Source organism: Streptomyces sp. SAS_272, from assembly GCF_052543235.1.
Genome location: NZ_JBMNDR010000016.1, coordinates 1 through 57,671 on the forward strand (window position 1 = coordinate 1; position 57,671 = coordinate 57,671).

General features: G+C 71.8%; 43 protein-coding genes (1 of these 43 running past the window's edge). 25 read left to right on the plus strand and 18 right to left on the minus strand.

Going from position 1 to position 57,671, the window contains the following annotated elements; genetic code table 11:
- Positions 1–43 precede the first annotated feature (43 nt).
- Complete coding sequence (locus tag ACN6LD_RS12610; protein WP_319186883.1) at positions 44–1,636, minus strand: MFS transporter; 1,593 nt, start codon at positions 1,634–1,636, stop codon at positions 44–46.
- 179 nt (positions 1,637–1,815) lie between these two features.
- On the opposite strand from ACN6LD_RS12610, the gene panB reads away from it, so the two are divergent.
- From panB to ACN6LD_RS12625, 3 genes are all read left to right on the plus strand, one after another.
- On the plus strand, positions 1,816–2,691 hold the full coding sequence (gene panB, locus ACN6LD_RS12615) for a 3-methyl-2-oxobutanoate hydroxymethyltransferase (RefSeq protein WP_319186882.1): 876 nt from the start codon (positions 1,816–1,818) through the stop codon (positions 2,689–2,691).
- Positions 2,692–2,931: 240 nt separating this feature from the next.
- Positions 2,932–3,960 carry an ATP-binding cassette domain-containing protein gene (locus ACN6LD_RS12620; protein ID WP_319186881.1) on the plus strand — a complete coding sequence of 343 codons (1,029 nt, stop codon included), beginning with the start codon at positions 2,932–2,934 and terminating at the stop codon, positions 3,958–3,960.
- On the plus strand, positions 3,957–4,775 hold the full coding sequence (locus ACN6LD_RS12625; protein WP_445043178.1) for an ABC transporter permease: 819 nt from the start codon (positions 3,957–3,959) through the stop codon (positions 4,773–4,775). The genes ACN6LD_RS12620 and ACN6LD_RS12625 overlap by 4 nt, the downstream gene beginning before the upstream one ends.
- An 80-nt stretch (positions 4,776–4,855) precedes the next feature.
- Here the strand turns inward: ACN6LD_RS12625 and ACN6LD_RS12630 are convergent, their stop codons facing one another.
- Positions 4,856–8,761: an AfsR/SARP family transcriptional regulator gene (locus ACN6LD_RS12630; RefSeq protein WP_445043179.1), complete on the minus strand. Its 3,906-nt coding sequence runs from the start codon at positions 8,759–8,761 to the stop codon at positions 4,856–4,858.
- Positions 8,762–8,949: 188 nt separating this feature from the next.
- On the opposite strand from ACN6LD_RS12630, the gene ACN6LD_RS12635 reads away from it, so the two are divergent.
- Complete coding sequence (locus ACN6LD_RS12635; protein WP_445043180.1) at positions 8,950–9,750, plus strand: site-2 protease family protein; 801 nt, start codon at positions 8,950–8,952, stop codon at positions 9,748–9,750.
- On the opposite strand, the gene ACN6LD_RS12640 is transcribed toward ACN6LD_RS12635, so the two are convergent.
- Positions 9,740–9,958 carry a hypothetical protein gene (locus ACN6LD_RS12640; protein WP_445043181.1) on the minus strand — a complete coding sequence of 73 codons (219 nt, stop codon included), beginning with the start codon at positions 9,956–9,958 and terminating at the stop codon, positions 9,740–9,742. The genes ACN6LD_RS12635 and ACN6LD_RS12640 overlap by 11 nt on opposite strands.
- A 63-nt stretch (positions 9,959–10,021) precedes the next feature.
- Positions 10,022–10,750: an NADPH-dependent F420 reductase gene (npdG, locus tag ACN6LD_RS12645; protein WP_319191260.1), complete on the minus strand. Its 729-nt coding sequence runs from the start codon at positions 10,748–10,750 to the stop codon at positions 10,022–10,024.
- A 102-nt stretch (positions 10,751–10,852) separates the two neighbouring features.
- On the opposite strand from npdG, the gene ACN6LD_RS12650 reads away from it, so the two are divergent.
- Positions 10,853–11,449: a hypothetical protein gene (locus ACN6LD_RS12650; protein WP_319191262.1), complete on the plus strand. Its 597-nt coding sequence runs from the start codon at positions 10,853–10,855 to the stop codon at positions 11,447–11,449.
- Between the two features lie 112 nt (positions 11,450–11,561).
- A complete protein-coding gene (locus tag ACN6LD_RS12655; protein ID WP_319191264.1) occupies positions 11,562–12,890 on the plus strand; it encodes an MFS transporter in 1,329 nt (442 codons plus the stop codon).
- Here the strand turns inward: ACN6LD_RS12655 and ACN6LD_RS12660 are convergent, their stop codons facing one another.
- Positions 12,891–13,124: a hypothetical protein gene (locus tag ACN6LD_RS12660; protein ID WP_057583260.1), complete on the minus strand. Its 234-nt coding sequence runs from the start codon at positions 13,122–13,124 to the stop codon at positions 12,891–12,893.
- Between the two features lie 57 nt (positions 13,125–13,181).
- On the opposite strand from ACN6LD_RS12660, the gene map reads away from it, so the two are divergent.
- Complete coding sequence (gene map / locus ACN6LD_RS12665) at positions 13,182–14,039, plus strand: type I methionyl aminopeptidase (protein WP_319191267.1); 858 nt, start codon at positions 13,182–13,184, stop codon at positions 14,037–14,039.
- A 124-nt stretch (positions 14,040–14,163) separates the two neighbouring features.
- On the opposite strand, the gene ACN6LD_RS12670 is transcribed toward map, so the two are convergent.
- Together ACN6LD_RS12670 and ACN6LD_RS12675 are read right to left on the minus strand one after the other, a co-directional pair.
- Positions 14,164–14,367 carry a hypothetical protein gene (locus tag ACN6LD_RS12670; RefSeq protein ID WP_319191269.1) on the minus strand — a complete coding sequence of 68 codons (204 nt, stop codon included), beginning with the start codon at positions 14,365–14,367 and terminating at the stop codon, positions 14,164–14,166.
- A 105-nt stretch (positions 14,368–14,472) separates the two neighbouring features.
- Positions 14,473–15,117 carry a PhzF family phenazine biosynthesis protein gene (locus ACN6LD_RS12675; RefSeq protein WP_319191271.1) on the minus strand — a complete coding sequence of 215 codons (645 nt, stop codon included), beginning with the start codon at positions 15,115–15,117 and terminating at the stop codon, positions 14,473–14,475.
- Between the two features lie 257 nt (positions 15,118–15,374).
- Between ACN6LD_RS12675 and efeO the strand changes: the two genes are divergently transcribed.
- Genes efeO through ACN6LD_RS12695 form a run of 4 tightly spaced genes read left to right on the plus strand, consistent with a single transcriptional unit; the run spans position 15,375 to position 19,652 of the window.
- Positions 15,375–16,514 (plus strand): iron uptake system protein EfeO, encoded by a 1,140-nt coding sequence (gene efeO, locus ACN6LD_RS12680; protein ID WP_319191272.1) that lies wholly within the window; start codon positions 15,375–15,377, stop codon positions 16,512–16,514.
- Positions 16,515–16,540: 26 nt separating this feature from the next.
- Entirely contained in the window at positions 16,541–17,794 is a 1,254-nt protein-coding gene (efeB, locus tag ACN6LD_RS12685; protein ID WP_445043182.1) for an iron uptake transporter deferrochelatase/peroxidase subunit, read from the plus strand.
- Between the two features lie 3 nt (positions 17,795–17,797).
- A complete protein-coding gene (efeU, locus tag ACN6LD_RS12690) occupies positions 17,798–18,691 on the plus strand; it encodes an iron uptake transporter permease EfeU (protein WP_445043183.1) in 894 nt (297 codons plus the stop codon).
- Positions 18,630–19,652, plus strand: a complete 1,023-nt coding sequence (locus ACN6LD_RS12695; protein WP_319191278.1) for a hypothetical protein — start codon at positions 18,630–18,632, stop codon at positions 19,650–19,652. The genes efeU and ACN6LD_RS12695 overlap by 62 nt, the downstream gene beginning before the upstream one ends.
- A gap of 63 nt (positions 19,653–19,715) precedes the next feature.
- Here the strand turns inward: ACN6LD_RS12695 and ACN6LD_RS12700 are convergent, their stop codons facing one another.
- The 3 genes from ACN6LD_RS12700 to ACN6LD_RS12710 all read right to left on the minus strand — a co-directional run bounded on the left by ACN6LD_RS12700 (position 19,716) and on the right by ACN6LD_RS12710 (position 22,350).
- Positions 19,716–20,453, minus strand: a complete 738-nt coding sequence (locus tag ACN6LD_RS12700; RefSeq protein ID WP_319191280.1) for a bifunctional DNA primase/polymerase — start codon at positions 20,451–20,453, stop codon at positions 19,716–19,718.
- 130 nt (positions 20,454–20,583) lie between these two features.
- On the minus strand, positions 20,584–21,216 hold the full coding sequence (locus ACN6LD_RS12705; protein WP_319191281.1) for a TetR/AcrR family transcriptional regulator: 633 nt from the start codon (positions 21,214–21,216) through the stop codon (positions 20,584–20,586).
- Between the two features lie 132 nt (positions 21,217–21,348).
- On the minus strand, positions 21,349–22,350 hold the full coding sequence (locus ACN6LD_RS12710) for a Gfo/Idh/MocA family protein (RefSeq protein WP_319191283.1): 1,002 nt from the start codon (positions 22,348–22,350) through the stop codon (positions 21,349–21,351).
- Between the two features lie 87 nt (positions 22,351–22,437).
- Here ACN6LD_RS12710 and ACN6LD_RS12715 point away from each other — a divergent pair, with 87 nt between their 5' ends.
- The 3 genes from ACN6LD_RS12715 (at position 22,438) to ACN6LD_RS12725 (ending at position 25,974) form a co-directional block, all read left to right on the plus strand.
- The gene (locus ACN6LD_RS12715; RefSeq protein WP_445043184.1) at positions 22,438–23,712 is read left to right on the plus strand and encodes a multidrug effflux MFS transporter; all 1,275 of its coding nucleotides are present in this window, start codon (positions 22,438–22,440) and stop codon (positions 23,710–23,712) included.
- Complete coding sequence (locus ACN6LD_RS12720) at positions 23,673–24,833, plus strand: serine hydrolase domain-containing protein (protein WP_445043185.1); 1,161 nt, start codon at positions 23,673–23,675, stop codon at positions 24,831–24,833. Before ACN6LD_RS12715 ends, ACN6LD_RS12720 begins: the two co-directional genes overlap by 40 nt.
- Before the next feature lie 151 nt (positions 24,834–24,984).
- Positions 24,985–25,974: a small ribosomal subunit Rsm22 family protein gene (locus ACN6LD_RS12725; RefSeq protein WP_445043186.1), complete on the plus strand. Its 990-nt coding sequence runs from the start codon at positions 24,985–24,987 to the stop codon at positions 25,972–25,974.
- Positions 25,975–26,122: 148 nt separating this feature from the next.
- Here ACN6LD_RS12725 and ACN6LD_RS12730 read toward each other — a convergent pair whose 3' ends face one another.
- The 4 genes from ACN6LD_RS12730 to ACN6LD_RS12745 form a co-directional block, all read right to left on the minus strand.
- Positions 26,123–26,902: a hypothetical protein gene (locus ACN6LD_RS12730; RefSeq protein WP_445043187.1), complete on the minus strand. Its 780-nt coding sequence runs from the start codon at positions 26,900–26,902 to the stop codon at positions 26,123–26,125.
- A 212-nt stretch (positions 26,903–27,114) separates the two neighbouring features.
- On the minus strand, positions 27,115–27,348 hold the full coding sequence (locus ACN6LD_RS12735; protein ID WP_319191290.1) for a DUF2283 domain-containing protein: 234 nt from the start codon (positions 27,346–27,348) through the stop codon (positions 27,115–27,117).
- 501 nt (positions 27,349–27,849) lie between these two features.
- Positions 27,850–28,218 carry a hypothetical protein gene (locus ACN6LD_RS12740; protein ID WP_319191291.1) on the minus strand — a complete coding sequence of 123 codons (369 nt, stop codon included), beginning with the start codon at positions 28,216–28,218 and terminating at the stop codon, positions 27,850–27,852.
- 2 nt (positions 28,219–28,220) lie between these two features.
- The gene (locus ACN6LD_RS12745) at positions 28,221–35,525 is read right to left on the minus strand and encodes a ricin-type beta-trefoil lectin domain protein (RefSeq protein ID WP_445043221.1); all 7,305 of its coding nucleotides are present in this window, start codon (positions 35,523–35,525) and stop codon (positions 28,221–28,223) included.
- Between the two features lie 575 nt (positions 35,526–36,100).
- Here ACN6LD_RS12745 and ACN6LD_RS12750 point away from each other — a divergent pair.
- Entirely contained in the window at positions 36,101–39,280 is a 3,180-nt protein-coding gene (locus tag ACN6LD_RS12750) for a DNRLRE domain-containing protein (RefSeq protein WP_445043188.1), read from the plus strand.
- Between the two features lie 191 nt (positions 39,281–39,471).
- Positions 39,472–40,230, plus strand: coding sequence for an SDR family oxidoreductase (locus tag ACN6LD_RS12755; protein ID WP_319191295.1), 759 nt, complete (start codon positions 39,472–39,474; stop codon positions 40,228–40,230).
- Positions 40,231–40,502: 272 nt separating this feature from the next.
- Here ACN6LD_RS12755 and ACN6LD_RS12760 read toward each other — a convergent pair whose 3' ends face one another.
- Entirely contained in the window at positions 40,503–41,633 is a 1,131-nt protein-coding gene (locus ACN6LD_RS12760) for a D-alanyl-D-alanine carboxypeptidase family protein (RefSeq protein ID WP_445043222.1), read from the minus strand.
- A gap of 410 nt (positions 41,634–42,043) precedes the next feature.
- On the opposite strand from ACN6LD_RS12760, the gene ACN6LD_RS12765 reads away from it, so the two are divergent.
- The 5 genes from ACN6LD_RS12765 to ACN6LD_RS12785 all read left to right on the plus strand — a co-directional run bounded on the left by ACN6LD_RS12765 (position 42,044) and on the right by ACN6LD_RS12785 (position 49,171).
- Positions 42,044–42,589 carry a DoxX family membrane protein gene (locus ACN6LD_RS12765; protein ID WP_319198362.1) on the plus strand — a complete coding sequence of 182 codons (546 nt, stop codon included), beginning with the start codon at positions 42,044–42,046 and terminating at the stop codon, positions 42,587–42,589.
- Positions 42,590–42,847: 258 nt separating this feature from the next.
- The gene (locus ACN6LD_RS12770) at positions 42,848–43,219 is read left to right on the plus strand and encodes a MazG-like family protein (RefSeq protein ID WP_319193462.1); all 372 of its coding nucleotides are present in this window, start codon (positions 42,848–42,850) and stop codon (positions 43,217–43,219) included.
- Positions 43,220–43,623: 404 nt separating this feature from the next.
- Positions 43,624–44,481: a hypothetical protein gene (locus ACN6LD_RS12775; protein ID WP_445043189.1), complete on the plus strand. Its 858-nt coding sequence runs from the start codon at positions 43,624–43,626 to the stop codon at positions 44,479–44,481.
- Entirely contained in the window at positions 44,481–46,958 is a 2,478-nt protein-coding gene (locus ACN6LD_RS12780; protein WP_445043190.1) for a protein kinase domain-containing protein, read from the plus strand. The genes ACN6LD_RS12775 and ACN6LD_RS12780 overlap by 1 nt, the downstream gene beginning before the upstream one ends.
- On the plus strand, positions 46,958–49,171 hold the full coding sequence (locus ACN6LD_RS12785; protein WP_445043191.1) for an ABC transporter substrate-binding protein: 2,214 nt from the start codon (positions 46,958–46,960) through the stop codon (positions 49,169–49,171). The genes ACN6LD_RS12780 and ACN6LD_RS12785 overlap by 1 nt, the downstream gene beginning before the upstream one ends.
- A gap of 109 nt (positions 49,172–49,280) precedes the next feature.
- Here ACN6LD_RS12785 and ACN6LD_RS12790 read toward each other — a convergent pair whose 3' ends face one another.
- Positions 49,281–50,753: an APC family permease gene (locus ACN6LD_RS12790; protein ID WP_319193454.1), complete on the minus strand. Its 1,473-nt coding sequence runs from the start codon at positions 50,751–50,753 to the stop codon at positions 49,281–49,283.
- A gap of 100 nt (positions 50,754–50,853) precedes the next feature.
- Entirely contained in the window at positions 50,854–51,600 is a 747-nt protein-coding gene (locus tag ACN6LD_RS12795) for a FadR/GntR family transcriptional regulator (protein WP_445043192.1), read from the minus strand.
- A gap of 198 nt (positions 51,601–51,798) precedes the next feature.
- Between ACN6LD_RS12795 and ACN6LD_RS12800 the strand changes: the two genes are divergently transcribed.
- The 4 genes from ACN6LD_RS12800 to ACN6LD_RS12815 all read left to right on the plus strand — a co-directional run bounded on the left by ACN6LD_RS12800 (position 51,799) and on the right by ACN6LD_RS12815 (position 55,741).
- Positions 51,799–53,265: an amino acid permease gene (locus ACN6LD_RS12800; protein WP_445043193.1), complete on the plus strand. Its 1,467-nt coding sequence runs from the start codon at positions 51,799–51,801 to the stop codon at positions 53,263–53,265.
- Positions 53,266–53,577: 312 nt separating this feature from the next.
- Positions 53,578–54,039 (plus strand): hypothetical protein, encoded by a 462-nt coding sequence (locus ACN6LD_RS12805; RefSeq protein ID WP_319193451.1) that lies wholly within the window; start codon positions 53,578–53,580, stop codon positions 54,037–54,039.
- A complete protein-coding gene (locus tag ACN6LD_RS12810) occupies positions 54,036–55,430 on the plus strand; it encodes a hypothetical protein (RefSeq protein WP_445043194.1) in 1,395 nt (464 codons plus the stop codon). Before ACN6LD_RS12805 ends, ACN6LD_RS12810 begins: the two co-directional genes overlap by 4 nt.
- Positions 55,430–55,741 carry a hypothetical protein gene (locus tag ACN6LD_RS12815; protein WP_445043195.1) on the plus strand — a complete coding sequence of 104 codons (312 nt, stop codon included), beginning with the start codon at positions 55,430–55,432 and terminating at the stop codon, positions 55,739–55,741. Before ACN6LD_RS12810 ends, ACN6LD_RS12815 begins: the two co-directional genes overlap by 1 nt.
- A 122-nt stretch (positions 55,742–55,863) precedes the next feature.
- On the opposite strand, the gene ACN6LD_RS12820 is transcribed toward ACN6LD_RS12815, so the two are convergent.
- Positions 55,864–57,671 carry the 3' portion of a DEAD/DEAH box helicase gene (locus ACN6LD_RS12820; RefSeq protein ID WP_445043196.1) on the minus strand. Its footprint extends 409 nt past the window's final position, so the window shows 1,808 of its 2,217 coding nt (coding positions 410–2,217); its start codon lies off the right edge, out of view; the stop codon is at positions 55,864–55,866.

Sequence of the window (57,671 nt, forward strand, 5' to 3'; positions counted from 1 at the left end):
CCCCCCCCCCCCCCCCCCCCCCCCCCCCCCCGCCCGCCGGCCACTACGACGTGGTCCGGGCGGGCTGTTCCTCCTCCGCGTCGGCGGGCACGGGCTTCGGGCGGCCCGGCAGGAACGCCGCGACCACGGCCGCGCCCACGAGCGCCACCCCGGCCCCGCACAGGGCGGTGACGTGCATGGCGTGCAGGAAGGCGTCGTCGGCGGGGCCGACCAGCGCCTTGCCCCGTTCGCCGAGGCTCGCCGCGACCCCCAGGGTCGCCTCGATCGACTCGCCCGCCGTGTGCCGCAGGCCCTCCGGGAGCGTGCCGAGGCTGCCCTCGATGCCGTCGCGGTACGAGGTCGACAGCACCGAGCCGAGGACGGCGATGCCGAGCGCGCCGCCGACCTGGCGGAAGGTGTTGCTCAGCGCGGAGGCCGAGCCGGCCTTCTCGCGGGGCAGGGCCTGCATGATGACGACGCTGGTCGGGGTCATGATGTGGGCCATCCCGGCGCCCATGCAGAAGAAGACGACCTCCAGCAGCCAGATCGGGGTGTCCGCCTCCAGCAGGGCGAACGCCGCCAGCGTCGCGGTGAGGAGGAGCATCGCCGCCGTGGTCGTGGCCCTGACCCCTATGCGGTCCACGACGAGCCGGGCGCGCGGCGCGAAGATCAGCTGAGCGGCGGCCAGCGGCAGCAGCAGCAGACCGGTCTGCAGCGGCGAGTAGCCGCGCACGCTCTGGGTGTAGAAGACCGAGAAGAACGTCACGCCCATCAGCGCGAAGAAGACGAGCGCGATGACGGAGATCGCGGCCGAGAACACCTTGTTCCGGAAGTACCCGACGTCGACCGACGGGTGGTCGCTGCGCTTCTCGAACACCACGAACGCGGCGAGGACCGCCAGTCCGGCCCCTATGGTCACGAGCACGGTCGGGTCGGTGAAGTCGGCCAGCTCACCGCCCTTGATGATCCCGTAGACGAGCAGGACCAGGCCGACGACCGACAGGGCGACGCCGACGGGGTCGAGACGGCCGGGATTCGGGTCGCGGGACTCGGGCACCAGCCACATCATCAGCCCGAACGCGAGCAGCACGATGGGCACGTTGATGAGGAACACCGAGCCCCACCAGAAGTGCGCGAGGAGCAGACCGCCGGTGATGGGCCCGATCGCGATGGCGAGCCCGACGCCGCCCGCCCAGATGCCGATCGCCTTGGGCTGCTCCTCCCGCTCGAAGACGTTCATCAGGACGGCGAGGGTGGCGGGCATCACGAAGGCGGCGCCGAGGGCCATCAGCGCGCGGAAGGCGATGAGCTGGGCGGGCGAGCCGGACTCGGCCGCGAGCGCGGAGCCGATGCCGAACACGGCGAGTCCGCCGAGCAGGACTTTCTTGCGGCCGATCCGGTCACCCAGGAGGCCGGCGGAGAACAGCAGTCCCGCGAAGACGAGCGTGTAGGCGTTGATCGCCCACTCCAGCTCGCTCTGGGTGGCGCCGAGGCCGGTCGGGGCGGGCGTCGAGATCGTCTTGATCGCGACGTTCAGGATCGAGTTGTCGAGCACCACGATCAGCAGGCTCAGCATCAGGACGCCGAGGATCGCCCAACGACGCCGGTGCACCGCTTCCGGTATCCGCGGAGCGGTGGGGACGGCAGGAGTAGTCATGCGCCGAGCTTAGGCGTTTCCGATACGGACCCGTCTCGTATCGGAAAGGCCGGGCACGTTTCTTACTGAGGTTTTACCCACAGCGGGCGCTCTGGCTCTCGCCCGGGCGAAGTGCCACCATGGGCAGTGGTCCGGGGACGCCGTGAGGGCGCCTCGAGATGACGTTAGGAGCCGTTGCCATGACGCAGCTCTCGGCTGCCCGGAATGCCCCGCAGAAGCCCACCGACGGCAGCAACGCGCTGTACGGGGGCAAGGGCACCCGCCGAATCACCGTCCGCGACATCGCCCTCGCCAAGGAACGCGGCGAGAAGTGGCCCATGCTCACCGCCTACGACGCGATGACCGCCTCCGTCTTCGACGAGGCCGGTATCCCCGTGATGCTCGTGGGCGACTCGGCGGGCAACTGCCACCTCGGCTACGAGACGACCGTGCCCGTCACCCTCGACGAGATGACCATGCTGTCGGCGGCCGTCGTGCGGGGCACCTCCCGTGCGCTGATCGTCGGCGACCTGCCCTTCGGCTCCTACCAGGAGGGCCCGGTGCAGGCGCTGCGCTCGGCGACGCGCCTGGTGAAGGAGGCCGGGGTCGGGGCCGTGAAGCTGGAGGGCGGCGAGCGCTCGCACCGGCAGATCGAGCTGCTGGTGGAGTCCGGCATCCCGGTCATGGCGCACATCGGCCTGACCCCGCAGTCGGTGAACGCGATGGGCTACCGCGTGCAGGGGCGCGGCGAGGAGGCGGCCCAGCAGCTGCTGCGGGACGCCAAGGCCGTGCAGGACGCCGGCGCGTTCGCTGTGGTGCTGGAGCTGGTCCCGGCGGAGCTGGCGGCCGAGGTCACGCGCGTACTGCACATCCCGACCGTCGGCATCGGCGCCGGCGCCGAGACCGACGCCCAGGTGCTGGTGTGGACCGACATGCTCGGGCTGACCGGCGGCCGGGTGCCGAAGTTCGTCAAGCAGTACGCGAACCTGCGTCAGGTGATGGGCGACGCCGCGAAGGCGTTCGCCGAGGACGTCGTCGGCGGAGCGTTCCCGCTGGACGAGCACAGCGTCCACTGAGCCGGCCGCGCCGACCGGGTGGACGCACGGGCGGGACGGAGTCCCCGGTCGCGTCCACTCCGTCGGCGCACCGCGGGCGGTCCGAGGCGGCCTGCAGGCATTTCCGTGGGCGGTTCTGCAGGCGGTCTGTAGGCGGTCTGTAGGCGGTCTGTAGGCGGCATGCCGGTTCCCCGCAGGAGCCTGTGGCCGGTGTCGGCGCTCTGTCGGAAGTCTGTCGGCGGCGGTTGCCACTGTTGCGGCATGACGCGAATCCACAACAACCCCAGCGGCGCGGGCAGCGCCGTCACCGTCCGGGGGCTGGTCAAGCACTACGGCGAGACGAAGGCGCTGGACGGGGTCGACCTCGATGTGCGCGAGGGCACCGTGATGGGCGTCCTCGGTCCGAACGGCGCCGGGAAGACCACCCTCGTCAGGATCCTGTCCACCCTGCTGGCCGCCGACGGCGGCCGGGCGACCGTCGCCGGCTACGACGTCGCGGCCCAGCCCCGGCAGCTGCGCCGGGTGATCGGCCTCACCGGCCAGTACGCCTCCGTCGACGAGAAGCTCCCCGGGTGGGAGAACCTGTACCTCATCGGCCGGCTGCTCGACCTGTCCCGCCGGGACGCCCGGGTGCGCGCCGACGAACTGCTGGAGCGGTTCACGCTCACCGAGGCCGCCAAGCGGCCCGTGGCCACCTACTCCGGCGGCATGCGGCGGCGGCTGGACCTCGCCGCGTCGATGATCGGACGGCCGAGCGTGCTGTTCCTCGACGAACCCACCACGGGGCTGGACCCCCGCACCCGCAACGAGGTGTGGACCGAGGTCAAGTCCATGGTCGGGGACGGCGTCACCGTCCTGCTGACGACCCAGTACATGGAGGAGGCCGAGCAGCTCGCCTCCGAGCTGACCGTCGTGGACCGGGGCAAGGTCATCGCGGGCGGCGGCATCGAGGAGCTGAAGGCCCGGGTCGGCGGCCGCACCCTGCGGATCCGGCCCGCCGACCCGCTGCAGCTGCGACCGCTGGCCGGCTGGCTCGACGAGCTCGGCATCACCGGGCTCGCCGCCACCGCCGTGGACGCCGAACGCGGCTCGGTCCTGGTCCCGGTGCTGAGCGACGAACAGCTGACCGCCGTCATCGGCGCGGTCAGCGCCCGCGGCGTCACCCTGACCTCCCTCACCACCGAACTGCCCAGCCTGGACGAAGTGTTCCTCTCCCTCACCGGCCACCGCGCCGGCTCCTCCCCGAACGACGCCACGCCCACCGAGACCCGCGAGGAGGTCGCCGTATGAGCGCGGCCACGATCGACATCAGCACGGCAGCCGACGGACGCATCCCGGTGCGCAGCCACCTGCGGCACACCGGCGCGCTCATCCGCCGCAACCTGCTGTGGATCAGACAGGACCCGGAGTCGATGTTCGACGCGGTCCTCTTCCCGGTGATCTTCACCCTGCTCTTCGTGTACGTCTTCGGCGGCTCCATCGGGCAGTCGCTGGGCGGCGGTCAGGAGGCGTACGTGCAGTACGTCATTCCCGGCCTGCTGGCCATGATGGGGATGAACATGGCGCAGGGCGTGGGCACCGGCTTCAACACGGACTTCAACTCCGGGGTCATGGACCGCTTCCGGTCGCTGCCCATCGGACGGGGCTCGGTGCTCTTCGCCAAGATCGTCGTGGAGCTGATGCGCATGCTGGTCGCGTGCGTGATCCTCATGGTGGTGGCCGTGCTGGTGGGCTTCGACATCACGCACTGGCCCGGTCTCTTCGCCGCCGTGGGGCTGGCCACCGTGTTCGGCTCGGCTCTGATGTGGGTGTTCCTCACGCTCGGCGTGATCATGAAGAGCGCGCAGTCCGTGCAGGCGATGGGCTTCCTGGTGCTGATGCCGCTGCAGTTCGGCTCGTCGATCTTCGCGCCGACCCGGTCGATGCCGGGCTGGCTGCAGAACTTCACCGCCTACAACCCGCTGTCGGCGCTCGCCGACGCGGCGCGCGGCCTCATGGTGGGCGGTCCGGTCGCGCACGGCCTGTGGGTGACGCTCGCCTGGTCGGCGGGGCTCACCGCGGTGATGGCGCCGGTCGCGATCCACAAGTTCCGCACGAAGACCTGAGCCGCGGGCGGTGCGCCGGGCCGGCACGACCGGGCCGGCCCGCCGGGTCGTTGCGACCCGGGCCGGCCCGGATCGACGCGTCACACCAGGGCGGTGGCCTCCTCGTAGGAGAGGCCGCCGCCCTCGGCGTACGCCCGCTCGAAGCGTTCGTCGCCGAGCGCTGCGCGGGTGCGGCTCAGGGCGAGTTCACGGGCCTCGCGCTCCAGGCGCGGGGGGACGTGGCGCGGCGGCAGCAGGGCGGCGGCGGCCCCGAGACAGCGGGCGCCGGCGTCCGCGCCGCCGTCCACGCCGGTGAGGGCGGCCGCGGCGATGGAGAGATAGAAGGAGCGCAGGTGCGGGGCGACGGCCTGGGACACCGGGTCGGTCGCCCGGCCGAGGGCGGAGCGGATCCCCGGCAGGGCCTGCTCGTACCGGCCGTCGACCACCTCCAGCCAGGCCTCCGCGCCCAGGATGAACGCGTCGAAGACCGCGAAGTTCCCGAACGTGACGCTCTCGCGCAGCAGCCGGAGCTGTTCGCGGCCCTCGGCGATGCGCCCGGTCGAACCGAGCCGGCCGGCCAGGAAGAGACGGGCCGCGGGGGCGGCCTCGTTGCCGCCGTGCGCCGGACCGTCGATCACCTCGCGCAGCAGGCGCTCGCCCTGCTCCCCGTCGCCCGCCTCCAGCAGCACGCTGCCCAGCCGGGCGCCGAGGACCGCCGAGTGGGCGCGGGCGCCGATCTGTTCGGCGTGCTCCCTGGCGTCGACGTAGTCGTCGGCGGCGCGGCGGTAGTCGCCCAGCCGCTCATACGCTTCGGCGCGCGCGGACAGGGCTTCCACGATGCCCCACACGTCGCCGAGACGGCGGAAGATCTCCAGGGCCTCGTCCGCGTCGCGGAAGGCGCTGCCGGCCGAGTCCGCGCGGTTGGCGAAGACGTTGGCGCGCATCTGCAGACAGGAGGCGAGCTCCCACTCGTAACCGGGCGTCCGGCGGCAGGTCTCCACGTTGGCGTCGACGATGACGCGCATGCGGTCGGTGTCGCCGGTCAGCATCACGGCGAAGAACCAGAGCAGGCCGGGTGCACGGCAGGTCTGCGGGAGACCGGGCTCGTAAGCCTGTGCGATCAGGGTCAGTTTGCGCTGCGCCGCCGGGCTCTGCCAGTCGTCCGACTGGTTCTCCATACAGGCGAGATGAGCAAGGTGGACGCCACGGCGGGCCTCCAGGAGGGTCTCGCCGGTGAGCGGCGGCGGGAAGTCGGTGCAGGGCTTCCACACCGGGGCCGCCCGGCGCAACGGCTCGGCGAAGGGATCGGGGCCGAGGGCCATGACCTCGGCGCACCAGGCTCCCGCCTCGAGGCGCAGATCCCGCATCTGCCAGTACCAGACGAGGGACAGCGTCAGGCTGAGCGCCTCCTGCTCGTCGCGGGCGGCGACCGCGCGGCGCAGCGCGGTGCGCAGGTTCTCGTACTCCAGCTGGATGCGTTCGGCGGCCTCGCGCTGACCGGGACCGCGCAGCAACGGCTCGGTGGTGCGGGCGAACTCGCGGTAGTACGTCAGGTGCGCGCGCTCGGCGGCGGCCCGTCCGCCCGACTCGTCCAGCCGCTCGGCCGCGTACTCGGCGACCGTCTCCAACAGCCGGTAGCGCATGTCTCCGCCGGGCGCCGGGGCCGCGACGACGAGGGACTTGTCGACCAACGAGGCGAGGGCGTCGAGGGGTTCGCGGGGCGGCCGGCCCGCGCGGGCGTCCCGCACGCCACGACCGCCGTCCTCGCCGCCGCCGGGGGCGATGCCGCACACGGCCTCCACGGCGGCGAGGTCGCAGCCGCGCGCGAAGACGGAAAGCCGGGCCAGCACGTCGCGTTCGTCCGCGTCGAGCAGGTCCCAGGACCAGTCGACGACGGCCCGCAGGGTCTGCTGGCGCGGCAGCACCGTGCGGCTGCCGGAGGTGAGGAGGCGGAAGCGGTCGTCGAGGCGGTCGGCGATCTGGCGTGGCGTCAGCAGGCGCAGCCGGGCCGCGGCCAGTTCGAGGGCGAGGGGAAGACCGTCCAGACGCCGGCAGATCTCGGCGCAGGCCTCGGGGTCGTCCTCGGTGCGGAACCCCGGCCGGGCGGCCGCGCCCCGGTCAGCGAGCAGCCGCAGGGCGACCGGCTCGGGCAGCGGATCGAGCGGACGCAGCCTCTCACCGGGCACGCCGAGCGGCTCGCGGCTGGTGGCCAGCACCGTCACCCGCGGACAGCGCGCCAGCAGTTCCTCGACGAGCCGGGCGGCCGCCTCCACCACGTGCTCGCAGTTGTCGAGAACGATCAGCATGCGGCGCCGGGCGCAGTGCTCGACCAGCCGCTCCACGGGGTCGCCGTGGCGTTCCGCGGCGGCCCGCAGCTCCTCGGCGCCGGCGCCGTACAGCACGGTCTCGCGGGCTCCCACGGCGGTGAGGACGGCCTGCGGGACCGCGTCCGGGGCGGCGACGGGCGCGAGCTCGGCCAGCCACACTCCGTCGCTCGCGATGTCCCGGACGGTTTCGGCGGCCTCCTGAGACAGCCGTGTCTTGCCGGCCCCGCCGGGCCCGAGCAGGGTGACGAGCCGCGCGCCGGCCAGGTCCTCCCGGATGGCCGCGATGTCGTCCTCGCGCCCGACGAAGGAGGTCAGCCGGGCGCGGAGGTTGCCGGGGGCTCGCGGCTTCGGGGCGTCGGCGCCCGCGCCGGCGTGACTCGGGCCGGCCGGCCCGGAGTGAGCGAAGGCCGGGCCGCCGGAGGCCCTGCCTCCCGGGCTCCCCGTGTCCCCCGGGCTCCCGGTGCTCTTCGCCGTCGGACGGCGCTCAGGGGAACCGGGGAGACCGTCCCGCGCCGGACGGCCGGAGCCACCGGACACCCCGAAGCCGCCGGCGCCGCCCGACCCGCCGATGCCGCCGGAACGGTTCGCCCCGTCGAGACTGTCGAAGCCGCAGAAGTCGCGGAGGACATCGGCGCCGCGGTAGCTCCCGGAGGCGGAAGGGAGACCCGGACCGCCCGGACCGCCCGGGACACCCGGGTCACGGGAGCTCAGCGGACCGCTCGGACCGCCCGGACCGCCCGGCACGCCGGAGTCGCGGGGGCGCTCAGGGTCCCCCGGGACGCGGGAGGACCCGGGGCCGCCCGGGACACCGGAACGCCCGCGGCCGCCCGCGGCACCCGCGCCATGGGAAAGCCCGGCGTCGCGAGAGCTCCCCGGACCGCCCGGGGGACCGGCGTCGTGCGCGAGCCCCGGGCCGCCGTAGGCGCTCGGGACGCCGGCGGCGCCCGTGTCCTCGGGGTTGAGCAGTTCCGCGTGGAGGGCGCGGAGTTCGGGGCCCGGATCGGCGCCGAGGCGGTCGGCCAGCAGTCGGCGCACCTCGTCGTAGGCGACCAGAGCCTGGGCGGTGCGGCCCGCGTCGCGCAGGGCGCGCAGGCGCAGGGCCTGGAGGGGCTCGTCCAGGGGGTGGACGTCGCACAGGGCGGTGAGTTCGGGCAGCGACTGCTCGGCCTGGCCGAGGGCGACGGCGGCGGTGTGGCGGGCGCGCAGCGCGTCGAGCCGGCGGGCCTCCCAGCGGCCGGCCTCGGCCGTCCGGTCGGGCAGGTCGACGAGGGCCGGTCCGTGCCAGAGGCCGAGCGCGTCGTCCAGCAGCACGGCCGCCTTCGCCGGGTCGTCGTCGGCGAGAGCGCGGACGCCGTCGCCGGTCAGCCGCTCGAAACGGTGCAGGTCGACGTCGTCGGGGGCGGCGGCCAGCCGGTAGCCGCCCTCGGCGGAGTCGATCGCGTCGGCCCCGAGAGCCCGGCGCAGCCGCCCGACCAGCGCCTGCAGGGCGCCCGCCGCATCGGCGGGCGGGTCACCGGTCCAGACCTCCTCCACCAGCAGCCCCGCGGGAACGCTCCGGCCGGCCCGCAGCGCCAGCACGGTGAGCAGCGCGCGCAGCCGCGCTCCGCCGACGGCGACGGGGCTTCCGTCCGGACGGAGTGCCTGGGTGGTGCCGAGGATGCGATAGCGCACGGGGTTCATTCTCTCCGGTGGGATCGGGGTCGGTCACGGGGTTCCGTCGGGGTGGCGCGATCGGCCGCCGGGCGGAGGCCGGCGCCCCGCCGGAACCGTGGGCGGGGACGGGACGTTTCTCCTGTACGCCCCGTCCGGGTACGGTCGGGCAGTTCCACCTGCGCGTGCCCGACGCGCGAACCGACCCAGGGGGCTCCATGACCGCCGCCACCTCCCGCCGCAGCGAGCGGCGGATCAGTCCCGTCTTCCTGGGCATCCTGGCCGTCACGGCGGTCACGGGCTGGGCCACCTGGTCCGGGTTCGCCGAGCAGCCGGGTGTGGCGGTGTTCCTGTTCGTGACGGCGGCGTGGATCGTGTCGCTGTGTCTGCACGAGTACGCGCACGCCCGTACCGCGCTGCACAGCGGGGACATCTCGGTCGGCGCGAAGGGGTATCTGACGCTCAACCCCCTCAAGTACACGCACGCCCTGCTCAGCGTCGTGCTGCCGGTGCTGTTCGTGATCATGGGCGGGATCGGTCTGCCGGGCGGCGCCGTCTTCATCGAGCGCGGCCGGATCCGCGGGCGCTGGCGGCACAGCCTGATCTCGGCGGCGGGCCCGCTGACCAACGTGCTGTTCGCGGTGGTGTGCACGGCGCCCTTCTGGCTGGACGCGCTGGACGGGGTGCCGGCCGACTTCCGGTACGCGCTCGGTTTCCTCGCCCTGCTCCAGGTCACTGCGGCGATCCTGAACTTCCTGCCGGTGCCGGGGCTGGACGGCTACGGGGTCGTCGAGCCCTGGCTGTCGTACAACGTGAAGCGGCAGGTGGAGCCGTTCGCGCCGTTCGGGCTGCTGTTCGTGTTCGCGCTGCTGTGGGTGCCGGCGGTGAACGGCGTGTTCTTCGACATGGTCGACGCGGTGCTGCGCGCCCTCGGGATCAGCGACTTCGACACGTACTGCGGCCAGTCGCTGTACCGCTTCTGGGAGGGCGCGGACGAGTACTGCGCGATCAGCCCGTGACGTCGGCGCCGGCGGCCCGGCGGGCCTTGTCGCGCTTCATGTAGTACCAGGTCATGTTGGACGACAGGCCCGCGAGCAGCACCCAGACGACGCCCAGGAAGCTGCCCTGCACGAACGAGACGACCGCCGCGGCCACGGCGAGCACGCAGACGACGAGGGTGTAGAGGGCGAGTCGCCGGGCCGGGCCGGACGGGGGAACGGGGGACATGGGGCGGTTCTCTCCTGTCGGGGGACACTGCCGGGCTGGCTCCGACCAGTGTCCCCCATGCGCTCATACGTCCGTGACGCGCAGCCCCGCGTGGGCCTTGTAGCGGCGGTTGACGGCGATCAGGTTGGCGACCAGGGACTCCACCTGGTGGGCGCCGCGCAGCCGCCCGGCGAAGACTCCGCGCATGCCGGGGATACGGCCGGCCAGGGCCTGCACGATCTCGACGTCCGCCCGCTCCTCGCCGAGCACCATGACGTCGGTGTCGATCTCGTCGATCTCCGGGTCCTGGAGCAGGACGGCCGACAGGTGGTGGAAGGCGGCGGCGACGCGGGAGTCCGGCAGCAGGGCGGCGGCCTGCTCGGCGGCGCTGCCCTCCTCCGGCTTGAGCGCGTAGGCGCCCTTCTTGTCGAAGCCGAGCGGGTTGACGCAGTCGACGACGAGCTTGCCGGTCAGTTCCTCGCGCAGGGACTCCAGCGTCTTGGCGTGGCCGTCCCACGGGACGGCGACGATCACGATGTCGCTGCGGCGCGCGGTCTCGGCGTTGTCGGCGCCCTCCACGCCGTGGCCGAGCTCCTCGGCGGCGGCCCGGGCGCGGTCGGCGGCGCGCGAGCCGATGATCACCTTCTGGCCGGCCTTGGCGAGCCGGTAGGCGAGGCCCTTACCCTGCGGCCCGGTGCCGCCGAGTACGCCGACGACAAGGCCGGAGACGTCGGGGAGGTCCCACGGGTCCTTCGCGGGCGCCTTCGCCGGCGCGCCCGCGGAGGCATTTCGTGCACTGTCGGTAGAGGTCATGGGCCGACTTTACGTGGGGGTGCGCGACGGTCTTCCCCAGGTCGGGTGAATGCGGGGCGATCGCCGGCCGACGGCGGCCGGACCACGACAGCATGCGGCTGCATGGACGCCGTACGGGTCGCACTGCTGCGTGAGGTGCTCGCCGGGACCGAGTGGCTGGGGGCCACCCGGCGGTTCGCCGCGGTGCTGCGGGGGTCGGTGGTGTCGCACGGGGGCGGGCTGCTGCTGGTCGGCTCGGCGCGGTACGAGCCCTGGCATCTGGCGGCGCACCTGGTGGACGAGGCCGCGTGGTCGGGCACTCCCGAGCTTGCGCCGACGCTGGTGCGTCATCACCCCCGTCCGTCGGACCCGGCGCATCTGGCGGTCGGGCTGGGCCGGATCGAGGCGGCGCGGCGCGGCGAGACGCTGCTGGTGGCGACGCCGGAGGGGGACGTGCCGCTGCTGGAGCGGGTGTCGGACGCACGGCGGGCCGGGGTCACGATCCTGGCCCTCGGCCTCGGCGGGGCGGAGCTGACGGCCCTGGCGCACGAGACGCTGGACGTCCCGGACGGCTCCCCGCTGGACCTGGACACGGTGCAGCACCTGGTGAGCGCGGCGGCCGGCGAGACGCTGCCGCCGACCCGGGGGCGCCGGCGGCTGCGCGACCGGCTCTCCCGTCTCGCCGAACGTCTGACGGCGCCGCCGCCTCCCGCCTGGTGACCACGCCCGCCCGCCGGGTGGACGCCGGGTGGACGCCGGGCGGGCAGGGGCGGCGAAGCGAAGGGGAAAAGCAGTTGCCGCTCTCTTCGGTGGCCGCCCACCATGGCCCCTCGTGACCGACGACGACGCCCTGGCCGCCTCCGCTCCCCCGCCGTCCGGTCCGCGTGCGCTGCTTCCCGACCTCGCCCCCTGGCGGGCCTCCCGGGACTTCCGGCGGCTGTGGGTCTCGGGGACGATCTCCGGGTTCGGGACCTTCCTGACCTTCGTGGCGCTGCCGGTGCAGGTGAAGGAGCTGACCGGGTCGGCCGTGGCGGTCGGCACGATCGGGGCCGTGGAGCTGGTGCCGCTCGTGGTGTTCGGGCTGTACGGGGGCGCGCTCGCGGACGCCATGGACAAGCGGCTCCTCATCGTGTGGACCGAGGCGGGGCAGGGGCTGCTCAGCGCGGTGCTGCTGGTCAACGCGGTGCTGCCGGGGCCGGCGCTCTGGCCTCTGTACGTCGTCGCGGCTCTCTCCTCGGCTCTCGGCTCCGTCCAGCGGCCCGCGCTGGACTCGCTGTGGCCGCGGATCGTCGCCCATGAGCATCTGACGGCGGCTGCCTCGCTGAACGCCCTGCGGTGGACCGTGGGCGGGGTCGCCGGACCGGCCCTCGCCGGCGTCGTCGTCGCGTACGCCGGGCTCGGCTGGGCCTACGCCGCCGATCTGCTCACCTTCGTCGTGTCGGTCGTCCTCGTCGTGGGGATCGCCGCGTCCCCCGCCGCGCACGAGGCGGCCCGGCCCTCGCTGAAGGCGATCGCGGAGGGCGCCCGGTACGCCTGGGGCCGCAAGGAGCTCCTCGGCACGTACGCGGTGGACCTCGCCGCGATGCTCATCGCCATGCCGCTCGCCGTGCTGCCGTTCCTCGCGGACGAGCTGCACGCCGAGTGGTCGCTGGGGCTGATGTACGCGTCGGTCCCCGCCGGGGCGCTGCTGGTGAGTCTGACCAGCGGCTGGACGTCACGGGTGCACCGGCACGGCCGGGTGGTGGCGTTGTCGGCCGCGCTGTGGGGCGGGGCGATCGCCGGGGCGGGGCTCGTCGGCAATGTGTGGCTGGTGCTGCTGTGCCTGATGGTCGCGGGCGGCTTCGACATGGTCAGCGGCATCTTCCGCGGGGCCATGTGGAACCAGACGATCCCGGACGAGCTGCGCGGGCGGCTCGCCGGGATCGAGCTGCTGTCCTACTCGGTGGGGCCGACGGCCGGCCAGCTGCGCAGCGGCGGCTTCGCGGCCTGGCTGGGGGTGCGGACGTCCGTCTGGTCGGGCGGTCTGCTGTGCGTGGGCGCGGTGGGGCTGCTGGCGGTGTGTCTGCCGGGGCTGATGACCTACGACGCCCGGACGAACGAGCACGCGGTGCGGCTGCGCGCGCAACGCGCGGCCGCACCCGCGCCCGCTCGGGACGGCTGATCAGCCGCCGTCCGGCGCGCCGCCCTTGGGGGCGTCGTGCCACTTGGGGTCGTTCTCCCACTCGAGGTTGCGCTCGCGGGCGGTCTGCATCGCGTGCTCGGCCTCCCCGCGGGTGGCGTACGGGCCGAAGCGGTCCTTGGCCGGGCACTCGGGACCCTCTTCGACCTTCTTGTGCTCCAGGCAGTAGTACCACTCGCCCGGCTTGCCGGCGGTCCGCTTCTTGAACAGGGGCATGACGGCTCCTCTCGCCATCGTCATGTTCCCCCATGGCCGCTCGTTAGACTCACTGGCATGTCTGGCCAGTCACTGCTCGTCCCAGGCGAGCTGTCCCCCATCCGTTCGGTGCCCGGCAACATCCGCCGGCCCGAGTACGTCGGCAAGCCCGCGCCGACGCCGTACACCGGGCCGGAGGTGCAGACGCCGGAGACGATCGAGGCGATGCGCCGGGCCGGCCGCATCGCCGCGCAGGCGATGGCGGAGGCGGCGAAGCTGATCTCGCCGGGCGTCACCACCGACGAGCTGGACAGGGTCGCGCACGAGTACATGTGCGATCACGGCGCCTACCCGTCGACGCTCGGCTACCGCGGCTTCCCGAAGTCCCTGTGCACGAGCGTGAACGAGGTCATCTGCCACGGCATCCCGGACTCGACGGTGCTGCGGGACGGCGACATCGTCAACCTGGACGTGACGGCGTACATCGGCGGGGTGCACGGCGACAACAACGCCACGTACCTGGTCGGGGACGTGGACGAGGAGTCGCGGCTGCTGGTGGAGCGGACCCGGGAGTCGCTGGAGCGGGCGATCAAGGCGGTCAGGCCCGGCCGGCAGATCAACATCATCGGGCGGGTCATCGAGTCGTACGCGAAGCGGTTCGGGTACGGGGTGGTGCGGGACTTCACCGGCCACGGGATCAACTCCTCGTTCCACTCCGGGCTGATCGTCCCGCACTACGACAGCCCGCACGCGACGACCGTCATCCAGACCGGGATGACGTTCACGATCGAGCCGATGCTGACGCTCGGCACCCACGACTACGACATGTGGGACGACGGCTGGACCGTGGTGACCAAGGACCGCAGGCGGACGGCCCAGTTCGAGCACACGCTCGTCGTGACGGACAGCGGCGCGGAGATCCTGACGCTGCCGTAGCCGGGGCGTCTCCTGGCGCCCGGCGCGGAGTTGCCGGGAGCCGGGCGAGGAGTTCCCGCTCTCGGCGTGTGCCGGTCGCACGGACGGGCCCCCTCGCTTCGCGGCGAGGGGGCCCGTCATGGCGTCAGAAACGCTCGCAGTGCTTGCCGGCCCAGAAGATGTCGGCAGAGACCGTGTCGACGGCGCCGATGTACGGGCTGCAGACGCCCTTGTCCCCGCCGAAGTGGTGGTGCTCGCGGGGACCCTCGTCGGCGGTGGCGGTCGTCGCGCCGGCGGCGGCGAGGGTGATGCCCAGGACGGTGGCGGCGAGGGCTGAACGGATACGCATGGTGTTCCTCTCACGGGGCTGAGCGGTCACGCCCAGTGATCCCCGTTCACCTCCGCGCGCACACGCCACACCACCCGTACGGACGCGGACGCCCAGCCGGAGGGCTCAACGCTCGAGGAACACCCGCCCGCCGATCTCCACCCAGCCGTACGGCTGGGGGGCCGTGAGGATCTGGGAGCCCGCACCCTGGGTGATGTTCAGGGCCCTGCCGAGGCGCTCGGTGAGCAGCAGCGCCGCGGCGCCCGTCGCCTCGTCCTCCTCGATGCCGTCGTCACGGCCGGGGAAGGCGCGGGCGCGGATCCGGCCCGCGGGCTCGTCCTCCCAGGCCCATGCGTAGATCCACTCGCCCTTCGGCGGTATCGGCAGGTCGTCGACCTCGGCGGCGGTGGCGTACTGGCGCAGGGTGCGCGGCGGAGCCCACTCGGCGCGGGCCTCGATCCAGGTGAACTCCCCGTCGAGACGGGTGCCGACGACCCCGGCGGGCGTGACGAGCTCGGGCACGTCGAGCAGCCAGCCGACGCCCACGCACGGGTGGCCGGCGAACGGCAGCCGCGTGGTGGGCGTGTAGATGTCGATGACGCCGCGTTCGGGGTCGTCGACGAACACGGTCTCGCTGAAGCCGAGTTTGGCCGCGAGCTCCTGCCGGTCCGCACGCTCGGGAAGCACCGAGCCTTCGCGCACCACGCCCAGTTCGTTGCCGTAGCCGCCGTTCGGCGCGCAGAAGACGCGGAGCACGTCGTAATCAGTCACCGGGGAATTGAAGCACTGCCGGCGGCGGCGCACGGCGATCTCCACGGCCCCGGAAACGGAATCTTTGAATCTCCTTTGACTTGCTCTTTACGTCCCTTTTGATGCTCCGTGATCACCTCGTGCTCTTACAGTGTCTATGAGAGCTGAATCACGGCCCGGACGGGTATTACGCAGGTAAGCCTTGGATAAGTTAGGCGAGCCTCACCAATCCGTGTGAGCCCTGTCACGTGATTTTTCAGCCACCGCTGGGAGCCCGAATGCGAGCCGCCCGACTCTCCGTCGTCACCGCCGTCGCCATGGCGACGGCCCTGACCGCCGTCACGGCCTGCACCTCGAAAAGCGGGGACGAGGACGGCGAGCGGGTCATCGCGGTCACCGCCACCGACTCCAAGTGCGAGACCTCCAAGAAGGAGATCTCCGCCGGCCACGTCGAGCTCGCCATCGAGAACAAGGGCTCCAAGGTCACCGAGGTCTACGTCCTCTTCCCCGACGACCGGGTCGTCAGCGAGCGCGAGAACATCGGCCCCGGCACCAAGCAGCGGGTCACCGCCGAGGTGAAGGCCGGCACCTACGAGATCGCCTGCAAGCCGGGCATGAAGGGCGACGGCATCCGCCAGGCCCTCAAGGTCACGGGCGGCTCCGCGGCCAAGCGCGATCCCCGTCTGGACAAGGCGGTGGCCGCCTACCGCTCCTACGCGCAGGCCCAGGCCGACGAGACGCTGCCGAAGGTCGCGACCTTCGTCGCGGCGGTCAAGGCGGGCAACCTCGAGGCCGCGAAGACGGCCTACGCGCCCTCCCGCATCGGCTGGGAGCGCACGGAGCCGGTCGCGGAGTCCTTCGGCGACATCGACCCGAAGGTCGACGTCCGCGCCGACGGCCTGGAGGCCGGCCAGAAGTGGACCGGCTGGCACCGGCTGGAGAAGGCCCTCTGGCAGGACAAGAAGATCGGCGCCGAGGAGAAGACCCTCGCCGACCAGCTGGTCACCGACCTGACCGACTGGCAGAAGCGGGTCGGCAAGGCCGAGATCACGCCGACCTCCATGGCCAACGGCGCCAAGGAGCTCCTCGACGAGGTCGCCACCGGCAAGGTCACCGGCGAGGAGGAGCGCTACTCGCACACCGACCTCGTCGACTTCAAGGCCAACGTCGAGGGCGCGCAGAAGTCGTACGAGCTGCTGAAGCCGGTCGCCCAGGAGAACGACCCGGCCCTGGTCACCGCGCTGGACAAGCAGTTCGCCGCGCTGAACGCGCTGCTGGACGCCTACCGGCCGAACGCCACGTCCTACGAGTTCACCTCGTACGACAAGGTCGGCGCCGCCGACCGCAAGAAGCTGTCGGACGGGGTCAACGCGCTCGCGGAGCCCCTGTCGAAGCTCGCCGCCGCCGTCGCCAAGTAACCGAACAGCATCCGAGGGGCCAGGACATGACGGAGTCGGACATCAAGGGCGCCAGCCCGACGCGACGCTCGCTGATCGGCTGGGGCGGTGCCGGGCTCGCGCTCGGCGCCGCCGCGGCGGGCGGCGCGGTCGCGATGACCCGCACCGGCAACGACGTGGACCCGGTGGCCGCCGACGCGGGCGCCGCGGTCGACTTCCACGGCGCGTACCAGGCGGGCATCGCCACGCCCGTGCAGGACCGGCTGCACTTCGCCGCGTTCGACGTGACGACCACGGACCGCGCCGAGTTCGTCCAGTTGCTGAAGGACTGGACCGAGGCGGCCCGCCGGATGACGGCCGGGAAGGCGGTCGGCGAGGGCGCGTTCGGCGGCCTTCCCGAGGCGCCGCCGGACGACACCGGCGAGGCGCTGGGCCTCAAGCCGTCCCGGCTGACCCTGACGGTCGGCTTCGGGCCCTCCCTGTTCACGAAGTTCGACCTCGCCGCCCGGCGACCGGACGCACTCGTCGACCTGCCCGCCTTCGCCGGGGACGCGCTCGACGCGGCCCGCAGCAACGGCGACCTGTGCGTCCAGGCCTGCGCGGACGATCCGCAGGTCGCCGTGCACGCGATCCGCAACCTGGCCCGGATCGGCATGGGCAAGGTCGTCATCCGCTGGTCGCAGCTCGGCTTCGGCAAGACCTCCTCCACCACGCCCGACGCGCAGACCCCGCGCAACCTGATGGGCTTCAAGGACGGCACCCGCAACATCGCGGGCACCGAGACCGACCGGCTGAAGAAGTTCGTGTGGGTCGGCGAGAAGGACGGTCCCGACTGGATGACGGGCGGCTCCTACCTCGTCGCCCGGCGCATCCGGATGCACATCGAGACCTGGGACCGCACCTCGCTGCAGGAGCAGGAGGACATCTTCGGCCGGGACAAGGGCGAAGGCGCCCCGGTCGGCAAGGCGAAGGAACACGACGAGCCGTTCCTGAAGGCGATGAAGCCCGACGCGCACGTCCGGCTCGCGCACCCCGACTCCAACCAGGGGTCGACGATCCTGCGCCGCGGCTACTCCTTCACCGACGGCACCGACGGTCTGGGCCGGCTGGAGGCGGGGCTGTTCTTCCTCGCCTACATGCGCGACGTGAGCAACGGATTCGTCCGCATCCAGCGCCACCTGGCGACCGACGCGCTCAACGAGTACATCCAGCACGTGGGTTCGGCCGTCTTCGCCGTCCCGCCGGGCGTCCGCGACAAGGACGACTGGTGGGGCCGGACGCTGTTCTCCAAGGAGGCGTAGTCCGTGTTCTCCAACTACCTGATCGGACTGCGCGAGGGCCTGGAGGCCAGCCTCGTCGTCTGCATCCTCATCGCCTACCTCGTCAAGACCGGCCGCCGGGACGCCCTGAAGCCGGTGTGGGCGGGCATCGCCGTCGCGGTGCTCATCGCGATGGCCTTCGGCTGCTTCCTCGAATTCGGCTCGCAGGAGCTGACGTTCAAGGCGCAGGAGGCGCTCGGCGGCTCCCTGTCGATCGTCGCGGTCGCGCTGGTGACATGGATGGTGTTCTGGATGCGGCGCACCGCCCGGCACCTGAAGGCGGAACTGCACGACAAGTTGGACGCGGCCCTCGCCATGGGCACCGGCGCGCTGGTCGCCACCGCGTTCCTCGCGGTCGGCCGGGAGGGCCTGGAGACGGCCCTGTTCGTGTGGACGTCCGTCCACGCGGCCGGCGACGGCACCCCGCGCCCGCTGATCGGCGCGGCGCTGGGCCTCGCGACGGCCGTCCTGCTCGGCTGGCTGTTCTACCGCGGAGCGCTGCGGATCAACCTGGCGAAGTTCTTCACCTGGACGGGCGGCATGCTCGTCGTGGTGGCCGCCGGCGTCCTCGCGTACGGCGTCCACGACCTCCAGGAGGCGGACTGGGTACCGGGTCTGACGGACAAGGCCTTCGACGTCAGCGACACGATCCCGCCCGACAGCTGGTACGGGACGCTGCTGAAGGGCGTGTTCAACTTCCAGCCCGATCCGACGGTCGTCCAGGTCACGGTGTGGCTGCTCTACCTGATCCCGACGCTCGCGCTCTTCCTCGCCCCGGTAGGGTTCGCCTCCGGGAAGGGGAGGGTGAAGTCACCTGATGAGCAGGGAACGCAGCCTGAGGACCGGGGTTCCGAGCAGGCGCAGGCTCCGAAGGCGTGACCGGTACGCGCTGACCGCGGCCTCGCTCACCGCCGTGTCGCTCCTGGCGAGCGGCTGCGTGGTGGTCCACGGGGAGCGCGAGGTGCTCCCGGGCGCCACGGCGAAGGAGGCCGCGCAGGCGGTCGACCGGTTCACGTCCGCGTACAACAAGGCGGACGCGGCGTACGACGCCTCTCTGGACGCCGAGTACACCACCGGCGCCCTCCGGGCCATCGACGCGGCGCGCCTGAAGGCGGGACGCGTCAACAACCCGAACGGCAACCCCCAGCACAAGCCGCTGGTGCTGTCGGACGTGTCGTACACGATCCCCGAGAAGGCCGGCTGGCCGCGCTGGTTCGTCGCCGACGCCAAGGGCAACAAGGGCGGCGACGCGCGCTGGCTGCTGGTGTTCACCCGCGACGCGCTGTCGCAGCCGTGGCAGGCGACGTACCTGACGCTGGTGGCGCCGGGCTCGCTGCCGAAGTTCGCGAAGGACGAGGACGGCTGGGCGCAGGCGGTGCCCGCCGACACCTCCCGGCTGACGCTCACGCCCGGGAGACTGAGCCAGGACTACACGGCGTACCTGCAGAACGGCAAAGGCCCGTTCGCGGACGGCGCTTACACCAGCGCGCTGCGCGCCACACGAGCGAAGAACGCCAGCCGGCCGGGGCTCGCGACGCAGTACATCGACGAGCGGCTCACCGAGGGCGACTACGCGCCGCTGGCGCTGCGCACCGCGGACGGCGGGGCGGTGGTGTTCTTCAGCACGCACCACTACGTGAAGCAGACGGCCGCGGCGGGCGCCGCAGTGCCCACCCCGAACCAGAGCGTGCGGGCGCTGACGACGGGTGAGATCAAGCAGTCGCTGACGATGGAGTTCGTCGCCAACGAGGTCGCGCTGGCCCCCGCGAAGGGCTCCGCCGGGGGAAAGGTGTCGCTGCTCAGCCGGCTCGAGGGGCTGACGGCCGCCAAGGGCGAATGACGCGCCGCCGCACGGCCGCGGACGGGTGGGGCGGGCCCGGCGACGGGCCCGTGGCCCGGGCGCTCAGCGGTGAACGGGCCAGGCGCCGGCGCTGTGGTCCGGGGTCTCGCCGGCGTGGCGGGCGCACGCGTCGGTGAGGATCTCCAGAAGCGTCAGCGGGTCGGGCAGCGGGTGCTCGGGGCCGCGCAGCCAGTGCACGCTCCGGCCGTCGTCGCCGGGGAGCCGGGCCGGCGGCACCAGGACGTAGGAGCCCCGGCAGTGCCAGCGCAGGCCGGGGTGCTCGTCCATGGTCTCGGGGTGGCAGTCCAGCTCGCAGGGCCACCACTCGTCCTCGTCCTCGGGGGTGCCGCGGGTGAGGGTGAAGAAGAGCAGCCGTCCGTCGTCGACGACGGCGACCGGGCCGACGTCGACGCCCGCGTCCAGCAGCCGCTCGAGGGCCGCGCGGCCGGCGTCCAGGGGCACGTCGAGGACGTCGTGCGTCATGCCGGTGGCGGTGATGAAGTTGGCCTGCGGCTGGTGCCGGGCCCAGCGCTCGATCTGGGCGCGGTCGGTGGTGGACTGCGTCTGCCAGGCGAACGACACCGGGTGCCGGGCGGGGGTCGGACAGCCGACCCGGTCGCAGGAACAGCCGTAGCCGGGGGCCGGATGCGCGGCGGGCGCGAGCGGGAGACCCGCTCCGGCGGCGGCCAGCAGCAGAGCCTCACGGCCGCCTTCGCCTGCGGCTTCCGTCGGGCCGCTCGTGCGCAGCCACTCCGACAGTTTGCCCCACAGGCCGGTCCGGCCGCCGAACTCCGCGCTCATCTGTCCCCTCGCCTCGCTGTGGTGCGGACAGCATGCCTCATGGTCCCACCATCCTGCGCATCGGGGGGCCGGAGCCGTGAATCGGGGCAGGTGGGACGCGTGGGGCCAGAGTGACCCATGTGGTGCTCGCTCACCGTGGAGCGAGGCCGTGCAGGGCGTAGTCGACGAGGGTGTCGGTGTACTCGTGGGAGATCGGGCCGGTGTGCTGCAGCCAGCGCTGGGCGAGCGGCGAGACGAAGAACTCGAGGGCGATGCGCAGGTCGACGTCGGCGCGGACCTGACCGGCCTCCTGGGCGGCGCGCAGCCGGTCCGCGTAGAGCTGGAGGGACGGCTCCAGGAGCTTCGCCGTGAACTCGCGGCCCACCTGTTCGTCGACCACTCCCTCGGCGGCCAGGGCCCGGGAGGGCGCCTCGAACCTGGGGTCCGTGAGCTGGTCGACGGTGGCCCGCAGCACTGCCTTGAGGTCGGCGGCGAGGTCCCCGGTGTCGGGGATGGCGTACGGCTCGTGCTCCGCCGCCCCCGCGTCCCGCGCGGCCTGTTCGCCGAGGTCGAGGAACGCCTCCAGCAGGACGGCGGCCTTCGACCCCCACCAGCGGTAGATGGTCTGCTTGCCGACGCCGGCCCGGGCGGCGATGCCCTCGATGGTGGTCCTCGGATAGCCGACCTCCACGACGAGGGCGAGGGCGGCTTCGTAGATCGCACGCCGTGACCGTTCGCTGCGGCGGGCGGTGTCGGGGGCCGGCTTTCCGGACTGGGTGACCATGGCTCCGACGGTACCAAGCGGGTGAGACGCTCCGTCTCGGTAGCGGTCGGGGCCGTCGGCCGGGGCCGGGGCCGTCGGCCGGCTCGGGAGCCCTGGCCCGTCCCGGGAGCGGTCGGCCGGGTTCGGGAGCCGTCAGACGTCCTCGCCGGGGTAGCGCACGCCGATCTGCTCCCGGACGGCGTCCAGGGTCCGCATGACGGCGAGGCTGCCGTCGAGCGGGACCAGCGGGGACTCGGTCTCGCCCGCCCGCAGGGCGCGCATGACCTCGCGGGCCTCGTGGCGGAACGTGGTGCGGGGTCCGTCGGCCGGGTCGGCGGCGAACTCCTCGGGGTCGTGCCCGGCGCGGTGCAGGACGATCCGGTCGGGGTGGAAGAAGCCGGCCGGGATGTCGATACGGCCGCGCGAGCCCGTCACGGAGGCGGTGGTGCCGGTGCCGCCGGAGACGGAACAGTGCAGTGCGGCGAGCGCACCGGAGTCCCAGGACAGGGCCAGCGCCGTCTGGAGGTCCACGCCCTCAGCGGACAGGACCGCCCGGGCTGCGATGCCCGACGGCTCGCCGAGCAGCAGGTGGGCGAAGGAGACCGGGTAGACGCCGAGGTCGAGGAGCGCGCCGCCGCCCTGGGCCGGGTCGCGCAGCCGGTGCGAGGGCGGGAACGGGCCCTCGAGGCCGAAGTCGGCCTGCACGGTGCGGACGTCGCCGATCGCGCCGTCGTCCACGAGGGCCTTGAGGCGGCGGACGACCGGGTTGCAGTACATCCACATGGCCTCCATGAGGAAGCGGCCGCCCGACCGGGCCAGGCCCACGAGCTCCTCGGCCTCGCGCACGTTCAGCGTGAACGCCTTCTCGCACAGCACGTTCCGGCCCGCCTCGAGGCAGAGTCCGGCGGCGACGCGGTGGGCGGCGTGCGGGGTGGCGACGTAGACGACGTCGATGTCCTCGTCGGCGGCGAGGGCGGACCAGTCGCCGTAGGCGCGGGGGATGCCGAACCGGTCGGCGAACGCCTTGGCGGAGGCCTCGGTGCGTGAGGCGACGGCCACGACCTCGGCGTCGGGCAGGTCGATCAGGTCCGCCGTGAACGCGGCGGCGATCCCGCCGGTCGCCAGGATGCCCCACCGCACCGTGTCCGTCGTCATACCGCGTCCCGCCCTCGTGCCGTCCCAGCAGTGTGTTCGAGCTGAGAGCATAGGTGGCCGAGACGTCGGAGAGGGAGGGGCGACCGTATGCCGGAGGGTGGGGCCCTGCACCGGGCGCCGGACACGGCCGTCGCGCCGTCGGTGCGGGAGCGACGCCGGACCGGACTGCTCGTCACTCTCGTCCTCGGCGGTCTGACGGCCACTCCGCCGCTGTCGATGGACATGTACCTCCCGGCGCTGCCGGGGGTCACCCGCTCGCTGCACGCGTCCGCCTCGACCGTGCAGCTCACGCTGACGGCGTGCCTGGCCGGCATGGCGCTGGGGCAGCTGGTGGTGGGGCCGATGAGCGACCGGTGGGGGCGCCGGCGTCCGCTGCTCGCGGGGCTCACGGTGTACGTCGTGGCGACCGTGCTGTGCGCGCTGGCGCCGACGGTGGAGGCGCTGGTCGGGTTCCGGCTGGTGCAGGGGCTCGCGGGCGCGGCCGGGATCGTGATCGCGCGGGCCGTGGTGCGTGATCTGTACGACGGCGTGGCGATGGCCCGCTTCTTCTCCACCCTGATGCTGATCTCCGGGGTCGCCCCGGTGGTGGCCCCGCTGATCGGCGCGCAGATCCTGCGGGGCACGGACTGGCGGGGGGTGTTCGTGCTGCTCGCGGCGGTGGGGCTGCTGCTGGCCGCGGTGGTGTGGACCAGGCTGCCGGAGACGCTGCCCGCCGCCGAGCGGCACGTGGGCGGGGTCGGCGAGGCGCTGCGGTCGATGCGCCGGCTCCTGTCCGACCCGCCCTTCACGGGCTACCTCCTCACCGGCGGTTTCACCTTCGCCGCGCTGTTCGCCTACATCTCCGCCTCGCCCTTCGTGATCCAGGAGATCTACGGCGCCTCCCCGCAGACGTTCGGTCTGCTGTTCGGCGCGAACTCGGTCGGGCTGGTGCTGATCGGCCAGGTCAACGGCAAGCTGCTGGTGGGCCGCGTGCGGCTGGACCGGGTGCTGGCCGTCGGGCTGGCGACGGTGACGGTGGCCGCGGCCGCCCTGCTGCTCCTGACGACCGGTGTCTTCGGCGAGGTCGGGCTGGCCCCGGTGGCCGTCGCGCTGTTCGTGCTGATGTCCGCGATGGGCGTCACCCTGCCGAACGCCCAGACGCTCGCCCTGCTGCGCGTGCGGCACTCCGCCGGTTCCGCCTCGGCGCTGCTGGGCACGTCGTCCTTCCTCATAGGCGCGATCGCCTCCCCGCTCGTCGGCATCGCCGGCGAGCACACCGCCGTCCCGATGGCCGTCGTCCAGTTGACGGCCGTGCTGGTGGCGGCGGCCTGTTTCACGGCGTTGTGCCGTCCCTGGCATGCACGAGCGGAGGAGGAGAGCTGAGCACACCGAGACTGCGCGTCGACACACCGGAACGGGCCGGCCTCGACCCCGAGGGGACACGGCTGCTCGTCCGCGACGTCGTGGACCTCACCGCCGGGGACCACCCGTGGGCGCCGGGCGCCGTGGTGGTCGCCGGGCGCGGCCCGGTGGTCGCGGTGCGGGAGGCCGCGGGCTGGGCGGTGCGGTACTCGGCGTACGATCCGGCCGCCGACGCGGGCGTGGAGCTGCCCGCCGGGGAGCGGGTGCCGATGACCGTGGACACGCCCTTCGACCTGGCGTCCCTCACCAAGCTGTTCACGGCGGTCGCGGCGGTACAGCAGATCGAGCGCGGCACCCTCGGCATCGACGCGCTCGTCGGCGCCTATCTGCCGGACTTCCGCGGTGCAGCCGAGCACGGTGTCACCGTCCGCCAGCTGCTCACCCACACCTCCGGGCTGCGGCCCGAACTGCCCTTGTACGACTGCGCCGGCGACGCGGAGCGGATGGCGCTGCTGCGCGCGGAGGCTCCGGCCGGCGAGCCCGGCGAGTACCTGTACTCCGACCTGAACATGCTGCTGCTCCAGCAGCTCCTGGAGCGGCTGACCGGCCGCACGCTCGACGTCCTCGTGCAGGAGGGGATCACCCGTCCGCTGGGGATGACGGCCACCGGGTTCGGCCCCCGCCCCGGCGCGGCGGCCACCGAGGACCAGCGACGGCCGTGGGCGAAGGCGGACCGGGGGATGCTGCGGGGCGTGGTGCACGACGAGAACGCGTGGGCGCTGGGCGGGGTGGCCGGTCACGCGGGGCTGTTCTCCACCGGCGACGACCTGGCGGTGTTCTGCCGGACGCTGCTCGCGGGCGGCTCGTACGGCACCGCCCGCATCCTCGGCCCCGACTTCGTGGAGCTGCTGCTGACGCCGCCGGGGCTGGGGTTCGCGGTGGACCAGCCGTGGTTCATGGGAGAGCTGGCGGGCGACGGCGCGGCCGGGCACACCGGGTTCACAGGGACGTCGCTGGTGCTGGACCCGGCGACGGACACGTTCGTGGTGCTGCTGGCGAACACGGTGCACCCGGTGCGCCGGACGCCGGACAGCTCGCCGCGGGCGCTGGCGGGGACGCGGATGGCGATGGCGGTGCGGTAGAGGTGCCTCGGGCATGCTGTACGGCGCCGGGCCGGGCAATGTCAGCCTGTCCGGCGCTTGAGGACGAGGCCCTTTCAGGGCCGAAGCGGGGGTCCGGGGGCGGCAGCCCCCGAAGAGGGCGGCACCAGCACCGGTGCCCCATAATCGCCGGGTGAACGTCTCCGCCCCCGCCGCCGAAACCCTCCGCACCGCCCTCGCGGAGCTCCTCGACGGGCTGCCGCCCCGGCAGGCCGCGCAGGCCGTCGACCGCCTCATCGCCAGCTACCGGGGCGCCACCCCCACCGACGCGCCGATCCTGCGCGACCGCGCGGACGTGGCGGCCTACGCCGCGTACCGGATGCCGGCGACCTTCGAGGCGGTGTGCTCGGCGCTGGAGGCGTTCGCGGACGCGGTCCCGAGGTGGACGCCGGGCAGCCATGTGGACGTCGGCGGCGGCACCGGCGCCGCGACCTGGGCGGTGAGCGCGGTCTGGGACGGCACGCGCCCGGTGACCGTCCTCGACTGGGCTGAGCCCGCACTGGCCCTCGGCCGTGAGATCGCCGCCGCCAACCCGGCGCTGGCGGAAGCCCGTTGGCAGCGCGCCCGGATCGGCTCGGCGCTCGCCCTGGACCCGGCGGACCTGGTCACCGTCTCCTACGTCCTCAACGAGCTGCCCGCCGCCGACCGCGCCACCCTCGTGGACGCCGCCGCGTCGGCCGCGCAGGCCGTGGTGATCGTCGAACCGGGCACCCCCGACGGCTACGCCCGCGTGATCGAGGCCCGCGACCGGCTGATCGGCGCCGGTTTCCGGGTGGCCGCCCCCTGCCCGCACAGCGCGGCCTGCCCGATCGTCCCCGGCACGGACTGGTGCCACTTCTCGGCCCGGGTCAGCCGCTCCTCCCTGCACCGCCAGGTCAAGGGCGGCTCCCTCCCCTACGAGGACGAGAAGTTCAGCTACGTCGCCGCCGCCCGCTTCCCCGTCTCCCCCGCCCCCTCCCGTGTCGTCCGCCGCCCCCAGATCCGCAAGGGCCAGGTCCTCCTCGACCTGTGCGAGCCCGAGGAGCGGCTGAGCCGCACGACGGTGACGAAGCGGCACGGGGACCTCTACCGGGCCGCCCGGGACGCCGACTGGGGGGACGCCTGGCCGCCGGCCGGCGACTGACCCGGCTGGGAGTCCTGAACCCCCTACTCGAAGAAGGACCCCGTTCTCAGCCTCTCGTAGGCGGGTTCGGCTCTCGCCCATCAGGCATCCAAGTCGGCCGCCGTCGAGGGAACTTGAGAGGTTCCGCCGGCTCACTGATCATTCGGCCTCAACCCGGAAAGTCTTCGCCGAACACCGCCGGTGGAAGTCGCGGCACCTCGGCAAGCCCTGCGCACTCGAGCCAACGGGCAATCTCCCTGCCGTGGCCCCCGGACCTGGTCGCGTGCGCGACGTTCGCACTTGCGTCAGGGTTTTCCTCGCCATTGCGGCAGGCCAAGTGCAGCGGCCAGACAGGGAACGCGCCGGGGCCGTTGTCGAACGGCGTCCAGTTCCACGGTGCACGATATTTCCACATGCGCCCCTCACTGTCAGCCACTTCATCACCGTCCTCCAGAAAAGCATACGGACGGCAGATCAATTGTGACTCGATCGGCTCTTCCCCGTCGGGATCCAGAGTGAACCCGATTTCTTCCATGTCCGGAAAAATCTTCACGCCGTGAGCGACGAGAGAAACGTACGCATTCGGACGGGGGAACCAGCCAACGTCCAGAGGTTCTGAGAATTGGGCCACGTGAACCACGTAGGCGACCGTGTCCGGGATTCCGACTTCACACACCCCTCCCCGATGAAGCGAACTGGGAGGCGTAGTCACCTGGAACGGCTCATCGCTCCAGTCCCGAGCGTCAGGAGCGAGAGGAATGGCCCGCAACCCGTTCCACTGCATCATCGATTCCGGGTCGATCTGGTTCCAAGGCCATCGAACGGAGACGTACTGAGCAGAGATATCCGCCACCACAGCCTCACGGGAAGGGCACGTGATCAGTACGACATCCCCGGTACGGGCACTCGCCAGTGCATCAGCACCGCCAGGGGTGGATTCCTTGCCCATGAAGCCGTTCCTTCTCACTGATCGATGAACGCCTTGCGCGTATTCATTACTGGATCGCAGCCCCCGCCGCAACCGCCCGCAATCTGACGACCTGATCAGGGGCATGTGTTCCGGAGCACCGGTAGATCCCATCCGGGGCAGGTGATCAGGGTCGCGAAAGAGGCTCCGAGCGGTGTACCGCTCGGAGCCCCTTCGAGTGTCTGCAAGCGGTGTCAGGTGTCCAGTCGCTCAGCGCTGTCGAGCAGGTGGCGGGAGAGCTTGGAGACTGCGCCCAGCACCTCGACGCCCAAAAGGCGTCCCTCGTCGTCGAAGTCGAGGTTGATCATGCCCGCTTCGACGGGATCACACAGGTACGTGCGCGCCACCTGCGAATGAGCCTGCGGATCGCCGAGGTACACGTAGGCCGCATCCGCCTTCGCGTCAAAGGTGACTTTCAAATCCGTCATCTGTGACCGCCTCCCTGAATACGTGCAATGTAGTCCCTCCCGACGTTGGCTATCACCGTATTGATGTTTCCATCGATGGTTTTGGCGATGAACACCTTGGACGCGGGATCGCAGTAGCCAATCTTGTGCTGGCCCTCGTGGCTGTAGGAGAAGGGCGTCCGAGCGAGAACCTAGCGTGGTGTCGCCGGTCTTGACCTTCTCGATCGGCTTGGTGGCGCCCTCGGCCATGAGGATCTTGGTGCCGGGAACGAAACTGCTGCACGTCCCGCCGCTCTCGCCTCCACCGGAACCGCCTTCGGCCCTGCCCGAGCCGCCGCTGCCGCTGGAGCCGCCGTTGCTCTTGGAGGAGCCGCCGGGCTTGGAGCCTCAGCCGCCGCTGCTGCAAGGCAGCCGGGGACACGGCCTGGGGAGACGCCCGGCCGCCCGACCGGGGGCTGAGTCCGCGCACAACGGGCGCTGCCCACCGGAATTGATCCGATGGGCAGCGCTGTACTCAGACGGCTAGGCGTCCTGGGGCCCCTGCTCGAAGAAGGACCCCGTTCTCAGCCTCTCGTAGGCGGGTTCGGCTCTCGCCATCCAGGCATCGACGTCAGCCGCCATCGAGGGGAACTTCTCCTTGAGAGGTTCCGCCAGCTCACTGATCTCCTCCCACGAGTCGGCCAGGTACGTCTCGCTCTCCAGGCCGATCGCGACGGCCGCCCGGAACTGATCGTCCGACTTCAGCCACCGCCTCCCCACCTCGATGATCTGCGCCACGTCAGCGGCGTCGATGATCCACGACATGGAGAGCAGCTGCTCGGAGACGAACCCGGGAGTCACGTTCGCAGCCCGGTGCTCGACAAGGAAGTCCATGACGTCCTCGACCTTCACTGTCACAACCTTCGGTAGACGCGCCACTCATAGGGAGTCTGGATCGGATCGATGGCCCCGCCGTCGGCACGCCTCATCGTTCCGAACATGTGCTCAGGATGGATCCCGGTTCCGCGTTCGACCAGTTCGAAACCTGCTTCCCTGATGGCTTCCTCGCTGGCCTTTCTGAACTTGTTCGCCCTCGCGGCCGACACGATCAACGTCCCGCCTCTCTGCATGACGCGCGCGGTCTCCGCGTTCACCGGGTTGAACCCGTACGGGTTGACGGCATGAACGGTACTGAACGTTCCGTCGTCGAACGGCAGATTGGTGGCGTCGGCCTGCATGACGTCGGGGTGGCCCGGATTGAGGTCCACGTTGGTGGCGTCAGGCATCGGATTGTCGCCGGCGCCCAGATTGAGCGTGCGATCCCCGTCCCCGCCGTCGGCCTTGCCCGAGCCGCCGCTGCCGCTGGAGCCGCCGTTGCTCTTGGAGGAGCCGCCGGCCGAGCCGCCGGGCTTGGAGCCGCCCGCCTTGGCTCCGCCGCCCTTTCCGCCGCCGCCGCCGTGGGACGAGACCTTCGGGGCTGCCTTGGACTGGGCCTGCTTCTGAACTCGGTTGCCGGTCTTCTTGGCTGCGGCCGCCGCTCTGTCGGCTGTTCGTTTGGCTGCTTCGGCGGCTTTCTTCTTCGCTCTCTGCGCCGCCAGTTTCTTGGCTCGCTCGATCGCGAGTTTCTTCGCTCTCAGCGCCGCGGCCTCGGCGGCCTTCGCCGCCTTCAGGACGAGCTCGGCGGCCTTCTTCGCCGCTCTGAACGACTCGATCGCCTTGATCGTGCGGTTGACCGCCTTGATGACGGACGGGATCTTGCCGAGCTTCGTCCACGGGATCGCGTCGACGGCGATGCTGACACAGGACCACATGTCACCGCCGAAGCACGCCATCGCGTCGTTGATGCCGATGAAGTCCTTCAGCGTCTCCCACGCCACGGCCAGGATCACCGAGGTCAGGGACTTGCCCATCATCGACTGGGCCTGGGCGACCTGCGCCGCCGACAGACCCGCGCCCGCCAGTGCCGCGGCCCGCTCGGAGGCGGACAGCGAGATGGCCAGACCCGTCGGGTCGGACATCGTCACCGGGTTGTTGTGCGCGTAGGCATAGCCGTTGGACTGCAGGACGTCGTTGAGGTCCAGGACCGGGTCGGCGGACAGGAAGCGTCCGACCACCGGGTCGTAGAGGCGGGCGCCCAGCGGCTGGTAGCCGGAGGCGTCGTCCTCGGTGGCGCCGAGGAATCCGGCGTGGGTCTGCAGGTTGACGCCGGCCGTGCCGGCGCCGCGCTGGTTGCCGAACGGGTCCTGCTTGCGGATCCGCACGGGCATCTCGCCGCTCATGGCGATCTCGGCGTAGGTGCTGCCCTGGTGGTCGGTCGTCAGCGCGACCAGGTTCTCGGCGCCGTTGCCGTAGGCGTAGCGCATGACCGCTCCACCCGGGGCGGAGTAGGTGCGCTGGGTGTTGACCAGGACGCCGCCCTTCTGGACGGTGATCTCGGTCTCGCCCAGATGCAGCGTGGCCTGCTTGCCCTTGATCGTCAGCAGGCGGGCGCCGTCGGGGCCGTAGATGTGACGGGTGTCGTTCTGCGGCGTCCACTGCTGCTCGGCCTTGGCGGCGTCGCAGGCGGCCAGCACGATCGGGGTGGAGGTCGCCGAGTTCGCGCCCTGCACCGCCAGGCACAGGTTCGACGCGGCGTGGATGAGCTGGCCGGAGGCGTTCCGCTTGAGCTCCTGGGCGGCCGAGCCGTTGCACTTCTGCACCTGGACCGCGGACCCGGCCGTGTTGGCGGCCGGCTGAACGCACCAGTTGTCGTAGACGCCCAGCGTGCCCCGGTCGCGGTCGGTCTGTGTCGTGCCCGGGGTGGGGGTGAAGCGCCAGTTCTGTGCCTCTGACGCGTTGCAGGGGTACAGCTGGATCGCCGTCGCGGCGACCGCGACGCCGCCCTTGAGGTCGAGGCACTTGTCGGCGAGGCCCACGTACGGGGTCTTGCCGCCGGCGCCCTGGCCGGTGATGCGGTCGACCTGGCCGTCGTAGGTCCAGGACAGCGACTGCTTGTCGCCGTTCTCGACGGAGGTGACGGTCTTGGTCTCGCCGGTGAGCTCGTACAGACGCTCCGCCTCCGCCTTGACCTGTGCGCCGGCCGGCGTGGTGTAGGTCTTCGACACCTTGGTCAGCGTGTGCGGCTGGGTGCTGTCGGCCTTGCCGTAGGCGTAGGTGGTCGTGGCGTCCTTGGCGGCGGCGCCGGTGAGGTCCTTCTCGGTCAGCTTCTTGCGGTTGCCGAGCAGGTCGTACTCGTACTCCTGCCAGTAGCCGGAGTTGTCCTTGCCGGCGGCGACGTTGAGCGTGCCGTCGCTGTTCTTCGGCGCGGTGCAGGCGCTCTGGTCCTTGGAGGTCCAGGCCGACTTCAGCTGGCCCAGCGGGTCATAGGCGAAGCACTGCCGCTCCTCGATGCCGAGAGAGCCCTCCTTGACGGAGGTGACGTTGCCGGACGGGTCGTAGGTGTACGACCGGTCGGAGACCAGCCAGGGGTTGTTCGGGTTCTGGCCGACCAGGGAGGTGTCCCCGTGCTTCTCGCGGAAGACCGACTGCTGCTTGAGCTCGCCGCTGGACTCGTCGAACGTGTTCTGCGTCCAGACCCGGTAGGGCTGGGCGCCCAGCGTGGAGCGCAGCACCTGGCCGTAGGGGTCGTAGACCGTCTCCGAGCCGTACCAGTCCTTGCCGGAGATGGAGAGCGGCTTGCCGTCCTTGTTGTAGCGGACGACGAGCTTCTCCTCGGCGAACCTGCCGGCCTTCGGCAGCGTCGACTCCTCCAGCACTCCGTCGTCGCTGTACTTGTAGGAGTACTTGTAGGAGGTGTCCAGGCCCCAGGTGTCCTTGACGGACTGCGGCAGGGTCAGGGTGGTCGAGGTCGGCTGGTAGTCCTTGCCGTAGCCGTCGACCTGCTGGGTGTACGCCTCGTCGTCGGTGTAGCGGGTCGCGGTGAAGGGCATGCCCTTGCCGCCGGGCGCCAGGTCGTAGGTGAAGCCGGCCAGGAGCGGGCCGTCCGCGGTGTTCAGGTGCTGTTCGGTGGGCCGGGACAGCAGGTCGTAGTCGTTCCAGACGTCGATGCCGCGGGCGTTCTTGGTGTGGAGCACGCGGTCGTACTTGTCGTACCACGTCGACGTGGTGCCCGTGTCGGGGTCGGTGGCGGTCGTCTGACGGCCGCGGTTGTCGTAGGTCCACGTCCACGGGTGCGTGCTGTCGACGGTCTGGTACGCCATCACCATCTGGCCGCGCGTGTCGTAGTCGTACTTCATCGACGTGAAGCCGCCGGGCGCGTCCGGGTTGAACGTGTCCACCCGCTTGGTGCGGCCGAGGGCGTCGGTGTAGACGCGGTAGTCGGAGGTGCCCTGCGGGTTGTCGACCTTGGACCAGTCCAGGCCGTACTCGTAGCGGGTGGCCCGCGCCGGGACCGGCTCCGACTTGGACTCGCCGGTCAGCGGGTCCGCGACCTTGAGGACCGGCATCTCCTCCAGCACACGGCCGGAACCGTCGTAGGAGTAGCGCGTGATGTTCGGGACGGCCGTGTCGCTGACCGGGGTGAACAGCTCGCCCGGCTTGGCCTCGTGGGTCAGGTACGCGTTGTTGGTCTGCCACACCTCACCGGAGCTGTTGTACAGCGTGTCGGTGATGAGGTGGCCGCCGCCGTCCGCCTCCTCCTGCGTCTGGCGCTCGCGGCCGAGGCCGTCGTAGAGGGTGACGGAGGTCTCGATGCGGTCGTCGAAGCCGCGCGAGAAGGTGGTGACGTACGAGGGCTTGCGGTCCTCGTCCTTCTTGTACTCCGGGATCGTGTAGACGGCCCGGAAGTCCGGCACGGCCGAGTCGGAGGGCACCCGGTCCGCCGCCCAGGCCTTCAGGAGCCGGCCCAGCGGGTCGAACTCGGCCTGCGTCACGTGATTGTTGGCGTCGGTCGTCTTCAGGGTCGTGCCGCGGCCCGGTTCGACGTCACGCGTCTCGGTGTGGCCGACGGCGTTGGACTGGACGACCTGGAAGACCTGTCCGAAGTCCGGCTTGTAGGTGAGGGTGCCGGCGGTCTTGTAGTCGCGGTCGGTCATCCGGGTGACCCGGCCTACGTCGTCGAACTCCGTGGTGCCGTTGGTCTGCCAGCCGGTTCCGGCGCCGTTGAGCGACCAGGACTCGCTGGCCTCGCCGAGGGCGCCGGAGCTCAGGGCGGCGCCGTAGGCCTGCCCGTCGTAGGCGGTCCGGGTGCCGCCGGTGAGCGTGGACAGGTCGGCGAAGTCGGCGGCCGCGCAGGTGGTCGGGGAGACCAGGACCTGCTTGGACAGGCCGATGAGGTTCTTGGCGGTCTGGTGGACGTACTCGGACCTGGTGCAGGACTCGTCACCGGTCTTGCCGGTGTCGCCGAGCGACTCCACCAGGGTGGGCAGACCGTACGTCGGCTCGTAGGTGGTGTTCGTCCTGACGACCCGCTCGGTGCGGGTGTCGTCGCTGTTGGTGCCGGAGGACTTGGTGTACGCGATCTCGGTGGGCTCGGTGACGCGCCAGGCGTACAGCGGGTCCAGGCCGTCGTCGCGGTTGCGGTGGGCCAGTTCGGTGGCGACCGGAACGGTGACGCTGCGCGAGACCCAGTCGGTGTCGGCGGCGTTCGCCTCGTCGTAGTCGAGTTCCTCGGCGATGCGGCCGGCGAACGCCTCACGGTCCTTGGCGATCTCGACCCCGGCGATGTCCTTCATCGACACGGTGTCGCCCATGCCGCGGAAGTAGCGGGTGACGGCCTTGGAGCGCTTGGAGTTGATGTCGGGGTTGTCCGCGCCCGTGATCACCGTGGTCTGCTCGACCCCGGCGAACTGCGAGTACGTGCGAGTGGACTTCTTGGTGAACTCGCCGTCGGCGAGCTTCCAGCCCGGGTTCTTGTACTCGTACGCCGTCTTCGTCGCGAACGCGCCGTCGACGTTGGGCAGCTCCTCGATGGAGTCCACCACGTACTTGTGGAACCAGTCGATGTCCTCGACCTCCGGGTCCGGAGACCAGAAGCTCGGGTAGCACAGCCGGGTGTTGGCCTTCAGGCCCGCCTTGTCCGTCTTGCCCGGCAGGCCCGTGCCGGTGGCGCAGTCGCCCGCGGCCGGCTTGTAGGTGACGACGGTCTCGCCGCCGTACTCGTTGATGACACGCCCGATCCGAGGCCGCGAGAACCCCGGACGCGGGTCGTTCGGACGCATCACCCGGTTCGGCATGTCCTCGGCGTTGGACTCGAAGCGCACCGCGTTGAGGGCGGCGCTCCTGCCGTCGCGGTCGTAGCCGGTGCGCCGGACGGACTCCAGCCACAGAGCGGTGTTCGGGCTCGGACCGGCCTTGAAGACCGGGAAGTTCTGCGTGAGGGCGTGCTTGTCCACCAGCTGACGCGCGGTGGTCGACGTCTTGCGCTGCGCCTCGGTGGTGATCTCCGTCAGACGCTTACGGCTCCAGAACGACGGACCCGCGTTCCAGCACTTCGTCTTGTACGTCGTGGTGACCTGCTTGCAGTTCAGGTCGGCCGGAGTGTCGTACCAGATGCGGTACTTGCCCGGGTCCTTGTCCTCGAAGTTCGCGTCCGAGCACGCCAGACCCCCCTCGGGCAGGCAGCGCTCCTCGACCTTGAACCGGACGGAGGCCGGAGCGGTCGCCGAGAACAAGGTGCCGGCGCGCTGACCGTAGTCGATGTGGTCCAGCCAGCCGTCGCGGTCGTAGGCCACCGGCTTCTTGAAGTCGAAGTTGCGCGCGTAGTAGTTCTGCGCCTTCTGCCACCACAACGACATCGCGTTGCCGTGGACGTCCTCGACGTAGTCCAGGTTCCAGCGCCAGCCCTGCGTGCAGGCCGACGCCTTCCAGTCGCCCGCCTTGTAGCAGTCCTCGCCGTCGTGGTTGCCGTACACCGGCACCGTCAGCGTCGAGTTCGTCACCGACTGACCCGAGCTCCAGCCCGGCAGCCTGTTCCTGCCGAAGTGGTACTTCGTCCCGTCACGCGTCGTGACGATCCAGTACTCGCCGTTGTACGCGCGGTTGCCCGACGAATCGTCCTGCACCCGCTGGATCCGCGAACCGTCCCCGTTGGCCGTCAGCCAGGTGCCCCGGTCCTTGTCCCAGACCAGCTCGGTCGTCATCCCGCCGAGCGACAGCGTCGCGTTGTCCGAGCCCCAGCACAGATCCGCGGTGCGGTGCGTCTTGTTGTTGGAGCCCTCCTTCTTGGAGTCCTCACGGCAGTTGGCGTACGTCCGGGTGATCGAACCCGGGTTGTAGTCCCAGCCGTCGCCGATCCAGGAAGCCTGGTTGTTCGTCGCCGACGTGCGCCCGTCGACCGACTGCGACGAGTAGCCCAGCGACACCTTCGGCATCAGACCGCCGGCGGTCTCCGGCACCTGCACGTCATAGGAGTACGTGAACGCACCCGACGACGAGCCCGCCGCCCACGCCCCGGACGACAGCAGCGGCGAGGCGGTGAAGTCGCCGGAGGCCGAGGCCCCGGTGTCCATCGCACCGACCACCTGCGGACCGGAGGCGTCCACCGCCGGCAGCGCGTCGCCGGCGCGGAACGACGCCGTGCGCGCCGAGGCCCCGGACGTCGTCGAGCCGGCGTTCCCGCCCAGCAGACCCGAGACCGGAACCGAGCCGCTGAGAACCTTGCGGGTCGCGGACTTCTTCGCCGCGGTCGTCCTGGTCGGCGCCTCCTTGGCGGGGACGACCTCGACCGAGCTGCGCAGCCGCTGGGGCTGCTTCTCCGTCGTGCCCGACATCGTCGTCACACCGGCGTCCGGAGCGCAGTCACCTGTGTCCGGCGCGTCCATGACGCAGCTCGGCAGCAGCACCAGACCGAAGCGCTCGGCGGCCTGCGGGCCGTAGAGGTCGGCGAAGCCGGTCGTGTCGACGTCGATCGCGATCTGCGCGGCCGGATCGACATCGGCCGGTGGCGTGATCTTCATGATCATGCCGGACACGTTCGCGTCCTGCGACGCGCTCGGCGCTGCCAGGTCGACCTTCCACGTGCCGTCGAGCGCGGCCGGATCGCCGCCCTCGGGCACGCCCAACGCGATCGGCAGATCCTCGACGGGAACCGTCGTGCCGGGCGCGGTGTCCGCCTTCAGCGTCGCGACGCCCGTGTCCCCCGCCCACGGCGTCACCGCGGTCGGCGCATACGGGTCGATGGGGATCTCGGGCGCGGTGGTGAGGTTCTTCTCCGCCTCCTCGTCCGCCGGCAGCGCCGTGCTCTCCGGCAGCTCGGGAAGCTTGACCTCCTCACGCGTCATGCCGGGGCCCGGTATCGCCCACGCCTGCGCGCTCAGACTGCTGACCAGCAAGGCAGAGGACAAAAGAAGGACGGTCGCCACACGGCTCTGCCGGCGGCGCCGTCGTTGTGACTCCGTCCTGACCGGGCGAGACCGCCCCAGCCACGACGGCGGACTTTTAGCACGCATACGCGTCGACCCCACCAAAGCATGCAAAAAAAACGACAGAGGAGTCCCAAACCTTCTGTCATGCCCCCCGCATCATTCAAGATCCGTCACCGGGGGCTCCCGGAGCGTGATGTGATCCGCCTCACGGGACGAGAGTTGACTGATCGTCACCTAAAGGGATAAGTCGGCAAGATCGCGATTACCCGCACCTTTGACCGCACTTTCGGTGATCGAAAGCCGCAAATGGTTGCACGGTCAAGTGCCGGTCAAGCACTCACCATCACATCATCACGACTTCATAAAATCCTTATACGTGGATTTGCTGCGCGGTTCGTGTGAGGGTGTGCGCGCCCATGCCCCGCGGCCAGCCGACCGGGGCTGTTTGTGCTGTCCCTATCCGCCTGGTCCACACGGGAGTAGACGCCGCCGTGTCCGCGCCGCCTCGTTTCCTCAGCCCCTTCGTGCGCACGCGCACCAGGCTGGCTCTCACCCTCGGCCTCGTACTGGCCGCTCTCACCGCCGCGCTGTTGCCGTGGTGGCACCCTGACGATCCCTCACCGCCTGATGCCCGCAAGGCGTCCGACGCCCGGCAGGCCGGCCTCGGCCCGCGCGACGAGAGCGCCGCCCAGGCCGAGGCCCGGCGCACCCGCAAGCCGGTCCTCGTCGACACCGCCACCACCGCCACCTCCCAGACCTGGGCGCAGCCGGACGGCCGGCTGCGCATGAAGATCACCGCCACGGCGACACGGGCGAAGACCGCGAACGGCACATGGGCGGCGATCGACAACCGGCTGCGGCGGGTGCAGAACGCCTCCCATGGCCTGGGCGTCCAGCCGGTCAACCCCGCCCAGCCGGTCCGCTTCTCCAGCGGCGCCCCCGGCAAGGGCGCCGACCGCGCCGACCGCTCCTTCGCGCGCTCGCCGCTGACCGACGGCCCGCAGGCGCAGGAGACGGTGCTGGCCGAGGTGGACGTCGCCGGGCACACCGTCGCCTACACCTGGCCCGGTCCGCTGCCCGAGCCGGTGCTCGACGGTCCTCGCGCCCTGTACTCCGAGGTGCTGCCGGGCGTCGACCTGCTCCTGGTCGCCCGGGAAGAGGGCGGCTTCGCCCAGCTCCTGATCGTCAAGAACAAGGAGGCCGCGCAGAGCAAGGCGCTGGCCACCGTGGCCTACGGGCTGCGCTCGAAGACGGCCGTCTTCCGCCACGACGCGAGCGCCAGCCGCATCGCGGTGCAGGACGGCTCCGGCCAGGAGATCGGCTCCATCGCGACGCCGTTCGCCTGGGACTCCAGCGGCCGCGACCCCGAGCTCGACGCGGGACAAGGCACGCCGCGCACCTCGGTCGCCACGCCGGCCGACGTGCTGAAGCTGTCCGGCCTGAGCGGCGTCGAGCCCGGCGCGCACAGCGCCCCGATGCCCATGCAGCTCGCCGGCGACGGCACCGGCGCCGCCCGCCTCGACCTGCACGCCGCACAGACCGGCCTGTTCGCCGACCCGGACGTGAAGTACCCGGTGTTCGTCGACCCGCCGCTCAAGACCGGCTGGGCGGGGTGGACCGTGGCCTACAAGCCGTACCCCAACACCAGCTTCTGGAACGGCACCAACTTCTCCTCCGGCACCTCCGACGCCCGCGTCGGCCACGAGAACGACACCGGCGGCACCGCCCGCTCGTTCTGGCGGATGAAGTACGACGCCGGCCTCAAGGGCGCGGCCATCACCAGCGCCACCTTCAAGGTGCTCAACAACCACTCCTGGTCCTGCACCGACCGCGAGTTCCAGCTCTGGACGACCGGCGCGATCTCCTCCGGCACCACCTGGAACAAGCAGCCGAGCTGGTCCAGCGAGATCCAGCGCAAGTCCTTCGCACACGGCTGGTCCTCCAGCTCCTGCCCCGACGAATACGAAGCGTTCAACGTCAAGACCGCCGCCCAGAAGGCCGCCGACGGCGGCGCGTCGAGCCTCACCCTCGGCATGCGCGCCACCAGCGAGAGCGACACCCAGACCTGGCGCAAGTTCCAGGCGACCAGCGCCACCCTCGAAGTCGCCTACAACCGGCCGCCCGCCACCCCCTCCAGCGTCTCCAGCGTCCCCGGCGGCACCTGCAACACCACCACGGCCGGCGCCACCGTCGGCAAGACCAACCTGGTCCTGTCGGCGAAGTCCACCGACCCGGACGGAAACCTCAAGGGCCTGCGCTTCCGGTTCTGGAAGGACGGCGCGGCCACCCCGGCCGGCACCCTCGTCACCAGCCTGAGCAGCGGCAAGGGCAGCCTGACGATCGCCTCCAGCACCCTCGTCGACAAGGGCGTCTACCACTGGGACGTGCGCGCCGAGGACAGCAACTCCCCGACCGCGGTGTCCGCCTACTACCCGACCAGCGGCAACCGCTGCACCGTCACCGTCGACGGCTCCGGCCCGCCGCCGCCCACCGTGGACAGCGACACCTTCCCCGAGGCCACGCCCGACGCGCAGACCTGGGCGTCGGTCAAGTTCGGCACGACCGGGGCCGTCACCTTCACCTCCGAGGGCGCGTCCAAGTTCCGCTGGTCCGTCGAGGGCAACAACCCCGCCGACCTGCCCGCCACGGGCGGCACGGCGACCCTGCCCGCGTTCGCCCCGGCCCACGCCGGGCCCAACACCCTCCAGGTCTACGCCTACGACTCCACCGGCAACCCCAGCAAGCGCACCGACTACACCTTCTTCATGCCCCCGCGGGACAACGCCGACGGCCGGATGGACACCGGCGGCGACAACATCCCCGACCTGCTGATCGTCAACGCCGAGGGCAACCTGCGCACCTGCGTCGGCGGTGAGAACGGCGACCTGTACAACTGCCTCGCCGCCTCCTACGGCGCCGACAGGCAGCCGGACCCGCAGGGCCACTGGTTCGACCCGGCCACCGGCAAGGCTGCCCTGATCGCCCACTACCAGGACACCTACCCCGGCGACGGCTCGACCGACCTGTTCGCGGTCTCCCCCGCCGGCGACTTCTGGCTCTACCCCGGCGACGGCTACGGCAGCTTCGACGTCACCCGGCGCATCGACATCCGCCTGCCCGCGAACGCGCCCGCGCCCTCGACCTGGACCCAGATCAAGGCCGTCGGCGACATCACCGGCGACAAGCTGCCCGACCTCGTCCTGCGGTCCGGCGCCCAGTTCTGGACGCTCTCCGGCTACACCGGCGCCACCTTCCACACGGCCACCCTCATGAACTCCGACGCCTGGGCCCGCCGCGACATCGTCAACGTCGCCGACATCAGCGGCGACAACACGCCCGACCTGCTGTGGCGCAACCTCGACAACGGCACCATGTCCCTCCGCCACGGCAAGCCCGGCGCCGTCGCCGGCAGCGTCGACCTGGCGTCCCTCAAGGTGGCCGCCGATTCCGGCACCGGCAAGGACGAGCCGTACGGCACCAGTTGGACCGACGCCAACGTGCCCACCGCCATCGGTATCCCCGACGTCAACAAGGACGGCATCCCCGACATCTGGGCCCGCCTCGCCTCCGACGGCTACACCCGCATCTACAACCCCTCCCGCACCAACACCAACCCGGCCGTCAAGGTCGTCCTGGCAAACAACTGGAACACGGTCAAGGCCTTCGGCTGAGCGGTCCTCCGGTTGGACCGTCCTTCGGCTGGACCGTCCTTCGGCTGAGCCGTCCTCCGCCGGCCCCGACTCCCTCCGTACGGGGGAGCCGGGGCCGGGTCGTTTCCCGTGCTCACCCGCGGTGCAGGGCGCAGCCGTCGACGGGGGCGGTCCCCAGGGGCTTCCGGGCGTCTCCCGTACGCTGCGGGGCCATGGACGCGAAGAACACGAGGATCGCGGTGGTGACCGGCGCAGGCTCCGGCGTCGGGCGGGCGGTGGCCGGCGAACTGCTGCGCGCGGGCTGGTCGGTGGCGTTGGCGGGACGGCGCGTCGAAGCCCTGGAGGAGACCGCCGCGCTGACGCCGCAGGGCACGAGTCTCGCCGTACGGACGGACGTCTCGCGCCCGCGGGACGTGACAGACCTCTTCGCCGCCGTGCGCGAGCGGTTCGGGCGGCTGGACCTGCTGTTCAACAACGCGGGCACGTTCGGTCCGGGCGGTGTGCCGTTCGAGGACCTGCCCTACGACGCCTGGCGGCACGTCGTGGACACCAACCTCAACGGGGCGTTCCTGTGCGCGCAGGCGGCGTACCGGCAGATGAAGGAGCAGCGCCCGCAGGGCGGCCGCATCATCAACAACGGCTCGGTCTCGGCGCACACGCCGCGTCCGCTGTCCGCGCCGTACACGGCGACCAAGCACGCCCTCACCGGCCTGACCAAGTCCCTCTCGCTGGACGGCCGGGCTTACGGCATCGCCGTCGGACAGATCGACATCGGCAACGCGGCGACGGAGATGACGGCGCGGATGGGGACGGGCGCGTTGCAGGCGAACGGTGAGATCGCGCCCGAGCCGGTGATGGACGTCGCCGACGTGGCCCGCACGGTGCGGCACATGGCGGAGCTGCCGCTGGAGGCCAACGTGCAGTTCGCGACGGTGCTCGCGACGGCGATGCCCTACGTGGGACGGGGCTGAACGGCGTCCTGACGCCTCCCACGGATCGTCAACTCCTCAACCTGCACAATCGGAATTTCTCGGTCCGCACCATTGCGGCCGGTGGCGGACCTATGCTCAACTCTTCTGCACGGAAACTTCACACTTGGCACACGAAGGTTCCGCGCCGAAGGACCGAAGGACCGACGAGCCATCCCGAGGGGGGAGGGCAGCCGTCCCATGGCACCGGGTGGGGGTGGACCTCGCCGGGACCGCGAGGTACGCACCGGTGCCGTGGGACGGCTGCCACACCGTCAACTGTCCGGCGGGGCCTGCCGGGTGCGCCGTCTGCGCAGCGCGTACGCCCCGCCCGCCGCGAGCGCCACCGCTCCCCCGGCCCCGCCGAGCATCCCCCAGCCGTTCGGCCCGCCGCCCGCCGACGAAGCCTGCCGCACCCCTGGATACGGCGGCGCCGCCGCGGCCGTCGCCTTCTTCCCGCCCTCGCTCAACGCCTCGACGAGCGTCCCCACCGGCCGCGCCGAACTCCCCTGCGCGAAGCCCCAGTCGAGCAGCGCGGCCGTCTCCTCGTAGACGGCGTTGTGGCCGCTCTCGGGATGCAGCACGGTGACGATCAGCGTGCGGCCGGCCCGGGTCGCGGCGCCGGCGAAGGTGTTGCCCGCGTTGCTGGTGAAGCCGTTCTTCACGCCGATCAGACCCGGGTACGGCGTCACCCCCGAGGCCCCCGACAGCAGCCGGTCGGTGTTCTCGATCACGCGGGTCCGCCCGCCTTCGTCCGGGAAGCGGGCGGTCCTGGTGGCGCAGTAGGCGCGGAAGCCGGCGTCGCGCAGGCCGTGCCGGGCGAACAGAGCGAGGTCGTAGGCGGAGGACAACTGGCCCGGCTGGTCGTACCCGTCGGGGCTCACGACGTGGGTGTCCAGCGCCTGGAGGTCGGCCGCCCTCGCCTGCATCTCGGCGACCGTCTTCGCGACCCCGCCGTTCATCCGGGCGAGCACCTGCACGGCGTCGTTGCCCGAGCGCAGGAAGACGCCCAGCCACAGCTGTTCGACGGTGTACGTGACGCCGGCCCGGACTCCGACGAGGCTGGAACCGGACGGCACGCCGGCCAGGTCCGCGTCGGTCACGGTGCGCCGCTCGCTGCGCGCGAACCTGTCCAGCAGGGTGTCCGCGAACAGCATCTTCAGCGTGGACGCGGGCGCGAGGCGCTGATGCGCGCGGTACGCGGCGAGCACCTCTCCGCTGTCGCGGTCGGCGACCAGCCAGGCGCGGGCCGTCAGCTTCCTCGGCAGTGCGGCGGCTCCCGCGCCGGCCTGGACGCCGCCGGCGGCCAGCCGGGCCCCGCCGACCACACCGTGCGTCGCCGCGGCGGCCGGCGCAGCGAGGAGCGGCACGGCGGCGAGGGGCGCGGCGGCCGCTGCCGTCAGCAGGGAACGCCGGGAGAGGGGCGCGGCCGACGGCGAGGCTGACGGCTGGTGCGGGTGCTGGTGCGGGGACCGCTGCGAGGGCTGGTGCTGCGGAGGCTGCTGCAGGAACCGCTGCGAGGGCTGGTGCTGCGGAGGCTGGTGCGGGGAGGGGCCCGGGAATGCGTGCACTGCGGGACCGTACACGCATTCTCGGTCCGTGTTCGTCCTTCGGGTCCTTCGGGTCCTTCGCCCGGAGGGGCGCGAGAACTTCCGCGTCCTACGCCTGGCCGTTCTACGGGCCGGCCTCACCCCGCGGCCCGGACCCCGCCACCCGAACGGCGTGCAGGACGGGCCGGACGGGTGTGAGAGGTGCGACGGTGGAAACGCGTGGGGGTGTTCCTGTCGTTGTTCCCGCTGCCTCTCAGGGAGTCACCGTGACCTGTTACGACCGACGTGACCTCGGCCTGCTGCTGCTCCGGCTGGGCACCGGCGGAGTGCTGGCGGCCCATGGCGCGCAGAAGCTGTTCGGCTGGTTCGGCGGACACGGCCTGGAGGGGACCGGCCAGTTCATGGAGTCCGTCGGCTACGCCCCGGGCAAGGCGAGCGCCACCGCGGCGGGCCTGGCGGAGGCCGGCGGCGGCACTCTGCTGGCGCTGGGCCTCGCCACCCCGGCGGCCGGCGCGGCAGCCGCGGGCGCGATGGCGGGTGCGTCCGCCGTCCACACGCCCAACGGCTTCTTCGCGGCGAGCGGCGGCTACGAGCACGCCGCCTCCCTGGGCCTGGCCGCCGCGGGCCTCGCCGTCGCCGGCCCCGGCCGGCTCTCCCTCGACCACGCCCTCGGGCACACCGTCGACCGCAGCTGGATGGTTCCGACCGCGCTCGGCGTGACGGCGGCGGTCACGGCAGTGGTCGTGGGCCTGCGCAACCAGCGGCTGCGCAAGCGGGAGGAGGGCGAGCAGGAGGCGCTGTTCGAGGATTAGGGCGCCCCGGCCCGGGCGGCGGCCGCAGCTTGAGAAGCTGCGCCCATGAGCACCGACCCGCTGCCCCGGACCCAGCCCGGTTCCACGTCCCCGCTCACCCCCGCCTCCCCGCCCGACCCCGGGTCCTCGTCCCTGCGCGAACCCGGTTCCCCGTCCCCGACCGATCCCGCCTCCCTGCCCGAACCCGGTTCCCCGTCCCCGACCGATCCCGCCACCCTGCCCGAACCCGGTTCCCCGTCCCCGACCGATCCCGCCTCCCTGCCCGAACCCGGTTCCCCGTCCCCGCCGACCGGTGACCCGGCCGAGCTCTGGGCCACTGTCGACGCCCTCCGTGGCTGGCTCGACGCCGGGCGCGTACACGACGGCCTCGACGGACTGCTGTTGCGCGTGCTGAAGCTGTCGGAGGAGGTCGGCGAGGTCGCCCAGGCGGTCATCGGCGCGACGGGGCAGAACCCGCGCAAGGGCGTCACCCACACCTGGGACGACGTCCAGAGCGAGCTGTGCGATGTGATCATCACGGCGCTGGTCGCCCTGCGCACCCTGACACCTCACGCGCAGGAGGTGTTCGCGGCACATCTGGCGCGGGTGGCGAAGCGGTCCCTCGGCGGCGCGGGCGGTCGCTCGGCGTGACCGACGCGACGACCGCGCGCAGACCGACGACGTCCCGGCGTCCGAGACGCTGACGACGCGTCTGGCGGTCCTCGGGCCACGCCCCCCCCACACACCTACAGCAACGGCAACGGCAACGGCCGGGGCGACGGCCACGGCGACGGCGACGGCGACGGCGACGGCGACGGCGACGGCGACGGCGACGGCGGGAGTCACGCCGAACGCGTCGTCGTTCTGCTCCCCGTTGTTCTCCGTCGAAACCGGCCGACCGAGGCGTCACGCCGCATGGCGGCTGTCCCGCCGCCGTCACAGGCGCGTACCGGAACGAAGGCCGAACTCCGTTCACGGAACCGACCGCCCGCAGATCGCGTACCTCTGTACGATCACCGCACGCGAAGCGGGGGCGCTGAGGCGGAGGGGCGGGCATGGACGACAACACAGGCAGACACAGGTCGACTTGGCTGAGAGCCACGGCGTCGGCGGCCGCGGCGGCCGCGTTGCTCGGCGGCTGCGGCGCCGGGGACGACAAGGCGGCCGAGCCGAGCCCTTCGGCGTCCGCCGGGTCCACGGCGCCGACCGCGTCCGGCTCGCCCACTCCCACCGCGTCCGCCGCCTCGACGGGCGGCGGCACGGCCGCCGCGCTGACGCCGTTCGAGGCGGACCCCGCCGAGGTGCCCCGGACGGGGCGTCAGGCCGAGCGACTGGCGCAGGCGGTCGCGTTGCAGCCGCAGGCCTGGGGCGCCGGCTTCCGGGCCCAGCAGCCCGCCGCGAGCACCCCCCGCACGGTCGCCGTGCTGGACACGCAGTGCCGCTGGCAGCGCCGGCCGCTCCCGAAGACCGTCCTGGCCTCGCTGTCCCGCTACAGCGAACTGCCGGGCGCCGGCGGCAAGGGAACGTTGAAGGTGACCGCGGTGGTCACCGTGCACGCCACGGTCCGCGACGCCGACCAGCAGTTGTCCACCACCCTGGAAGAGCCGTTGCGCTGCCCGGTGCAGCAGGTCCGCACGGACGAGCAGATATCCGGGCTCCTGTCGACCGCCAGCGCCTACGGCCAGGGCAGCAACACCTACGCCGACGACCAGGTGGTCGAAATCGGCTCCTACGTCACGGGGGCGAGCGCGCAGACGTACCGCTGGTTCGTCACCCGGCTCGGCACGGTCACCGTGGCGGTGTCGGTGATGGGCGCCACGGGATACAAGCCCGACGAGTTGGTGCAGTACGCGTCGCAAGGCACCAACACGATGCTCAGCCGCGTGGAGTCCGAGCTCGGAGGGAAGAGCTGATGGAACCGCTGCGTTCTTCCGACCCCGCGCGCATCGCGGACCACCGTCTGCTCGGCCGGCTCGGCGCCGGCGGCATGGGCGTGGTGTACCTGGCGCGCACGCCGGGCGGCGCGCTGGTCGCGCTGAAGGTCCTGCTCGCCGAGTACGCCGAGGAGCCGGGCTTCAAGGAGCGGTTCCGCCGCGAGGTGGAGGTCGCCCGGCGGGTCGACAGTCCCTGGGCGGTGCCGCTGGTGGACGCCGACGCGGACGCCGAGGCGCCCTGGCTGGCGACGGCGTTCGTGCCGGGTCCGTCGCTGGGCGAGGCGGTGGCCGGGTACGGGCCGCTGCCGGAGCACGGGGTGAGGCTGCTCGGCGCGCGGCTGGCCGAGGCGCTGGGCGAGGTGCACCGGGCCGGACTGGTCCACCGGGACCTGAAGCCGGGCAATGTGCTGATCGCCCACGACGGGCCCCGGCTCATCGACTTCGGCATCGCCCGCGCCCCGGAGGACACGGCGCTCACCGCGACCGGCCTGGTGGTCGGCACCCCCGGCTATCTCTCGCCCGAGCAGGCCACGGGGCCCGGTGGCGACGACATCGGTCCGGAGAGCGACGTGTTCTCCCTCGGCTGCGTCCTGGCGTTCGCGGCGACCGGCCGCGCGCCGTTCGGCAGCGGAGCGGTCGACGCCCTGCTGTACCGGGCGGCGCACGATCCGGCGGACCTGGACGGGATCCCGGCGGCGCTGCGCGAAGTGGTGGAAGCGTGCCTGGAGAAGGACCCGGCCCGGCGTCCGGACGCCGCGGAGCTGGTGCGGCGGTTGACGGCCGAGGGCGAGCCGCAGGCCGGGCCTCAGAGCGAGCCGCGGGACGAATCCGCCGACGATCCGCGGGACGAGTCGGACGGCGTCCCACAGGACCGACCCCAGGGCGACCCTCGGATCGCCCTACAGGGCGCACCGCGGGGAGAACAGCGGAGCGAGCCGCAGAGCGAGCGGCAGAGCGAGCCGCAGGATGGGCAGCGGAGCGAGCCGCAGGACGAGCGGGCGTCCGGATGGCTGCCCGAGCCGGTCACCCGGCTGATCGCCGAGCGGTCGGCCGCCGCGCTCGCCCTGCCGGACATCGAGCACACCCAGGTCACCGCGTCCTCCTCGGCACGGTCCGGCGCGGAGCCGGAAGGCCCGCCGGACACCGCTTCCGACGTGCAGGACACACCCCCGGACCAGGCCTCCGACGGGCAGGCGGCCGGGCAGCCCGAGCCGCAGGACGCCCGCCCGCCCGGCCGGCGCCGCTTCCTGCTGCTCGCCGGCGCTGCCGCGGCGGTCGCGGCGGGCGCCGGCGGCACGGCCTGGTGGGCGACCACCCGGGACGACGACGCGAAGAGCGCCACGCCCGCCGCCGCACGACGGCCCGTGCACACCCTCGCGCTGCACGGCGACCTCAGCGGCCCGCAGCAGGCGACGGGCCGGGCGCAGGAGCGCGGACTGCGGCTGGCCGTCGCGGAGTTCAACGCGCGCGGCGACGCCCCCTTCACCGTGAAGGTCAGGGCCGTCGACGACAAGGGCGACCCGGCGACCTCGACCCGGCTCGCCGCGGAACTCGCGGCCGACCCGTCGGTCCTCGCCGTGGTCGGTCCGACCACCGACGCCACGGCGCAGGCGGCGCTCGGGAAGTACGCCGCCCGGGGGCTGCCTGCCGTCGCCGTGTCCCCCGGCAGCATGAGCCTGCTCATCCAGGGTTTCAGCTCGTTCCTGCTCGGTCGGCTGCCCGACTCGGTGCTCGCCCTGTACATGAGCAACTACCTCCGCGGCGCCGGTCGTTCGCGCAAGGTCGGCCTCGTCGTCGACCGTCCGGCCGGTGACTACGGGACGACCCTCGCCACCTCCCTCAACACGCAGCTCAACAACGCGCGGCAGCCCGCCGTGCCGGAGGTGGTCAGCGCGATGCGCGACGACTTCGGCAACGTGGTGGACGCGGTGCTCTCCGCGGGCGCCGACTCCGTGTTCTTCGCCGGACTGCCCGACCGGGGCGCGCTGATCGCCGCGGCCTTGCGGCAACGGTCCTTCCAGGGTGCGCGGTTGTCCGGCCCGGCGCTGCTCGACGCCCGGTTCCTGACCGCTGCCCAGCAGGACGCCGAGGGCTGGGCGATGGTGGCCCCGGTCATCGACGCGACCCGCAAGCCCGAGGCGAAGAAGTTCGCCGCCGCCTACCGCGAGCGCTTCGAGGAGGCGCCGCCCCGGTACGCAGCGGAGTCCTACGACGTGACCGGGATGCTGCTGAAGGCCCTGTCCGGGCTGCCGGCGAAGAGCCGCACCCGGGAGAACCTCCGTGAAGCCGTGCTGACGGGGAAGTACCAGGGCATCACCAAGCAGTTCGCCTTCGATCTGACCACCCCCCAGTTGGCCAGGACCGGCGTGATGGCCGTCGACGGCACCGGCGGCTTCCTCTGGCGGGTCGAGAAGGGCGACTTCGTGTACGACGGCCCCGCGCCGCTCACCGTCTGATGGAGCCGCTGCGCACCGGCGATCCCTCCCGGCTCGGCCGCTACCGACTGCTGCGGCGGCTGGGCGCCGGCGGCATGGGCGTCGTCTTCCTGGCCCGTGCGCCGGGCGGGGCGATCGCCGCGGTCAAGACGGTGCGTGCGGCGTACGCGGAGGAACCGGGCTTCCGGGCCCGGTTCCGCCGCGAGGCGCAGGCCGCACGGCAGGTGACAAGCCCCTGGGTGGTACCGCTGCTGGACGCCGACGCCGACGCGGAGACGCCGTGGCTGGCGACCTCGTACGTGCCGGGCCCGTCGCTCTCCGAGACGGTGGAGGTCTTCGGGCCGCTGTCGGTCACCTCCGTGCGGGTGCTGGGGATCCGGCTCGCCGAAGCCCTCGAAGCGGTCCACGCGGCGGGGCTCGTGCACCGCGACGTGAAGCCGGGCAACGTGCTGCTGGCCCCGGACGGGCCGCGGCTCATCGACTTCGGCATCGCCCGCGCCCCGGAGGCCACCGCGCTCACCTCCAGCGGCGTCATCGTCGGCTCGCCCGGCTTCCTCTCGCCCGAGCAGGCGCGGGCGCGCGGCGGGGAGATCGGCCCGCCCAGCGACGTGTTCTCGCTGGCGTGCGTGCTCGCGTTCGCCGCGACCGGGGTACGGCCCTTCGGCGACGGCGGGGCGGCGGGCGTGCTGCTGCGCACGGTCTACGAGGAGCCGGACCCGGCCGCGTTCCCGGACGCCCTCGCGTCCCTGCTGACATCCTGCCTGCACAAGGACCCGGCCGCCCGCCCCGACCTCGCCCGCCTGCGAGCGGAACTCGAGGCGGGCGTCGGACCCGGCCCGGGCGCAAAGGCGGGCTGGCTTCCCGAGCCGGTCGCCCGCCTGATCAACGACCGCTCCGCCGCCGTGCTCGCCCTCGACGCCGTCGAGCCGACCCAGGTGTCCGCGCCGGCGAGCACGGTGTCCCCGGACGCCGCGACGATGACGGCCGTCAGGGCCGCACCGTCCGTCGCACCCGGCATCCGCCGTCGCAGCTTCCTGCGCCTCGGATCGACGGCCGGGGTCCTGGCGGCCGGTGGCGGCGGAGCGTGGTGGTGGAGCACCCGCCGCGGTACGCCGACGACGCCGCCGCCCGGGGCGAGCCCGCGTCCCGAACTGGTCGTCGCGTTCCAGGGCGACCTGACCGGGCCCGCGAAGGCCGGCGGCAGCGCCCAGCTCAACGGCGCCCGGCTGGCCGTCGAGCAGGTCAACGCCCAGAGCAGCCGTCCCCTGCGTCTGAAGCTGGTCCCTTACGACGACGGCGGCGACCCGGCACGGGCCGCGGCCCTGGCCGGGCGGCTGGTGAAGGACGCCGGCGTCCTCGCGGTGCTGGGGCCCACCGGCGACGCGTGCTTCCTGAGCACCGAGGCCGCGTACACCAAGGCGACGATGCCGGTGGTCACCGTCTCGGTGGACGTCGGTCTCGAGGGCAGGTCAGTCGACGGCAACAACCAGTTCCGCTCCCACGCGGCGCTGCACGTCGAGAGGACGCTCCTCGCCGCCCCCTGCGTCCGCTACCTCAGCAATCACGTCGACGCGCGCAAGGTGTTCCTGGTGGACGACCGGGCGCACGGCGACACCACCTGGGAGCTGTGCAACCTGGCTCAGCAGGCACTACGGAAAGCAGGCCGGGAGGCGACGCTGACCAGCGTCCCCGCCGGGAAGATCGACTACACGGCGCTGGCCGCATCGGTGATGTCCGCGGGCGCGGACGCGGTCGTGTTCACGGGCGACGCGGCGCGGACCGCAGGACTCGCCTCAGCCCTGAAGGCGGCCCGGTTCACCGGCGCCTGTATGGCGACGGAACAGGCATTCGGCCCCGGATTCCTCACCGCCGCCGGCGCCGCCGCGACCGGCTGGGTCTTCGCGACCTCGTTCACCGACCCGACGGTCCGCCCGTCCGCCCGCGCCTTCTCCGCCGCCTACCGCACCCGGTTCGGCGCCGCCCCCGGCTGGTACGCGGCCGAGGCCTACGACGCCGTGATGTTCCTGGCGGCGGTCTGCGCGCAGGACGGCACGGCCTTGCGGGAGCGTGTCGCGATCGCCCACCGGCTGCAGGACGTCAAGCACACCGGGATCACCCGTACCGTCGCCTACCGCCAGGCGCACGGCTACAACGACGACGCGATGTTCCTCTACGAGGTCGTGGACGGCACGTTCCACTACCTCGGCCAGTACATGGAGGCGGCGGTTTCCTGAACCGGGGGCCCTCACTCTCCCTCTGGCAGGAGGAGGGGGCGGCCCCCCTGAGCAGGAGGAGAGTGCGGCCCCCCTGGGCAGGAGGAGAGTGCGGCCGTCGACGCGGCGCTCACTCCGCGTCGGCGACGACCGAGCCGACCCGCCCTGCGAGACCCGGGTCGCGTCGGACCAGGAGCGTCGCGTAGCAGACGGCCGCGAGAAGGGTGGCCAGAGCCGCGTACGGGAACCAGCTGTACGGGGCGGGCTGTCCCGGCTTGGCGAGGTAGTACAGCGGGACCAGTACGGCGAGGGCGCCGGCCCCGGGCAGCACCACGTGCCGCACGATCCGGAACTCCTGCGGCCGGTACCTGCGGTAGTACAGCGGCAGCGCGATGTTGGACGCGAGGTAGACCAGCAGGATCAGGATGGCGCCCAGGCTCGACGACTCGGCGAAGAACACCACCGGGTTCATCTGACCGCCGTCCGCTCCGAGCACATGCCCCAGACCCCAGCCGACGATGATCAGCAGCGCGGTCGCGGCGAAGGTGACGATCGCGTTGTTCGGCGTACGGCGCGTGGGGTGCACATAGCCGAAGAAGGACGGGAGCAGCCCCTCGCGTCCGGCGTTGAACACCAGCCTGGCCTGGGAGTTGATGCCCGCGATCAGCACGCCGAGGGTGGAGGTCAGGCCGCCGACGTAGGCGAGGAGGGCGAGCGCCCCCAGCGTGTGCTGGGCGACGTCGATGAAGGGGATGCGGGAGTCGCCGAGCCGCTGCACGTCGTAGCCGAAGCCGGTGACCGTGGCGTAGGAGAAGAGGATGTAGCTCACCGTCATGATCGCGACGGACGAGAACACGGCGCGGCCGACGTTGCGCCGCGGGTTCTCCGTCTCCTCGGCCAGTGCCGCCGAGTTCTCCCAGCCGATGAACAGGTACACCGCCAGCGGGAAGCCCGCCGCGAGCCCTTTGACGCCGTGGGTGAGGTGGGAGGGCAGGAAGGGGGCCGCGGAGAGGTCGCCGCGGTGCTCGACGAGCGCGGCGACCGAGACGACGACCAGGACGAGCATCTCGACCCCGAAGAAGTAGCCGGCCCACTTGGTCGACACCACGATCCCGCGCAGCATCAGTACCACCGACAGGCCCGTCAGCAGCACCGTCCAGATGATCCACGGCAGGTCGACGCCGGTGTAGTGGTTCAGGGTGATCTGCATGAACCCGCCGGAGATCGCGATGACGGAGGCCATCGCGATGATGTAGCCGAGTCCCGCGAGCAGGGCCGTGGTCACGGCGCTGACCGGCCCGAAGGTCTTGCCGACGAAGGTGGTGAAGCTGCCCGCCGAGGGGTGCGCCCGGGAGAACTCGGCCAGCGTGTTGCCGAACAGCGCGACGGCCGCGCCCGCCGCCATGATGGTCAGCGGGGAGGCCACGCCCGCCGTGGTGGCGAGGAAGGCGAAGCCGAAGAAGAAGCTCATGGCCGGGCCGACGTTGGCCATCGTGGCCGCCGCGATGTCCGCCATGCCGAGGACGCCGCCGCGCAGCCGCTGGGGCGTGCCGTCGGCGGGGCCCGACGTCGGCGACGGTCCGGTGGATCCGGACTCGGTCATGACGGCGACTCCCTTCCGAGAGGTCGGTTCGGTTCGGCTCTGCGGGGTCGGTTCAGCTCGGTTCGGCCCGGCGGAGTCAGTTCGGTTCGGCGCTGCGCTTTCAGCTCGTTTCGGCGCTGCGGGACGGGGTCGGTTCGGCTGAGGGAGGTGGGTCCGGTTCGGCGTGCCGGTGTGCCTTCACCGCTCGCACGGCCAGGTCCATCGCCCCACGGCCCAGTTCGTCCAGCAGGTCCAGGTGGCAGCGGTTGCGGGCCCGTACGACCGCGGGGTCCGGCGCGGGGCCCAGCAGGCACTGTTTGCCGAGCAGGTCGGCGGCGAACTCCCTGATCCCGCCGCCGCCGAGGGTTTCCGCGAGGTCTAGGTGGAAGCGGGTCTCCAGTTCGAGCAGCCGGGCCGGGTCGCCGGCCAGGTCCATCTCCTCGACCAGCGCCCGCAGCCCGTCGAGCCGGCCGTCGGGCAGCTCCCCCGCGGTGTGCGCGACGAGCCCGCACTCGAGCAGCAGATGGAAGGAGTCCAGCGCGGCCGCCTCGCCGGCGTCGTACATCACGGCGACGACCGCGTCCCAGTCGGCCGCGACGAAGGTCCCGCCGGCCCGGCCCCGACGGCGGTCGAGCAGGCCGTCCTGGCACATGACCTCCAGCGCGCGGCGCACGGTGATCTCACTGATCCCGAGCTCCTCGGCGAGGACCCCCGCGTCCGGCAGGCGGTCTCCCGGGGAGACGGACCGCAACCGCACCCGCAGAGCGATCCGGGACCGGACGAGTTCCGCTCCTGTGGGGCCCCGGCCGGCCAGGACGCGTGTGTCCCAGCCGCTGTAGGGGCCGAACTTGCCCGGTGCATTCACCACGGCGCCACCTTAACGGCCTGGCGAGCGGGGTCACGGTGTGGTCCACAGAGGGCTCCCGGAAGAGAGGGTTCCGCGCTGCACGAAAAATAGAGCAAGGTGAACAGTTAAACAAGTCTTGTTTTTTTCGATCGTACTGAACTAATTTCCAGACGCTCCTGGTCCGTCCTCCCTGTCCGTACTCCCTCCATGGATGTCGAGATGACCACAACCGTCCCCAAAACCCCTCCCGCCGAGTCCGGCGAGCCCGGTGGCACCGGTAGCTCCGGCGGCCTCCAGGCCGGCCTCAAGAACCGCCATCTGTCGATGATCGCGATCGGCGGTGTCATCGGCGCCGGCCTGTTCGTCGGCTCCGGCTCCGGCATCGCCGCCGCCGGCCCCGGCATCCTCGTCTCGTACGCGCTCGTCGGCGTCCTCGTCGTCCTCGTGATGCGCATGCTCGGCGAGATGGCCGCGGCCAACCCCACCTCGGGCTCGTTCTCCGCCTACGCGGACCGCGCGCTGGGCCGCTGGGCCGGCTTCACCATCGGCTGGCTGTACTGGTTCTTCTGGGTCGTGGTGCTCGCCGTCGAGGCGACGGCGGGGGCGAAGATCCTGGCCGGCTGGGTCCCCGCGGTGCCGCAGTGGGGCTGGGCCCTGATCGTCATGATCGTCCTGACGGCCACCAACCTGGTCTCGGTCAGCTCCTACGGCGAGTTCGAGTTCTGGTTCGCCGGCATCAAGGTCGTCGCGATCGCCGCGTTCATCGTGCTCGGCGGCCTGGCGATCTTCGGACTGCTGCCCGGCTCCGACCACCCGGCGAGCGGCTTCTCCAACCTCACCGCACACGGCGGCTTCCTCCCCAACGGCCCCGGCGCGATCCTCACCGGCGTCCTGATGGTCGTCTTCTCCTTCATGGGCAGCGAGATCGTCACCCTGGCCGCGGGCGAGACCGCCGACCCGCGGGCCGCCGTCACCAAGGCCACCAACAGCGTGATCTGGCGGATCGCGGTGTTCTACCTGGGCTCGATCCTGATCGTGGTGTCGCTGCTGCGCTGGAACGACCCGGCCATCCTCAAGGACGGCTCGTACGTCGCCGCCCTCAGCTCCATCGGCATCCCGCACGCCGCGCAGATCATGAACACCATCGTGCTGACCTCGGTGCTGTCCTGCCTCAACTCGGGCCTGTACACCGCCTCGCGCATGGCCTTCTCGCTCGGTCGCCGAAGCGACGCCCCGGCCGCCTTCGGACAGACCACGGGCCGCGGCGTGCCCCGCGCGGCCATCCTCGCCTCGGTGGTCTTCGGCTTCGTCGCCGTCGCCTTCAACTACCTCTGGCCCGACACGGTCTTCCAGTTCCTGCTCAACGCCTCCGGCGCGATCGCCCTGTTCGTCTGGCTGGTGATCTGCTTCTCCCAGCTGCGGATGCGGAAGATCATCGAGCGGGAGTCCCCGGAGAAGCTGGTCGTCCGGATGTGGCTCTACCCCTACCTGACCTGGGCGACCATCGCCCTGATCACCTTCGTCCTCGGCTACATGCTCACCGACACGGCCGACGGCGGCGGCCGCGACCAGGTGGTCCTGTCCACGGCGGTGGCCGCGGGCGTGGTGCTCTTCGCGGTGATACGCGGCCGCCTGTCCGCGAAGACCAAGGCGCGGGACACCGCTGACACGGCCCCCGTGTCCTGACTCACCGGACACCGGACACCGGACACCGAATGCCGATTATTCGGTCACCGGTTACCGGATATCGGGACTCTTCCCGTCCGGTTCAGGCCCCCGCCGGACTGCCGTCCTGCCGGGGGCCTGCTCCGTCTGCGGCCGACGGTCTCCCTCAGGACTCCCGGGAACGCAACTGACCACGCGGCGGCCCCGGTTGTGTGCGACCGGCCAAGACCGTGTGTGAACCGGCCCACGGGCGGAGCGGCGAGGTTTCGATGCCCGGCCCACCAGTGGCATGATCGACTGGCTGTTCGAGATGACGGACCGAGGGGGAACAGGTTGTCTTTCGAAGAGGAATGGGCCCAGTTGAAGGCCGACGCCCTGGCGCGCCGGCAGACCGGCGCGCACACGGGCATGCAGATCGACCAGATGCCGGCGGACGGTGGCGGCGGAGCCACCGCCCCGGCTGCCGGCTCCCTGGTCGCCAAGGCAGAGTCGATCAACGGCAACGCGAATCTGCTGATCGAGATCGCCGGCTTTCTCCACGAGGGCCGGCCCGACGCCGAACTGACCACCATGGCCCGGCAGCCCCGGACGCCCGAGGAAGTGGCCACGCAGGTGGCACGGTTCGCGGGATTCGCCGACGACCAGTATCTCGACGCGGTCGCCCTGTTCGCGGCGCTGTCCACGCGCCTGAGGACGACCGGCAGCGGCTTCGTGAAGATCGAGGACGACACGGCCCGGCACTTCCTCGACAGCGTCCTCGAGTACGGGCAGTACGTCGCCCCGGAGGCACGATGAGCAGCGGCAGCGGCATCAGCCACCGCAAGGACGTCGAGTTCCTGGAGGACTGCAACCCGCCCCTCGTCGAACGGAACGCGGACGAATTCAAGCGCCTCCACGACATGCTGGTGGCGGTCGACCCTTCCGCCGAGCGCGCCGAGAAGCACACACGGTGGAAGAGCGAGGGCAGTCAGCACTACGAAGCCCGGCTCACCGAGGGACGCAAGCTGATCGCGGAGCTCGCGGAGGGCTACGACAAGGCCGCCGGCGCTCTGCGCAGCTACGCGTTCGCGCTCCAGGTCGCCAAGACCCACTACTCCAACGGCAAGGCGAACGAGCAGTCCCTCGCGGACCTGATCCACACCAAGGGCACGGCGATCACCCGGGACGCCCAGGAGGCGGAGCCGATGCGCCAGTGGGAGGACATGCGGGCCACCACCGGCGTCATGGACTTCTTCGCCGAGCTGACCATGGACGTCGACGACATCCGCGACGACGCGAACCGGCTGCACGACGCCGCGGGCGGGGACTTCCACCTGGCGAAGACCACGGAGCACGAGGCGCGGGAGATCTGCGTGCATGAGCTCAAGCAGGCCTACGACCTGCTGCCCGACTTCCGGATGGGTTTCGTCCAACGCGTCGACGTCGTCTCGGCGATCTCGGAGCTGCGACGGGAGGCGGCCGAGGCGAGCACGAACCCGTTGACGCGACTGCCCGGCAGCGGCCCCAAGCAGGACTACTACCCGCTCGCCGGCGACGACATCGTCTCCCCGGCCCTGCGGGACATCCGCCTCCAGGTCGCCAACCTCCCTGGCGCGACGGACAGTTACTGGAGCCCGCCGTCCACGGCGCGGGATCGGACCGACTGGATCGCGGCGAACAAGGAGATCATCAAGGCCGCGGCACGGAATTCGGGGCTGCCGCCGGACATGGTCGCCGGTATCGCCTGGCAGGAGATCGGCGGACAGCCCGGCATCCTCGACGACATGACCGACACCATCCGCGAGCAGGCGGACTCGCCGCTGAGCCCGATCGCTCCCGAGAGCCTGCCGTGGCGACTCGGCGGTGACCCCGACAACACGTCCATGGGCCCCATCGCCATCCAGGTGCGACGTGGCGCCGAGGTCCTCGGCTACGACCCCGAGCACCTGACCGACCAGCAGCGCGGCATGGTGGAAACGGCTCTGCAGGACCCCGGGCAGAACATCTTCATCGCCTCCGAGTACCTGGCTCAGCTCAAGGCGGAGAGCGAGTTCGCCGACGTGCCGCCCGAGGAGATGACACCGGCCCAGTACCAGGAACTCGCCGCGCGGTACAACGGCGGACCGTACTGGCAGACCGAAGACGCCCAGGCCTACGGGCGCGGATTCGCGAACGACCTGACCGACGCAAGGAACGCACTGCGCTGATGACCACCCCTTCCCCCGTGGACGACGACCGCGGCTGCCTCCGCCTGGTCCTCGCCGTCCCCCTCACCCTGCTCACCCTCGTCGCCGCGTACTTCTGCTGGACGGCGCTGACCATCACGCCGTCCGGCCCCTGGGACGACGACGCCTACGCCGGAATCGTCCTGTCGTGCGTCCTCACCCTCGCGTCCACCGCGACCGCGGCGGCACTGTGGCTGGCGCCGTCGATACGGAGGGCCCTCCCCTGGTGGTGGCTGCTCCCGGCCCTGCTGCTGGGCACGGTCGCGGGGGCACGGTGGGCGGTGGGCGGTTAGGGGCCGGCCAGCGGTTTCGTCCGGTGGGCGAAGTACCTGGGCTTCGAATCCTTGAAGTGATCAGCAGCGGGGCGGGCAGGACACCTCACGCACAGCTGTTGGACACTCAACGGCTCTCCGATTCAGCCGTCGTACTGAAAGCGCGACGGCTCGCCGAGCACTGAGCGAGCGCTCTCGAAGTCGGCCAGGCGAGCCGCCACCGTGGCCACGGCGAGGCGTTCCGGAAGGGCGGCCGAGAACTTGAGGCCGCGTACGGCTCGGCGGTCCACATCAGGCAGGACGAGGTTCTCACCGACGTTCTCCCGGGCTGCATTCCAGTCGGCCGGGGTGATGTTCTCGCGCAGTCGCAGCCAGCCGTCGGTAGGCTGCTGCAGGGGGTCGGTGACCGACTGGAGGGTGGCCGCCAAGGTGGCATTGGCGCGGTAGCCGGCCCAGGTCCACCAACGGACGTCGGGGCCGACGCGCGTGATCAGCGTGCCGCCCGGGTGGACGGTGTCGGGGGCGTCGGTCTCACGTTGTTCCGACAGACAGGCTTCCGCCCGGCGGGTGAGTGAGATCGGCGGGTCCTCGCCCAACAGCACCTCGCGCATGGCGCGTGTCAGCGCGTAGGAGAGTCCGGTGATGCCCCCGTTCATCCATTTGGCGATTCCCCCGCCGTCGGCCGGCTCGACGAAGACGCGTTTGCGCAGCCAGTCGATGTACGTGACCTGCCAACTGCGTCCACCGAGCAGCAGCCGTCTGGGGCCGGGACGCTCCTCTGTGAGAACGCTCGGATCCATGCGGCCGATCTCTGTGCGTCCTGACAGGACGGTGAACTGCGGCGGTGCGGTGAAGGACGCGGTGAGCTCGATGAAGTGCCGCTTTCCGAAACGGCGTTCTGCCTCGGGTCCGACGAAGAGCATGCCGCCGTCGGTGTCGAGGAAGCCCTCATCTGTGAGAAAGCGCAGGATCGGGGAGGCCGACCGGTCGAAGGGGGCGAGGCCATTCCACTGTCGGTCCCACAGCTGATCGCCGAGTCTGTGCTGTTGCAGGGTGACGGCCAGCAGTTGCTGGGCCACCAGATGGCGCGGCTCGGGCGGTGGGACGACAGGTTCCACCCAGCCTCGCGACCACAGCAGCAGCAAGCCCGCCGCCTGCAGCAGCGTGTCGTTCCGTGTGGTGAGGAACAGACAGTTGCGCACCGTTCCCGCGCGCCGGCCAGTGCGTCCGATGCGCTGGAGGAACGAGGCGACTGTGGCCGGCGAGTCGACTTGAATGACGCGGTCCAGGTCACCGACGTCGATGCCGAGTTCGAGGGTGGACGTGGAGACGATGACGCAGTCACGGGCCTCGGCGAACGCCTGCTCGGAACGGGTGCGTTCATCGACGGAGAGCGACGCGTGGGACAGAAAGACGGTCACCTCGCGTGCGCGGAGCGCCGCGCCGAGCTCCTCGACCTGACGGCGCGAATCGCAGAAGACCAGCCGCTTCTCTCCCTTGTGCAGCGCTGCGATGAGTTTCGCCGCGTTCTCGAGGGAGCCGACATAGTCGAGGTCCACTTCGCCCGCAGGCCTGCAGGCCGGCTCGGACGTCGCTCTGCCGCCATGACCGCTGCCGCCCGTGGCCGGCATGTGCACTCCAGGGGCGACGACCTGACCGGTGCGCCTGCCGGCGCCCGCGCCTTGCAGCCAGTGCAAGAGCTCGGCGGGGTTGCCGACAGTCGCCGAGAGTCCGACGCGCTGGATGGGCCGTCCGGTGACCCGCTCCAGCCGTTCGAGCACAGCGAGCAGGTGCCAGCCCCGGTCGTCCCCGGCGAACGCGTGCACTTCGTCGACGACGACGGCCCGCACGCTCCCCAGCATGCGTGCGTGGTCGGTCTTCACTCCGATCAGCATCGCTTCGAGCGACTCAGGCGTGGTCAGCAGGATGTCCGGGGCCTCGGCGCGAATGC

What these genes read in the sequence shown, in the direction of transcription:
- ACN6LD_RS12635 (WP_445043180.1), top strand. Translation starts at nt 8,950, where the DNA reads ATGACCGCCGCCACCTCCCGCCGCAGCGAGCGGCGGATCAGTCCCGTC.
- ACN6LD_RS12610 (WP_319186883.1), bottom strand. Translation starts at nt 1,636, where the DNA reads ATGACTACTCCTGCCGTCCCCACCGCTCCGCGGATACCGGAAGCGGTG.
- ACN6LD_RS12650 (WP_319191262.1), top strand. Translation starts at nt 10,853, where the DNA reads ATGGACGCCGTACGGGTCGCACTGCTGCGTGAGGTGCTCGCCGGGACC.
- ACN6LD_RS12735 (WP_319191290.1), bottom strand. Translation starts at nt 27,348, where the DNA reads ATGACGGATTTGAAAGTCACCTTTGACGCGAAGGCGGATGCGGCCTAC.
- ACN6LD_RS12660 (WP_057583260.1), bottom strand. Translation starts at nt 13,124, where the DNA reads ATGCCCCTGTTCAAGAAGCGGACCGCCGGCAAGCCGGGCGAGTGGTAC.
- ACN6LD_RS12800 (WP_445043193.1), top strand. Translation starts at nt 51,799, where the DNA reads ATGACCACAACCGTCCCCAAAACCCCTCCCGCCGAGTCCGGCGAGCCC.
- ACN6LD_RS12695 (WP_319191278.1), top strand. Translation starts at nt 18,630, where the DNA reads ATGAGCAGGGAACGCAGCCTGAGGACCGGGGTTCCGAGCAGGCGCAGG.
- ACN6LD_RS12705 (WP_319191281.1), bottom strand. Translation starts at nt 21,216, where the DNA reads ATGGTCACCCAGTCCGGAAAGCCGGCCCCCGACACCGCCCGCCGCAGC.
- npdG (WP_319191260.1), bottom strand. Translation starts at nt 10,750, where the DNA reads ATGACCTCTACCGACAGTGCACGAAATGCCTCCGCGGGCGCGCCGGCG.
- ACN6LD_RS12755 (WP_319191295.1), top strand. Translation starts at nt 39,472, where the DNA reads ATGGACGCGAAGAACACGAGGATCGCGGTGGTGACCGGCGCAGGCTCC.
- efeB (WP_445043182.1), top strand. Translation starts at nt 16,541, where the DNA reads ATGACGGAGTCGGACATCAAGGGCGCCAGCCCGACGCGACGCTCGCTG.
- ACN6LD_RS12630 (WP_445043179.1), bottom strand. Translation starts at nt 8,761, where the DNA reads ATGAACCCCGTGCGCTATCGCATCCTCGGCACCACCCAGGCACTCCGT.
- ACN6LD_RS12775 (WP_445043189.1), top strand. Translation starts at nt 43,624, where the DNA reads ATGGACGACAACACAGGCAGACACAGGTCGACTTGGCTGAGAGCCACG.
- ACN6LD_RS12620 (WP_319186881.1), top strand. Translation starts at nt 2,932, where the DNA reads ATGACGCGAATCCACAACAACCCCAGCGGCGCGGGCAGCGCCGTCACC.
- ACN6LD_RS12700 (WP_319191280.1), bottom strand. Translation starts at nt 20,453, where the DNA reads ATGAGCGCGGAGTTCGGCGGCCGGACCGGCCTGTGGGGCAAACTGTCG.
- efeO (WP_319191272.1), top strand. Translation starts at nt 15,375, where the DNA reads ATGCGAGCCGCCCGACTCTCCGTCGTCACCGCCGTCGCCATGGCGACG.
- ACN6LD_RS12730 (WP_445043187.1), bottom strand. Translation starts at nt 26,902, where the DNA reads ATGGGCAAGGAATCCACCCCTGGCGGTGCTGATGCACTGGCGAGTGCC.
- ACN6LD_RS12790 (WP_319193454.1), bottom strand. Translation starts at nt 50,753, where the DNA reads ATGACCGAGTCCGGATCCACCGGACCGTCGCCGACGTCGGGCCCCGCC.
- ACN6LD_RS12715 (WP_445043184.1), top strand. Translation starts at nt 22,438, where the DNA reads ATGCCGGAGGGTGGGGCCCTGCACCGGGCGCCGGACACGGCCGTCGCG.
- map (WP_319191267.1), top strand. Translation starts at nt 13,182, where the DNA reads ATGTCTGGCCAGTCACTGCTCGTCCCAGGCGAGCTGTCCCCCATCCGT.
- ACN6LD_RS12745 (WP_445043221.1), bottom strand. Translation starts at nt 35,525, where the DNA reads ATGACGCGTGAGGAGGTCAAGCTTCCCGAGCTGCCGGAGAGCACGGCG.
- ACN6LD_RS12815 (WP_445043195.1), top strand. Translation starts at nt 55,430, where the DNA reads ATGACCACCCCTTCCCCCGTGGACGACGACCGCGGCTGCCTCCGCCTG.
- panB (WP_319186882.1), top strand. Translation starts at nt 1,816, where the DNA reads ATGACGCAGCTCTCGGCTGCCCGGAATGCCCCGCAGAAGCCCACCGAC.
- ACN6LD_RS12710 (WP_319191283.1), bottom strand. Translation starts at nt 22,350, where the DNA reads ATGACGACGGACACGGTGCGGTGGGGCATCCTGGCGACCGGCGGGATC.
- ACN6LD_RS12670 (WP_319191269.1), bottom strand. Translation starts at nt 14,367, where the DNA reads ATGCGTATCCGTTCAGCCCTCGCCGCCACCGTCCTGGGCATCACCCTC.
- ACN6LD_RS12785 (WP_445043191.1), top strand. Translation starts at nt 46,958, where the DNA reads ATGGAGCCGCTGCGCACCGGCGATCCCTCCCGGCTCGGCCGCTACCGA.
- ACN6LD_RS12780 (WP_445043190.1), top strand. Translation starts at nt 44,481, where the DNA reads ATGGAACCGCTGCGTTCTTCCGACCCCGCGCGCATCGCGGACCACCGT.
- ACN6LD_RS12625 (WP_445043178.1), top strand. Translation starts at nt 3,957, where the DNA reads ATGAGCGCGGCCACGATCGACATCAGCACGGCAGCCGACGGACGCATC.
- ACN6LD_RS12810 (WP_445043194.1), top strand. Translation starts at nt 54,036, where the DNA reads ATGAGCAGCGGCAGCGGCATCAGCCACCGCAAGGACGTCGAGTTCCTG.
- ACN6LD_RS12640 (WP_445043181.1), bottom strand. Translation starts at nt 9,958, where the DNA reads ATGTCCCCCGTTCCCCCGTCCGGCCCGGCCCGGCGACTCGCCCTCTAC.